This window comes from Providencia sp., from assembly GCF_003533305.1.
GTDB lineage: Bacteria > Pseudomonadota > Gammaproteobacteria > Enterobacterales > Enterobacteriaceae > Providencia.
This window is the reverse complement of the sequence record NZ_DOEH01000031.1, coordinates 57672-115342: the sequence shown is the minus strand read 5'-3', so window position 1 is coordinate 115342 and position 57671 is coordinate 57672. Positions and strand designations below refer to the sequence as shown.

The window sequence follows — 57671 nt, the reverse complement described above, 5'->3', positions numbered from 1 at the left end:
TTGTGCTTCTGGAGGTTCATCCGCTAACTTACGATTATAGTCAAGTAACTGTTCAATAAGTTGCTGAAGATGCTTACTACTGTGATCGAGTATTTCAACCACTTCTCTTTGCGAGCTAGTCAATGGCCCCGCTACTTCATCCGCAAGTAATTCAGTTCCTTCACGCATACTGGCTAATGGTGTTTTTAACTCATGAGAAATATGACGCAAAAATTCGTGGCGTTGGGATTCGAGCCATTCCAGACGTTCACTTAACCAAATAATACGTTGAGCAATAGTGCGCAGCTCTCTAGGGCCTTTGAATCGCTCTAAATTATTAGCCAGTGACCCTCCGGTACCAAGGCGATTAATCATACGTTCAATTGCTTTAACTGGCCCAATAATCATTCGCGTAAATAACGTCACTAATAAAGCACTTAAAAGGAATAAAATGAGACTTTGCCAGCCAAACAATTGACCTTTATTAGCAATCGCTTTTTGAAGTTGCTCGCCGCGGCTAAAAATTACTTCACGAGTTTCTTGAACAAGATATGCGTTTGCAGTTGAAAATTGTTCGAGCGCCACCGTCACTTGTTTTGTCGGTTCATTATTTTCACAATTCACCTGCGCAAGTAATTCAAGATTTTTTGTAAGTGTCGAAGTATCAGAGGTTCGAGGTAGGATTGTTTTTTGCCGCTCAAACATTTGCGTGTAGTCAGCAAACTGTTTTTGATATTGATTTTTCAGTGCTGCATCTTGTAGAACACAGTATTGTCGATAGCTACGCTCCATTTCCAGCGCAAGACTACTCATCACCTCACTGCGCCTTGCATCAAGAAGTGTAGTTTTATTAATGTTCGCCGCTTGGTTACTTAGTTGTTCTAAGCTTTGATATGCCTGATAAGCTAATACCAACAGGGGTAACAAAACCAACCAAAATGCCATCATAACTAATTGGCGCAAGGATCGCGGGAAAAGCCGCCATTTACTCAATACATTCATCTCATACCTATTAAACGTATTTCAATGGTAGCAGAACTCAGCCCTTCGCGGAAAGTTGATTCATCGTTCTGTTATCCAAAGTATTTGAATAATCATATCTACAGCAATGAACGTGCCAATATTCAAACCAAAAGTACAATAATTTCAGTAGAATAGATAACTATAATAGAAACAAATACATTTAATATGGGACATGAATGATTTTGAATGATTTTGAATAATATAGTTGTCCTAAATAATTCAAGTTATAGCAAGGCGGCAAATGATGATAGCCGAGGAGCATACACAAGTATGTGACTCGGATAGCTGAATGAAGCCAACACAGCTATAGCCTTAAGTATGACGGACAACAAAATAGGAAGGCGGAATAGAGCATTACCCCTATTCCGCCAGCGACGTCTTATCTAACTTGCTATCTACCTATTTAGATATAATTATCTATAGTTAGATAGGTGGCGCCTCACTCAACGTGTCGTCCTGTGTTTGATAAAGCCCGAAGACAAATATCTGTAGTGTTGGACGGTAGGCACCTTACTTCGGCATCATTCTTGCTTTATGTGGTATGTACCCAACTAATCTTGGACCTACATAATAAATTGAATGAGCAACTGAATATTATTATGCACAACCCGTGCCAACTTTTCAATATAAATTTTACTTTGCTGATAAATAACGATTTTTAATTTAATCCTAATTTAAACCTATATCTCTTTTGATAAAGGCCCCCTCAAATCCTGATTAACTGTCTCTTATTAAAGACACTCATATTACTCATTTTTAAAACTCTTACTTATCAATAAGATAAATGTCGCCTTTTAGAGACAAGGAATATCGTGTTTGTCGCTAATTTTATACAGCTATCAAAATAATCCCCCCAACATACAGATTACTAATGCTACCCCAAGCATAAAGTGTAAATAAAATTAATTAATTTCAATAGTTATCATTTAAAGTGAAATAAAAATAAATTGAAATTTTAATTAAAAATCAATGTATTGAGTATATTGTTTAATATTTAACAGTAATAAATATTAATTTGAAAATTAAAAATAGATACAGATACTTAAATATAACACCTCACTAAAACCCACCAATAGGTAAAACGATGAATAATTCATTAGCGATAGAGGCTAATCCTGGCAATATTGATGCAGGGCTACATGTTATAGAACAAGCGACGGGGTATACATATCAGGCAGCTTTACGTGCCGCCGTGATTTTAAATCTTGCCGATATCTTAAAGACAGGTCCCAAAACGGCTCAGCAGATAGCTTTAGAAACAAATACTCAAGCTCCTATCATTAAACAAATATTACGTTTATTAGCCACACGAAACATATTTAAAACGATAAAAGGTGAAGGTTTTGCATTAACCCCTTCCGCTGAATTTTTACTCAGCGACCACCCTTACTCTGTTCGCCAAGCTATTTTAATGATGACTGATAAAACATTTTGGATGACATTGTATGAATTAAGCGACATGGCAGCCGGCAAACCCGTTTTTACAAATCGATTTAAAGAATCTTTCTACGATTATTGGGAAAAAAATGATGATAACCCCAACGGATTTCATGAAGGTATGTCCTCGCTTTCAAAGATTGAAAATAATTACATCGTAAAAAGCTATAATTTCCCAGAAAACATAACCATTGCTGATATTGCTGGTGGATTTGGAGGGCTATTACTTGAAGTGTTAAAAACAAATCCAACAACTAACGGTATTTTATTTGATAGAGAGCACGTACTCGCTAAAAATATACTTCATTTACTTGGTGATAATACTCGCTGGCGCGTTCAACCCGGCTCATTTTTTGAAGAATGTCCTGAAGCCGATATTTACTTGTTAAAGTACATTAGTCATAACTGGTCAGATGAACAAACAGTACAAATTTTTAAAACAATTCGCCAAGCCATGTCCCCCTCTTCCAAACTGTTATTGATTGAAAATATTATCACTGAAGATGACCAACCTTATTTTGGCCATGAACTGGGGTTAATTTGTACAAATCTATCTGCAGATGCAGGGGAACGTACTGCGATAGAATTTAGCCAATTACTTACCTTAGCCAGTCTTAAAATCAATCGTATTATCAATACAAATGCACACCATTATATTATTGAAGTATTACCACTTTAATTAAATAGCCCCTCACCCTCATCATCATGAGGGTGTCATGTCTAACTCTATTGTTAGCATCAACCCAATACATACCCCATTCCCCTAGCCGATTGAAAGCAAAATATATTTAGCAGATACAGGTCAGAATTCTAAACTATCTCTCTAGCTTATCTCTTCTTATATTGATATAAGATTTAATAAATACCTTATTCATCAGACAATAATAAATGATAAAAATAGCACTTATTGATGACCATGTTGTTGTACGTTCCGGTTTCGCACAGTTATTAACCTTAGAATCTGATATCGCCATTGTTGGACAATATGCCAATGCGCAAGAAGCTTGGCCTAACTTGATTAGTCTTGATATTGATGTCGCGATTATGGATATTTCAATGCCTGATGAAAACGGATTACAACTGCTAACACGCCTACGTCAAAAAAAAACTGATTTTCGAACCATCATACTCAGTATCTATGACACTCCAGCCTTTGTGCAAAGCGCATTAGATGCCGGCGCAAGCGCATATTTAACCAAACGCTGTGGCCCAGAAGAATTAGTTCAAGCCGTTCGCTCAGTTCATCAAGGGGGGTGCTACCTGTGCTCCGATGCAATGAAAGCCCTGCGACATTCACCACAACAAAAGCAAGGAATGCAAGAACTCACGCCAAGGGAAAAAGAAGTTTTTAATTTATTAATTGCAGGGTTGAGCGTCAAAGCAATTGCGGAACAGTTAAATCTCAGCCATAAAACAATACATGTGCACCGTGCCAATGTGCTAGGAAAATTACAATGTGAAAATACGATTGATCTTGTTCACTATGCCTTAGAACATAATCTCATTTCACGGTAAATCACCCCTGAAGGTCGCTATTGATGACTAAAAGCACTCGTTTGCTATTACAGTCGATTTTTCTACTTTTCACCTACTCATTAATTTGGATTGGGTTGTGGATTATTGGCTTTTACCTGAGTCAAAATAGCTTTCAAGCAACCTTATTTTTACCTCAAGGCCTTAGACTGGCTCTGATGATTATCCTATGGCGCCGCTATTGGCCAACATTACTGCTTTGTGAGGGTTTGCTAAATTATTGGCTAGCAGAAGAACAATTGTTAACGCAACCTATACTCTTGCTATCCCCTTTACTGAGCTTATGTGTTGCATTCATCATTCAGCATATTTGGTGGCGTTACACACTATATTGGCAACGTCTGCTGCTACTATTAGCGGGAGTTGCTGCAAATAGCGTACTCCACGCCCTTTTATTCAGTTGGCTCTCTCAATTTTCTATCAGCCAGTTATTCTTAACGACATTTACGGGTGGAATACTTTTATCACCATTTGTTTATCTCATTTATGAATATCTCCATGAACAGCATTATCAAATGTTACTTGATTACGGGACATCAGATAAACAACTACGCACCTCTTTGATTGTTTGGTGCTTTCTCTTTTTTGTTGTTGGCCTCAGCGCCCAAGTTTTTTTTGCACCCGAAATTGAACGGCTCATTATTTTACTTGTTTTCATTCCCAATGTTTTTATGGCTTATCGCTATGGTTGGCAAGGTGGCGTACTGTCTGCCTTACTTGGTAGCTTAATTATTACTTTTGCACGTCAATTTCATGGTGCCTTTGCCGATTTGCAAGAGCTTGAAATGTTTTTAAGTACTCAAGCACTCATTGGTATTGGCCTTGGAATAGCGATTAGTCGTCAAAAACAGCTAGCGGGTAACTTACAACAATACAGACAACGTTTAGAGCAAGAATTAAAAGCTCGCCGTGACCTAATGCGCCAGCTAGTACATACCGAAGAAGATATTAAAAAAGCCATTGCCCGTGAGTTACACGATGAAATTGGACAAAATATTACTGCGATCCAGATTCAGTCAATGCTTGTCAAAAAAACAGCAACAGACACTCTCAGTAACCAAGCTGCAAGCCAAATTAATGAACTCGCTCAACAAATTCATCAATCTACTCGTCAACTTTTACGTCAACTCCGCCCTCCCGTACTCAATGAGATGTCACTTGAAAAAGCGCTAACACACCTTATTGCTGAATTTTCATTTGAGGAAAATAATATTCAATGTGATTTTCATTATGGTTTACAAGAAACCCCTGCAAATGAAACCATTTTGTTTACCCTTTATCGTTTAGTCCAAGAGTTATTAAATAATATTAGTAAGCATGCCAAAGCGACACAAATCCAAATCTCACTAGAACAGTATGGTGACTCGATACAGCTAATTGTTAATGATAATGGAGTTGGCATCCCATTTAGCAAGCGAACCAGCGGGTTTGGTTTACGTGGAATAGAAGAACGCATTCGAGCGCTAGGCGGCGACTGGACACTGACAACTCAAGGCGGTACAAAAATAATTGTTAACTTGCCCACACTTTGAAACTAAAAAGCTAAAAACTAAGAATAATTCCTAGTCTCCTAATACCTTATCTCATCCATTTTGTTAAAAATTTGATTACATTTTGCCAAACGGGAGAAATGCCACCATGACAGGCAAAAATACCACCGATATCGATAATTCATACCATTTTTGGCGTCGTAAATTGATGCTATCGATGATTATTGGTTATGCCACTTTTTATTTGACACGAAAAAGTTTTAATTTCGTCATGCCCGTCATGCAGGCCGAGTTATTTTTAGACAAAAGTGATATTGGTTGGATAGCAACTGCCTTTTATTTAACTTATGGGTTCTCGAAATTCTTATCGGGGATTTTTCATGATATCACAGGCTATCGCTGGTTTATGGGTGTTGGTCTTGTCATGACAGGAGTTCTCAATATCGCATTTGCTTATTGCCTTTCTTTTCCTGCATTACTGATTGTTTGGACATTGAATGGTTTTTTTCAAGGTTGGGGATGGCCACCTTGCGCTCGAATTTTGACACATTGGTACTCTCGTAATGAACGCGGATTTTGGTGGGGATTGTGGAATATATCTATCAACCTCGGTGGCATGTTACTTCCACTATTAACCGCATTGCTCGCTACTCACTATAGTTGGCAAATGGCATTAATCGTCCCCGGAATTATTGGTGTTGTCATTGGACTCTGGTTATGTCGCCAGCTAAAAGGAACACCTCAAGAAGAGCAATTACCGACCGTTGGGCAGTGGCGTCACGATGTTTTAGAACTACGACAAGAACGTTTATCGCCGCCCTTACCAATGTTGTCCATCTTGAAAGAAACGATTTTATTTAACCGTATGATTTGGTTATTAGGTTTTTCTTACATTTTAGTTTACCTGATCCGCATGGCGATAAACGATTGGGGAAATCTATGGTTAACCGAAACCCACGGTACAAACTTACTGAGTGCGAATGCCACTTTATCTTTATTTGAACTAGGCGGGCTACTCGGCGCGGTTTGTTCAGGTTGGGGTTCTGATATTTTATTTAAAGGACAACGCGCCCCGATGATTTTGCTTTTCTCCTTAGGCCTCGTTGTTTCGGTGAGTGCCTTATGGTTAACGCCAATTCATCACTACGCATTATTAGCTGTATGTTTTTTCGCTATTGGCTTTTTTGTTTTTGGACCACAAATGTTGATCGGTCTGGCTGCTACAGAATACTGTCACAAACAAGCAGCCGGAACGGTAACTGGCTATCTTGGGTTGTATGCCTATTTAGGCGCTGCAATCGCAGGGTGGCCGCTCTCTCAAGTCATCGCAAATTACGGTTGGTCGGGAATGTTTGCCCTACTTGCCAGTGCGGCGGCGTTGATGGGGCTACTGCTAATGCCTCTTTTGATTGCAAATGTTAGCAAGCGGGAGCATTTAGCAGGCACTGTTTCACTCTCTAACAATAAGACCTAAATTGTTTTTTATATTTATTCTGATCCGATACTAGAACCTAAATAAAGGACTGACAATGAAACTGAAAACTCTCTCTACACTTATCGCTGCGGGCTTATCACTGGCAGCAATTTCTACCACGGCAAATGCAGCAGGACGACTGGTTGTTTACTGTAGTGCGACCAATGCAATGTGTGAAACTGAAACTCAAGCTTTCGCAAAAAAATATGATGTTAAAACAACGTTTATACGTAATGGTTCAGGCAGCACACTGGCTAAAATTGAAGCAGAAAAACGTAATCCACAAGCAGACGTTTGGTATGGCGGTACGTTAGACCCACATTCGCAAGCGGGCGAAATGGATCTTTTAGCAGCCTATAAATCACCAAATCTTAGCCAAATCATGCCACAATTCCAAGATCCGGCTAAACGTAAAGGAAACTACTCCTCTGCGGTTTACATTGGAATCTTAGGTTTTGGCGTTAATAAAGATCGTTTAAAAGAAAAAGGTTTACCAATCCCAACGTGCTGGAAAGATTTAATTAAACCTGAATATAAAGGTGAAATTCAAATTGCAGATCCACAAAGTTCAGGTACAGCTTATACCGCTCTTGCCACTTTCGACCAACTTTGGGGAAATGAGCAAGCGTTTGATTACCTTAAAAAATTGAATAGCAATATTTCACAATACACCAAATCAGGTATTGCCCCTGCACGTAACGCCGCCCGTGGCGAATCTGCAATTGGCATCGGCTTCTTACATGATTACTCATTAGAAGTTGAAAATGGCGCACCGTTGGAACTTATCGCCCCATGTGAAGGTACTGGCTATGAAATTGGTGGCATTAGTATTTTGAAAAATGCACGTAATATGGATAACGCCAAATTGTTCGTTGATTTTGTTTTATCTAAAGAAGCACAAGAGTTGAGCTGGAAAGAAGGTAAATCCTACCAAATCTTAACCAATACAACCGCAGAATCTTCACCTATTTCATTAAAACTCAATGACCTGAATTTAATCAATTATGATATGGATAAATACGGCGATGCTGAAATCCGTAAAAATCTTATCAACAAATGGGTTACTGAAGTCAAAATGAGTAAATAACGACCAAAGTGCGGTGTTGATACACCGCACTGAGCACTTACTAAATAATAAATACAATAATTACATCTAAATTAATTTTAGGTGCGGGTAGCTTATTATCTTTAATCACTACCTAAGTAGTTAATTGATAAATATATTTAAATAATAATTTAATTACGTCCTAAATAGTTTGAGTGGCAATAAAACGGTAAGGGAAGCGATCGATTAGGTCGCGGAAGCAGCCAATACCATTGCAACATGAAATATGACGGACAGAGGGAAAAACAATGCCTCAAACCCTAACTTTATCAGCCTCAAATAAAAAGGATACGACATTCCTTTGGCTGCTAATCGCCTGGCTTGGCTTCGCTTTATTGCCATCTTGGAGCCTCGACTATGGCTTACTTGATTCGACACAAGATGAAATATTGTCCGCTTACGGCTGGAGTAATGTGAATATTAGTTGGCTTTGGTTCTTATTGCCTTCTATTTTATTTATTCGCCCATTAACACCGGCGGATCGCCATCATAAAAAACGCCATTATTTTGATATTGCCGTTGCCGTTATCACCGCTGCGGTGGTTATTTTAACCTCTTATTTTGAAGGTAAAGGACTCGGGTATTCCACTATTATTCTGTTCATTGCCCTTGGTATGGTGATGACGCTTGCGCTGACTCGATTAGAGTGGCTTGGTGGTGACCAATTTGTCATTGGCTCTTTGATAACCGTTGTTGTGTTAATCGCACTCTTTATCGTGTTCCCAAGCATTGCGATTTTCGTTCCGATGTTTACCGATGGTAATGGAAATTTTGCTCCATTTGCTTTTGTCGCTATTCTCACACAGTCACACATTATTCAAGTTATTATTAATTCAGTATTTTTATCACTGGCAGTAGGTGCAGGCTGTACCTTCTTCGGTTTAATATTAGCTATTTATACTTCAAGAATTGCGAAACGATCAGCCATTATTGGTCGTGTTTTCTCAATTTTACCCATTGTAACGCCACCTTTTGTTGTTGGCTTAGGCGTTACCTTAATGATGGGACGTTCAGGTTACATTACTGAATTTATGGCCGCTTATATGGGGTTAGAAAACACTAACTGGCTATATGGTTTTACCGGTATTTGGTTAGCGCAAGTATTAGCGTTTACCCCGATGTCGTTTATGATTTTAGATGGGGCGATTAAAACTATTCACCCATCATTGGAAGAAGCGTCTTATACATTACGTGCAAATCGCTATCAGACTTTCTTCAACGTCTTTATGCCGTTATTAAAACCCGCACTGGCAAATGCCTTTTTGATTGTTATCGTTCAATCATTAGCTGACTTTAGTAACCCACTAGTTTTAGGCGGTAACTTTGACGTTTTAGCGACGCAAATTTACTTCTACATCACGGGTTCCCAACTTGACTATCAAGCCGCAAGTACCTTAGGCGCCTCATTATTAGTATTCTCATTACTGGTATTTTGCGTACAGTATATGTGGATTGGCAAACGCTCTTATGTCACGGTGTCAGGCAAATCTTACCGTGGTGATGTGCAACCATTACCAAACTCATTAGTTACCATTGTCACAACTTTCTTAGCTATCTGGGTCGCATTCAATGTGTTGCTGTATGGCAGCATTTTCTACGGAAGCTTCACAGTTAACTGGGGTGTGGATTACACCTTAACCTTAGATAACTTCATTAAATTGTTTGGTCAAGGTATGAGTGATGGTGCATGGCCTTCATTACTAGATACGTTACTTTATGCCGCTATCGCAGCGCCAATAACCGCCATACTCGGCCTATTGATCGCATATATTGTCGTACGCCAAGAGTTCCGCGGTAAAAAAACAATTGAATTCACCACCATGCTTTGCTTTGCTGTACCTGGCACAGTTGCTGGGGTGTCTTATATCTTAGCCTTTAATGACTCACCGTTTTATCTCACGGGTACTGCTGCCATTATCATTATTTCAATGACGATGCGTAATGTGCCTGTTGGTATTCGAGCCGGTATTGCAGGACTTGGACAAATCGATAAATCACTTGATGAAGCCTCACTCAGCTTACGAGCAGGTTCAATGCGCACTATTTTCCACATTCTGTTGCCATTATTGCGCCCTGCTATCTTATCCGCGCTGATTTACAGTTTCGTTCGAGCTATTACAACTGTCAGCGCCATTGTTTTCTTAGTCACACCAGACACCCGTGTCGCTACGGCTTATATTCTTAATCGAGTAGAAGATGGCGAATATGGTGTTGCAATAGCTTACGGTTCTATTTTGATAGTGGTCATGCTAGCCATTATTTTCTTGTTTGACTATTTGATTGGCGAAGCCCGTGTTTCACGTTCCAAAGCCAAAAATGCACAGTAATCACGGAGTAATTAACATGACGCAATCAAGTTCTGTAAAAACAACCAGTTTTGTTGAATTAAAAAATATCACTAAGCGTTTTGGCGACAACACGGTCATCGATGATTTAAGCCTTTCCATTCCGCAAGGCAGTATGGTGACGCTATTAGGACCATCGGGTTGTGGTAAAACAACCGTATTGCGCCTCGTGGCAGGTCTTGAAAAGCCCACAGAAGGACGTATGTTTATCGATGGAGAAGATGTTACCGACAGATCAATCCAGCAGCGTGATATCTGTATGGTATTCCAATCTTATGCACTGTTCCCACATATGTCTTTAGGGGAAAACGTTGGATATGGTCTTAAAATGCTTGGTCTACCAAAAGCAGAAATTAAGAAACGTGTCGATGAAGCATTAGAGATCGTTGATTTAGCTGGTTTTGCCGAGCGATTTGTTGATCAAATTTCAGGGGGGCAACAACAGCGTGTTGCCTTAGCTCGCGCCCTTATTCTAAAACCTAAGGTACTGTTATTTGATGAGCCGTTAAGTAACTTGGACGCCAATTTGCGCCGCAGTATGCGTGAAAAAATTCGTGAATTGCAGCAACAATTTAATATTACTTCTTTGTATGTTACTCATGACCAAAGTGAAGCTTTTGCAGTTTCTGATATGGTATTGGTAATGAATAAGGGTAAAATTATGCAACTTGGCTCACCGCAAGAACTTTACCGCCAGCCGGCATCCAAGTTCATGGCAAGTTTCATGGGAGATGCAAATATTTTCCCAGCCACATTGACCCATGATACGGTTGATATCTTTAACTATCGCCTGCCGCGTCCCGTTCAGATTGTAACAGACAAAAATCAAGTTACCTTGGGTGTTCGCCCTGAGGCTATTACCCTCAGTTTGCAAGGTGATGAGAGCCAGCGCTGTACAATTACCTATGTTGCTTATATGGGACCTCAATATGAGGTAACTGTAGATTGGCATGGTCAATCAATGTTATTACAAATTAATGCCACACAATTACAGCCGTCTGTCGGGGAAAATCTGTACTTACAAATTCACCCTTACGGTATGTTTGTCCTTGAATAATTAATAATAAGTATTGTGAATACCAACAGCCGTCTAATGAAAATTAGGCGGTTTTTTTTAGGTAAAGGATAGTGTGACTTTGTGTAACTTAGTGCTATAGTATTACAGAGTCACAATTAGATTTTGAAGGAGAAAACATGTCAACTACAAGATTAAGGCAACAAGGTGGAGCAGTTGTATTAACAATCCCAAGTGATGTCGCAAATATGGCGGGTTGGGTTGTCGGAATGAAGTTAGATATAGATGCATTTGGTGAATCCGTTTGTATCAAACCAACTAAACGGGTTGCAAGAGGACGTAAATCATTATCAGAGCTACTTTCTGGTATTGATGAAAATGAAATTAAAGCCTTAAATAGCCAGTTAGATAATTCAGATCCTATTGGCCATGAGATTATCTAATGGCTAAAACTAAAAAACCACATAAAGGCCAAATCTGGCATATCAATGGCGATCCTGTTAATGGTAAAGAATTTAAAGGTCCACACTATTATTTAGTTATAACTGACTCGCAACTCAACAATGCACTTGGCACAACACTATGCGCTCCTATTACGAGTGGAGGCAGGACATCACGAACTCAAAGCGTTACAGTCTATTTAGATGGCTCAAGTACAGATACCGGAAAAATTACAGGCTGTGTTCTATGCTACCAATTACGTTCATTAGATTTATTAGCGCGAAAAGCTAACTACTCAGCCACACTTGAAGAAAGTGTATTTGAGGAAGTTTTAGGCAAAATCATCGACATAATCGACCCTCAATAAAAAAAGCACCCATAATGAGTGCTTTTTATTTCTTATTAATTTTTCAATATCAACCTAATTGCTTACGCGCATTACGGAAAATACGCATCCATGGGCTATCTTCACCCCAATTATCTGGATGCCATGAGTTACTCACTGTACGGAATACTCGCTCAGGATGTGGCATCATAATTGTTGCGCGGCCATCAATCGAGGTCACTGATGTAATACCGTTGACAGAGCCATTTGGATTCGCTGGATATTGCTCTGTAACTTGTCCATGATTGTTCACAAAACGCATCGCCACCAACTGGTTATTTTCTAGCTGCTGTAAATGGTTTTGGGCACGAGTTTCAATTTGCCCTTCCCCATGAGAGACAGCGATTGCCATACGAGAGCCTGCCATATCTTGTAATAACAAAGATGGGCTTTTTGTAATCTCAACAAGGCTAAAACGCGCTTCAAAACGTTCTGACCGGTTACGAACAAAGCGAGGCCAATATTCAGCACCGGGGATCAAACTATGCAAGTTAGACATCATCTGGCAACCATTACAAACGCCTAATGACAACGTGTCTGGCCGATTAAAGAAAGTGGCAAATTCATCACGTACTTTAGTATTAAATAAGATAGATTTAGCCCAACCTTCCCCTGCACCGAGTACATCCCCATAAGAGAAACCACCACAAGCCACTAACGTTTGGAATTGCTCGAGAGATAAATTACCAGCCAGTAAATCACTCATGTGCACGTCAACCGCATCAAAACCAGCACGATCAAATGCAGCAGCCATTTCTACGTGGGAGTTAACCCCTTGTTCGCGTAATACGGCAACTTTTGGACGAACACCCGATAAAATATACGGAGCTGCAATATCATCAGCAATATCAAATGTGAGATGAGCATTCAACCCAGGATCTTTAGTTTCCAGTTTCGCGGCATGCTCTTCGTTAGCACAAACTTCGTTATCGCGCAAACGCTGCATCTGCCATGTAGTTTCAGCCCACCATTGACGCAATAAACTACGAGACTCATTATAAACAACAGTATCGCGACTATTAATAATTATCGCATCATCATTAATTGCAGTGCCCAAGTAATGAATACAATCTACAAGTCCTGCCTGTGTAAAACAGTCCTCTACATACTGACGATCTTTACCTTCAATTTGAATAACAGCGCCCAGCTCTTCATTAAACAACGCTGCGAGCGTATCCTCATCAAATGAGCTGATATCAACATTAATACCACAATGCCCAGCAAAGGCCATTTCAGCTAATGTCACAAATAATCCACCATCAGAACGATCGTGATAGGCTAATAATTTCTGCTCTGATAGTAGCTGTTGAATCGTATTAAAGAAGCCCGCGAGTAGCTCAGGATGACGAACGTCAGGGGCTTTGTTACCTAACTGACGATAAACCTGTGCTAAAGCTGAGCCGCCTAATGCGTTATGACCTTGACCAAGATCTATCAATAATAATGCATTGTCAGCCGTAGTTTTTAACTCTGGCGTTGCGGTTAAACGCACATCTTCAACGCGACCAAATGCCGTTATCACTAATGATAGTGGCGATGTCATCTCACGCTCTTCACCATTTTGTTTCCAACGGGTCTTCATCGACATCGAGTCTTTACCTACAGGAATGGCAATACCGAGTGCAGGGCAAAGTTCTTCGCCAATCGCTTTAACTGCTGCGTATAAACCGGCGTCTTCACCGGGATGGCCCGCTGCAGACATCCAGTTAGCTGATAGCTTAACGCGTTTTAGATTTTGAACATATGAACAAGCAAGATTCGTTAATGCTTCACCAACCGCCATTCGAGCAGAAGCAGCAAAATCAATCAACGCAACTGGGGTTCTTTCGCCAATTGACATCGACTCGCCATAATAACTATCAAGACTCGCAGCCGTTACCGCACAATCTGATACTGGAATCTGCCAAGGCCCTACCATCTGATCACGTGCAACCATGCCGGTTACAGTACGGTCACCAATAGTGATTAAAAAAGTTTTTTCAGCAACAGCAGGAAGATGCAAAACGCGTTTTATTGCTTCATTTAAGCTTATCGCAGTTCTATCTAAGGGCTGTGGCTCCGCTTTTAATGTAGTGACATCCCTTAACATTTTAGGCGCTTTACCTAATAAAACATCCAATGGCATATCAATTGGTTGATTATCAAAATGTTCATCATTTAATATTAAATGGCGTTCTTCTGTCGCTTCACCAATAACGGCAAAAGGCGCACGTTCGCGTTCACAAATCGCCGTAAATACAGGTAATTGTTCAGGTGAGACGGCCATTACATAGCGTTCTTGAGATTCATTACACCAAACTTCTAACGGGCTCATACCCGGTTCATCGTTAAGAATTTTACGCAATTCAAAACGGCCACCGCGACCACCGTCACTAACCAGTTCAGGCATGGCATTTGATAAGCCACCAGCCCCTACGTCATGAATAAATAAAATTGGATTGTCGTCACCTAGCTGCCAACATCTGTCTATGACTTCCTGACAACGGCGTTCCATTTCAGCATTATCACGTTGAACAGAGGCAAAATCTAAATCAGCATCCGATTGCCCTGATGCCATTGATGATGCAGCGCCGCCGCCAAGGCCAATATTCATTGAGGGGCCACCAAGTACAATTAATTTCGCACCAACGGTGATTTCACCTTTTTGCACATGATCAGCACGAATATTACCAATACCACCTGCTAACATAATCGGTTTATGGTAACCCCGTAACTCCTCGCCATTATGACTATTAACTTTCTCTTCATAGGTACGGAAATAACCCAAAAGGGCTGGACGACCAAACTCATTATTAAATGCAGCGCCGCCCAAAGGGCCATCTAGCATAATATCAAGTGCAGTGACGATACGTTCTGGTTTACCAAAATCCTCTTCCCATGGTTGTTCAAAACCTGGAATCCGTAGATTAGAGACTGAAAAACCAACTAAGCCTGCTTTTGGTTTAGCACCACGCCCTGTTGCGCCTTCATCACGAATTTCACCACCAGAGCCCGTTGCGGCGCCCGGCCAAGGTGAAATAGCCGTTGGGTGGTTGTGAGTTTCAACTTTCATCAAGATATGCGCATCTTCTTGATGATAACGATATGTACGACCATTCGGTTCAGGGAAGAAACGCCCTACTGAAGAGCCTTCCATAACAGCAGCATTGTCTTTATATGCAGACAAGACGTAATCAGGTGTTTTTTCGAAGGTATTTTTAATCATTTTAAACAGCGATTTCGGCTGTTCTTCACCATCAATCACCCAATCTGCATTGAAGATTTTATGGCGGCAATGTTCTGAGTTTGCCTGCGCAAACATATAAAGCTCAATATCGGTTGGATTACGTTTTAAGCCCGTAAATGCATTGAGTAAATAATCAATTTCATCATCAGCAAGTGCCAAGCCCATTTCTTTATTTGCAGTATCTAAGGCTAAACGCCCACCTTTAATGATATCAATCACTTTCAATGGTGCTGGCTGATGCTGTACAAATAGTGCAGAAGCTTGATCAAAAGAGGTAAACACCCTTTCCATCATACGATCATGCAATATTGCGGTGACTTCTTGCCATTGCTTTTCAGTTAACGTATTAGCTTGAACATAGTAAGCAATACCTCGCTCAATTCGTTTGACCTGCGCTAAGCCACAGTTATGTGCAATATCCGTCGCTTTTGAAGACCAAGGAGAGATAGTTCCCGGACGCGGGGTTACTAAAATAAGTTTACCGAATGGTTCATGCTCTGCAAGAGAGGGGCCATAATTTAATAGGCTGCTCAGTTTTCCTTGCTCACTATCACTCAACGGCGCTGATAATTCAGCAAAGTGCATATATTCAGCATAGATATCCGTTACAGGGAGCTGTTTTTCAGTAAACAGTGCCAAAAGGCGGGTAATACGAAATGCTGATAGAGCAGGTGAACCACGCAAAATTTCCATCGTCTTTATTTCTCTCTTTTAAACGCCAGCCCTGATCATGAAAGCAGGGAAACCGACACTATTATAAAGCAATGTTCATCAATACGAAACCGTTTGCGTGATTAAAAAAAAAGCGATTAGTGAAATATTATTATGTGCTAAATAGCATAATATAGGTTGCACCGATCATAATAGTTGAGCAAAATACCTAACCACTGGAATTATAACCATTACTTAATTATTTTTTCTTTTTTAAATTTTTTTTGAATCACTACACCAGCAACTACACCAGTTAATGCACGAGAAATAACTATTTGAATAACTTAAAAGTTAACTATTTAATTATCGTGGTCATTGCTTTACTGGCTACTATGATCATCGGCTTCAACATTCGATGGTCAAATACGCAAGATTCTCAAATCAATAAAATTCTATCTCAAGGGGAATTGCGTATTAGTGCCGTTAGCTCGCCACTTATCTATATCGATGAGCAAAAACAGCTCCGTGGTTTTGACTATGAGCTTGCTCAAGGCTTTGCTGCGTACTTAGGGGTGAAGTTAAAAATCACCATCAGACCCACTTTCGAACAAATTTTTGATGATTTAGACAATGGCACCGCAGATATTGCAGTGGCTGGCTTGTTATATAACAAAGATAGACTACAGAAAATGAAAACGGGGCCGAGCTATTTGAATGTAACTCAGCAACTGGTTTACCGCAAAGGTTCAACTCGTCCTAGATCTTTTAATGATATCAACGGCAAACTGATGGTTATGTCAGGTACCGCTCACGCAAGTACTTTAAAAAGGCTCGCTAAAGAATACCCAAACCTAAAATGGGAAGAAAGCTCAAAGTACACTACAAATCAATTACTTGAAATGGTAGCAGAGGGTGAGATTGATTATGTATTGGAAGATTCAATTGCCATTGCACTGCAACAACGCATTCATCCGCAAATCGCTGTCGCTTTTGATTTACTCGACGATCATGCCATCACTTGGTATATGAGCCGTAATCAGGATGATAGTCTAGATGCGGCATTACTCGATTTTTTCAATTCAAGCCACGAAACTGACTTACTTGCTCGTCTAAATGAAAAATATTTTAGTCATGTCAAAACATTCGATTATTTTGATACCCTAACATTTATCAGTGCAATCAATAATAAATTACCTGAATATCAGCCTCTATTCGAACGATACGCAACATCACTAGATTGGAAGCTACTTGCCGCCATTGCATGGCAAGAATCTCATTGGGATCCGCTAGCCACCTCTCCCACAGGTGTTAGAGGGTTAATGATGCTAACTAAGCCCACCGCAGCGACAATGGGGATCGCCGATAGATTAGATCCAGAAGAAAGTATCAAAGGGGGGGCTGCCTATCTTGAATATATTATGGAGCGTCTGCCTGAGTCCATTGAGGAAGACGACCGTATTTGGTTTGCTTTATCGGCTTATAATATGGGATATGGCCATATGCAGGATGTAAGAAAGCTCACTGAAATGTTAGGCGGAGACCCTAACCGCTGGCTGGACGTCAAAGCAAGGCTGCCACTACTCACACAGAAAAAATATTATTCTCAACTCCCTTACGGTTATGCACGAGGCCATGAAGCATACCGATACGTGGAAAATATCAGGCGTTATCATCAAAGCTTAGTGGGATACTTGGAAAATAAAGATAAAAAACAGCGTACATTAGATATCGCACAAAAATCATTAACCTATATTATTTCACCTGAGTTATCTGAAAACAACAAAACAGGGGAAACTGAATCAGTTCAACATGAAAAACAGATACCTACGGAAGAAAAAGTCAGTCTTCATTACGTTGAGTCAGTTAACTCAACACAAAAGACACCTCTTTTTACTCCTGAGATTAAACTACCTTTAAAACCGCAATTTGCATCAACTATCCCTTATCAGCCCACTGATACCAACCATAGCTCAACCGCCCCATCAACTGAGGCAATTTCTAATTGAAAATGAGTAAACAAAACAAACCTAGAAATAGATAAGAAAAATGCAAAAAGGAACTAAATTGATTGATTCTTTTGCAGCTTTTTCTGCGCCCTGCGCATTTTAAAAAAAGCACTTAGCATAGATGAGCATCTTTCTGCCAAAATCCCCCCAGTGACTTCCACATAATGGTTTAAACCTACCTGCCCCATAATATCGATGTAAGAGCCACAAGCTCCTGTTTTAAAATCTTTAGCACCATAAACGACACGCCCGATACGGCTATGGATCATCGCCCCTGCACACATAATACAAGGTTCCAAAGTAACATAGAGCGTGGTATCAAGCAGACGATAATTACTAAGAACTTGTCCTGCTTGCTGTAATGCTATCATTTCTGCATGAGCGGTAGCATCATGATTGCGGATAGAGCAATTCCATCCTGAAGCTATAAGTTGGTTATCCTTAACGAGCAATGCGCCAACAGGGATTTCTCCAGCTTGTTGTGCATTTTGAGCTAACTCAAGCGCTTGCTCCATCCAATATTCATCTATTTGTGTTTGTGTCACTCTGACCTCAATGCTCTACTTATTTAGCCTTAGATTATCACGAAATGTCAGAGTGCCCACAACTTGAAATATTATAGCTCTTCATGACTTATTTAAATAAATTATGCTAATAAATTAATCGGTTATAATATCAATTACTAAAAATAGCCAATTTAGCGGCAAAACCCATAAAAAAAGCGCCAACAGTACAATTACCTAACTTAGCTAAAACTTTCTTTTCACGTAAGAAGCGGGCAATTAAGTAACCACTAAAAATAAGAAGGCTTAAATATAAAAAACTGACAATTTCTAAAATGGTCGCTAAAACGAGATAGGGAACCCAAGCGTGAGAATAATTAAAATCAATAAATTGAATAAAAAATGAAATATAAAATAAAATTGCTTTTGGGTTGGTCAAACTTAGCACCAATGCCCGAGTAAAAACTTTCTCAGTTTTGACCGCAACCATACCCACGTCGGCTGTAAGTGCCTTTTTTTGGAAAAACGTGGCATATAAAATTTTGCCGCCTAAGTATAAAAGGTAGGCAGCCCCAAGATAACGCACAATGGTAAATAGTGTCGGAGACGCTTTAATCAATGATGCTACTCCAATAAAGGAGAGAAAAATCAACATAGCATCCCCTGTAAATACACCTAGCGCTGCGCGATAACCCACTTTAGTACCATGTGAAGTACTTGTTTTTAATACATATAGAGAATTTGGACCTGGTACAATAATGATAAGAACTAACCCTGCTAAGTAAGTCCAAAAATTTAACACCCCTAGATTCTCAAACATAGAACACCCTTATGATTTTTTCGTTATTATTACCACAACTACTATTATTTGTGAATATTTATAATATTAATTATTTTTATATTATTAATGTTCATATTAGAGGCTAATAATAAAGATTATTTTTAAAATATAATTATTTAAATATGATAAACGTGATTTTAAAATCATGTTAATTCATTTTAAATATAAGGAAAATAAAATGGTAGTTTATAAATCAACAGTCCAAAAATCAGGCTTTGAAGATTTTTACCCAACAACACTCGCATTCTCGGCAGCTAAAAAAAACTTCTTCTTAGGTCATTCAAAAGATAAATCATATACTGTTTATTCCCTAGCAGATAATGGAAAAATTGATGATAAAGCACCGATTCAAAAAGGAAAGTTACTTTCTTATTTGAGTAATCTGCAAGCTTTTTATGACACGACTCAAAATAAACAGTTTTTATACGGTTACAACTTAGAAACTAAAGTTTTTCAATTTTATCAAATAGCTGATAATGCAAGCATTACTTTATTATTAAGTGATGAGTTCGCCGTTGAAAACACTATAAAATCAACAACCATGTTCCTATCAGGTGGTATCCTTCATATCTTTATTCAAGCTGAAAATAATAAAGAATGGTATATTTATAAAGTTAATTTTGTTGAAGCATAATATTTTTTTACAATAAATTAATAGTAAAGGTTGAGAATTACCTTAACCTTTATTTTTCACATAATCATAATAATATTATTACAAATACTATTTAATATTTAGTTAAATCCAATTTAATATAATTATGAAAAATAATATTAATTACTAACCATCAATTTTTGTTTACATTCTAATAATTAAGTATTCAACTTTTCTATTTCAGTGTAGAATAGCGGCCATAAGACAATATAAAAACAGATTTTACTGATAAAAATGGCACTATTAATTACTAAAAAATGTATCAATTGCGATATGTGTGAGCCCGAATGCCCTAATGATGCAATCTATATGGGCAATGACATTTATGAGATAGATTCAGATTTATGCACTGAATGTATTGGTCACTATGACAAGCCAACTTGCCAATCCGTATGTCCTATCACTAATACTATCATTACCGATCCTGAACGTGTTGAGACACAAGAACAACTTTGGGATAAATTTGTGGCCATCCACCACGCAGACAAAATTTAACCTGAAAATTAATCTAATCCCACATTTTAATCAACATTACAGTTAAATGAATAATAACTGTAATGTTGATTTATTTCATTGATAATCAAACATCTTAATTATTGTAAGCTTTCAATAATCACTGTCGCTGATGCATAATGGCGCTCATCAGTAATGGAAACATGAAAATGTGTCGCATGTAAACTAGTCGCTAACTTTAATGCCTCGCCATTTAATGTTAACAATGGTTTACCGAGTTTATCATTAGAGACTTCAAATTGGTTGAATGCAAGACCATTACGAATACCTGTTCCCAGTGCTTTAGCGGCGGCTTCTTTGACTGCAAACCGCTTTGCCAGAAAACGTGCTGGTTTAGTCTGTTGTTGATATTGCATAAACTCATTATCAGTCAAAATTCTTTTTGCTAGGCTGTCTGCCGTACGCTCAATGACTGACTCAATGCGTGCTATTTCAACGATATCCGTACCTAGACCTACAATTGCCATTATTTACGCGCTTCTGTAAGTAAGCTCTTCATATCTGCTACTGCTTGAGCTAAACCACTAAATAGTGCACGTCCAATAATGGCATGGCCAATATTGAGTTCATAAATTTCTGGTAATTGTGCGATGCGTTGAACGTTGTGATACGTTAAGCCATGACCCGCATTAACTTTAATTCCTTTACCTGCGGCATAAGCCACACCATCACGAATACGACGAAACTCTAATTCTTGTTCCTGCTCTGTTTTAGCATCCGCATAAGCACCCGTATGTATTTCAATAAAAGGCGCCCCGCACTCTTGAGCAGCATCGATTTGCGTATGATCCGCATCAATGAATAAGGAAACCAAAATACCCGCTTCTGATAACCGCTTGATAGCATAAGCCACTTTTTGTTTTTGACCTGCAACGTCCAACCCACCTTCAGTGGTAACTTCTTCACGTTTTTCAGGCACTAAACAACAAAAAGTAGGTTTGATACGACAAGCTATATCAATCATTTCATCAGTCACGGCCATCTCAAGATTCATTCGTGTTTGAATAGTCTCATTGAGTAAAGCAACGTCTCTATCCGTAATATGACGGCGATCTTCTCGTAGATGCACAGTAATGCCATCAGCGCCTGCTTGCTCTGCGACAAATGCAGCTTGTACTGGATCTGGATATTGAGTACCTCTTGCATTTCTTACTGTTGCAATGTGGTCAATATTTACACCTAACAAAAGCTCAGCCATTCTTAACTCCCTATCATTAAATAGTAACGAACTCTTTTATGAGCCATATCCTACTGCAATTTATTCAGTTATGGGAATATATCTCTCACTCTTGCGAGCAGATTATAAATTGGCGTTAGTATTTCAGTCTAAAAATTTTTATTTTGGGAAACGGCTCGAAAAAATGATCATCGGGCACATAATTGAATTGTATAAATCTAAGATTAAATCTAGGAAGGTTTTCGATTAAGGGCAGTCGGCGAATAGGTAAACTGCCGAAATAACTCACGACTTTTTAGTGGTTTTCCACCTAAATACGGTTTCAATGCAACTCGGGTAAAACGTTTTGCAGCTTTCAGGCTATCTGCATCTGGAAACTCACGACTGGCTAATGCTTTAAGCTGCTTACCTGTAAAACTTAATTGGTCGATAACCAAACTACCAATGAAGCCTTTTTCTTCACGATAACGATAAGTCATCGTATCTGATACTGGCTCCCCACTTCCTGCACAATGAAGAAAATCAACCCCATAGCCGAGGTATGACAATAAAGCGAGTTCAAACTGACGTAAAGCCGATTCAGGGGTATTTTCACTTGCTGCCAATACTTGTAAACAAGTCAGATAATCAAAAAATAAAGCGGAGTATGGTGTCCCAAATTCGAGCACACGGGTCGTGAGTTCATTTAGATATAAACCGCTGTAGAGGACTGTACCACTAAGAGGAAGAGCAAGTGATACAGGATCAGCATTAATCAATGTTTTGATTTCACCTTTGCCTCCCCAACGGATTAACAAAGGTGTAAAAGGCTGCAAGCAGCCTCTTAATGGTGAGCGGTTACGTCTAGCGCCTTTGGCAAGTAACCGTATTTTCCCTTCTCCTTCAGTGAAAAAATCAAGCAATAAACTTGTTTCACTAAAGGGTCTAGAATGGAGCACAAATGCACGTTGCCAGCCACTCACCTTGTCACCTACTATTTTAGGTCGTCAACATAACCCAGGCTACGCAATGCTCTTTCATCATCTGCCCAACCTGATTTAACTTTAACCCAAAGCTCAAGGTGCACTTTGTTCTCAAACATTCTTTCCATATCGATACGCGCTTCAGTACCGATAGTTTTCAATTTGCTGCCCTTGTTACCTATGACCATTTTCTTTTGACCTTCACGTTCAACAAGAATTAAGCCATGGATATGGAGAAAGCCTTTTTCCGTCACTTTAAACTGTTCAATTTCGACAGTAACAGAATATGGCAGCTCATCCCCAAGGAAACGCATCAATTTTTCACGAATAATTTCTGAAGCCATAAAACGCTGAGAACGGTCAGTAATATAATCTTCAGGGAAATGATGGGTTGCTTCTGGAATATGTTTTTTAACAATCTTAGCAATTGTATCCACACCAGTGCCTTTTTCTGCACTAATTGGGACCACATCCAAGAAATTCATTTTCTGACTAATCATGCCAATATGAGGTAATAAGATGGTTTTATCTGTAACATTATCAATCTTATTAATTGCCAAAATCACTGGGCAACGTAAGCTCGATAGTTTATTGACAACCATTTCATCATCAGCAGTCCAATTCGTTCCTTCGACTACAAAAATCACCAACTCAACATCACCAATCGAGCTTGATGCTGCGCGGTTCATTAAGCGGTTAATCGCTCTTTTTTCTTCAATATGTAAACCTGGGGTATCTACATAAATAATTTGATAATTATCTTCTGTATCGATCCCCATAATACGGTGGCGAGTCGTTTGCGGCTTTCTAGAGGTGATAGAAATTTTTTGCCCTAATAGCTGATTTAACAGCGTAGACTTACCCACATTTGGTCGCCCAACTATAGCAACAAAGCCACAGTGGGATTGTAATTCACTCATTCAAGCTCCAAAATTTTCAATGCTTGTTCTGCAGCGGCTTGCTCTGCTTTACGTCGACTTGAACCGATACCATTTATCGGTTGGTCAATTCCACTCACTTCGCAGTGGATCGTAAATTCTTGGTCATGGGCCTCACCTTTTACCAGCACAACTAAATAGTTAGGTAATGGTAAATGGCGCCCTTGAAGATATTCTTGTAATCTAGTTTTCGGGTCTTTTTGTTTATCACCCGGACTGATTTCATCTAGTCTGCTTTTATACCAACTTAAAATAATTCTCTCTATTGTTTGAATATCACTATCGAGAAAAATTCCGCCTATTAACGCTTCGACTGTATCAGCAAGAATAGATTCACGACGAAAGCCGCCGCTTTTAAGTTCACCCGGGCCTAAACGTAAACATTCGCCGAGTTCAAATTCACGGGCTATTTCAGCCAATGTGTTTCCGCGTACAAGTGTCGCTCGCATACGGCTCATATCCCCTTCATCCACTTTAGGGAATCGATGATACAAATCGTTCGCGACAACAAAACTTAAAATTGAATCACCTAGAAATTCTAAGCGTTCATTATGTTTGCTACTTGCACTTCTATGTGTCAAAGCTTGGACCAATAAATCATATTGTTGAAATTGATAACCAAGCTTACGTTGCAATCTTTCTAATAAAGAGGGGTTCATGTGCGCCCAACCATTTTTCGTTTGAGAAAAAGCACACGCAACAGACCTGTAATATAAATCATTTTACAAAACTGTTGCGTTTGCACTGACTCCTATACCACTGTTTTTTTATAGACCATAAAGCTAAAACTAAAAATTTTCATTAGTTATAAGGACTTAAAAAGGAAGAGTGAACAATTGAGGAGCCAATAATATTAATTAAATTATATTGTACACTGGGTAAGATAATAATGCTTCGGATAATATGGGTTTTCAAATGAAAACCCATATTAGTATGACTTAATTAAAGTGGTCCAAGACGGCTAAAGCGAATGCCCGTTGGCCATTCATTTTCTTGTTTATCTAGGCTTAACCAAATAAACACGGCACGACCAACTAAATTCTGCTCAGGAACAAAGCCCCACATACGGCTGTCTGAACTATTGTCTCTATTATCACCCATCATGAAATACTGTTTTTCTGGCACAATCCATTCATTACGCGGCATATTTGGCTGAATATATTTAGCCTCAGTCACCGCTTGGCGAATAATTAAGATTTGATGTTCAACAGTGCCCAACGTTTCACTTCTTTGATACTGACGAAGTGCATTACGTGGTAGTTCTTGATCAACCGGAATTTCAAAATTACCTTTTTGGCTATCAACAACAGAGCTCACATCAAAGAACATTGTCCATTCACTTGGTGCTAAAGGACCATAAGTAATCGGTAATTGTTCTGTGCACTTGTTATCTGCACAATTAGGGTAAATTGTCAGTTCTTTCGCATCAGGGTTATAAACCAATTTATCGCCAGGCAGGCCAATAACACGCTTCACAAAGTCAACATTGGTATCTTTTGGGTATTTAAATACCGCAATATCACCACGTTTTGGCTTACCCGTTGCAATTAGTGTTGTTTGCGTAATTGGATCTTTTAATCCATAAGCAAATTTCTCGACCAACATGAAGTCACCAACCAATAATGTTGGCATCATCGACCCTGAAGGTATTTGAAATGGCTCATAAATAAACGAACGAACAATAAGCACAATCGCCAATACTGGAAAAATAGAAGTTCCCGTTTCAAGCCATGAAGGACGACGAACCGCTTTTTCTAATTCGTCGTTACTCATTGAGCCGCTAGTCATTTCTTGTAGTTTTTTCAGCTTTGCTTTTCGTGCTGGTGCAAACTTAAACTTATCTAAACACCAAATAATCCCAGTGATTAATGTTGCCAGTGTTAAGATCAAGGCAAAAGTGTTAGCCATTGAGACTCCTTGTTAGTGTAGCTGTCTTAGCGACATGCAATTAGTTGTCTTTACCGACGTGCAATATAGCAAGGAACGCTTCTTGTGGTAATTCAACATTACCCACTTGTTTCATGCGTTTCTTACCATCCTTTTGCTTCTGCAACAGTTTTTTCTTACGGCTAACATCACCACCATAACACTTAGCAAGGACGTTTTTACGTAGCTGTTTAACTGTAGAACGAGCAATAATATGGTTACCAATTGCCGCTTGGATCGCAATATCAAATTGCTGACGTGGAATAAGCTCTTTCATTTTTTCAACTAAATCACGACCACGATACTGCGAGTTAGCGCGGTGAGTGATTAACGCTAAGGCGTCAACACGTTCATTATTGATAAGAACATCAACCCTAACCATGTCAGATGGCTCGAAACGTTTAAAAGCGTAATCTAAAGATGCATAACCACGAGAAGTTGATTTCAAACGGTCAAAGAAATCAAGAACCACTTCCGACATCGGAATTTCATACGTCAATGATACTTGATTACCATGATAGACCATATTGGTCTGAACACCACGTTTCTCAATACACAGCGTTATAACGTTACCTAAATATTCTTTAGGCATTAGCATATGACATTCTGCAATTGGCTCACGCAATTCTTCAATATTATTCAGCGCTGGCAATTTAGATGGGCTATCAACAAGCACGATATCCCCATTAGTCAGTCGGACTTCATATACCACTGTTGGTGCGGTAGTGATCAAGTCAAGATCATATTCACGCTCTAAACGCTCTTGAATAATCTCCATGTGCAGCAAACCAAGGAAGCCGCAACGGAAACCAAAGCCAAGTGCAGTTGATGTTTCTGGTTCATAGAACAAAGAAGCATCATTTAAACTAAGTTTCCCTAACGCATCACGAAACGCTTCATAGTCATCGGAGCTGACTGGGAATAGTCCTGCATAAACCTGTGGTTTAACTTTTTTAAACCCTGGCAATGCTTTATCCGCTGGATTACGCGCACCGGTTAAGGTATCGCCAACAGGTGCACCGGTAATATCTTTAATTGCGCAGACCAACCAGCCTACTTCTCCGCTACTGAGTACTTCACGATCAATTCGTTTTGGCGTAAAAATACCCAGACGCTCGGCGTTATAGACCTGTCCAGTACTCATTACCTTGATTTTATCGCCTTTCCTCAGTGTGCCGTTTTTAACACGGATAAGTGAAACAACACCTAAGTAGTTATCAAACCAAGAGTCAATAATTAGTGCTTGTAATGGTGCATCTGCATCACCAATTGGTGGTGGGATCTCTTTAACTAGTCGTTCAATAACATCTTGAACGCCAATACCTGTTTTAGCTGAGCAACGAACAGCATCATGAGCATCTAATCCAACAATATCTTCAATTTCATCAGCAACGCGATCAGGGTCAGCGGCAGGCAAATCGATTTTATTTAAGATTGGAACAACTTCCAAATTCATTTCTATTGCAGTGTAACAGTTAGCAAGCGTTTGAGCTTCAACCCCCTGACCTGCATCAACAACCAACAAAGCGCCTTCACAGGCAGCTAATGAACGAGAAACTTCATAAGAGAAGTCTACGTGTCCTGGGGTGTCGATAAAGTTTAATAAGTATGTCTCACCATCTGCTGCTGTATAATTAAGCGTCACGCTCTGTGCTTTGATGGTGATCCCACGCTCGCGTTCTAAATCCATAGAATCTAGAACTTGCGCCGCCATTTCACGGTCAGTTAAACCGCCACAAATCTGAATAATACGATCTGATAAAGTAGACTTGCCATGGTCGATATGAGCAATGATAGAAAAGTTTCTTATGTTATTGATTTTCAAGGTAATATCTTCTTTTAAATTGCCTTACAAAATCAGTTTTGAGCAAATTTTGCCACAAAACTAAAATGCTATGATTATTACAAGATTGCTAATTAGCAGCATTTTACATAGAAGATACGTCTAACACAAAGATTCAATGTAAAACAACTGTAAACCTGCATAAGTATAATGAGTTATTCAATTAATTTAGAACCACCTAAAGCAAAATCGCCTGTTAATAACAGGCGACTCAAATCAAGTTAAATCGAGTACATTTAGCAATTAACTTGGACTGAAAGCTCAGTAGGCGGTAAACCTATTTGTAATACTACAGGTTGGAATGCTGTCTCGAAGCGTAAATAACTCGCTATTTTACGAGCAACAAAAAATCCAGAAAATCCACCAAGGACACCGAAAAGAGCAACCCAGACCTGTTCAAAATCGAAAAACTGAGCAAAAGCTGCAAAAATAAATAAACCCAAAAGAGGTGTTAAATAAACCAACATCGCTGAACGCAATAAACTGCCTTCGGGTATACCAACCTCAATTTTTTGGCCTGCAACTAAAGGCTGCTCAATTTCAATCTCTAATTCATGCTCCGTATTTGGCCCTATTTTACTTAGTGCATAAGAGCCGCAAGTCGCACGAGCACCACAGCTTCCACATCCTGATGAAGAACCATAGCGCAATAATGCTCTACCTTTCTGCCAACGGATAACTGTCGCCCATTCTTTTACCATATATTACTCCCGAAACTGAATACTGCTTGCAATTAGCTGTGCTGCTGACAAAGGTAGTTCGCCTATTATCGTTATCACATTTTGCTTCTGAGTCGTAGTGTAAATTGTACGGCGACCATTTTGTAGTGGTTGATCAAGAAGTGAACCTTGATCAGCTTTGGTCACATTGACTGAGAATGTAAATAAGCCATCACTAAACATCGCAGTTTCAACGACATCATTTTCCCCCAGCTTGCGCAAAGAACGTGATGATTCTTCAAATCCAGGTGGAAGCATACCAACCTGCCACTTAAATGATGGGCTAGTATTTTTAGGATAAATTAGTAATGGTGGAAGATTCACCTTACTCAAAGATAGTAATGAATCACTCACCGTTTTGCTATCAAGTACTGTAGATATCACTCGAAATTGTTCTAATGTCTGATTATTACTATCAAGCAAATCAACTCTCAAAGGTAGCTTAGTTTCTTCATCAACTAAAATAACATAATTAAACCGTGAATTATCTTTAGAGATAATACGGATCACTAATGCAGGTTTATCACCGATATGCGTACGCCCTGCATCAATAAAGTTATAATAAGGCTGAATTTTTTCATAGTCTGCAAACAAAACAGAAGGCAAATTATCGACAATATTTTTGCCATTTAAACTAAAAGCGTCAAAACCCGGCTCAAAATAGCTGATTTTATCGCCATTTTGCACAATTTCACGTCGAGAAGAGTCCATTTGGATCATTTGTGAAACAGATACACCGTTAATAATTCCATGGCGATAACGTACAGGTACGATAACTTGCGGACTGAAAGTCATAAAAGACATTTCATAGGATAGGTTCTGGGCAGCACTTCCCATTTCTTTAAAAAGAGTTTCGGCATCCTTTTGAGATGCCGAAGCTTGATTAGAGATAATCAGGCTGCCCGTCAGGCAGATGACGGATAACCATTTATTCATTATTGCAGCTTAGCTCCTGCGGGGGGCGTTGCTTTTTTACTGTCATTAGATTGCTGATTAAGCGTTGAGCGTCTTTCTAGTTCATATTGTTGAAGCATCGCATTAATACGCTGATTTTGCTGTTCAACCTGCTGAATTTGCTGTTCATTTCCAAACAATTGACTATCAGAAATATTTAAGCTCACTGGCGCACCACTCCCGACAGGAATAGTATTAAATACAGGCTCGTCAATCACGGAATCAACTGAGTTACTTTGGTTGTACTGCTGCACACCAACAATAACCGCTAACGATACACAAGCCGCTACGCCAATTTGGGTAATTTGGCTAGCCCAAGGGCGAATTTTATTCCAGAATGGAAAACTACCCCATGTTGCCGGTTCAGGCTGAGACTCAACAACCACCTGAGGATTAATACGCACTGCTTCACTCTCTAATGCTGCCGCAACTTTACTGGCGATATCAAGATGAATGACATCAGAAGTATCATTACGCAGAGTATCACGAATAAGATGATAGCTCTCCCAACGTTGTTTTAACGTTGAATCACATGTAATGGCATTAATAAGTTCTAAATCTAGAGCTTCGCCATCCATCATTGCGGAAAGTTTCTCTCTTTGCATGCTTAATTACCTTCAGTTAATTGCATCACAATTATAGGCCAACCTATTGAATTAATACTCTTGAATCAATGGTTGCACTTTATTATCAATAGCTTCCCTAGCTCTAAAAATTCGAGACCGCACGGTGCCAACAGGGCAATCCATAATTTCTGCGATTTCTTCATAGCTTAGGCCATCAAGCTCTCTAAGTGTAATTGCCATCCGTAAATCTTCAGGCAATGACTCTATGGTCCGGAAAACTACCTTTCTTAACTCTTCAGACAACATTAAGTTCTCTGGGTTCGATATTTCTTTTAAAGCACCTGCGCTTTCAAAGTTTTCTGCATCACTCGCCTCTAAATCTGTTGCGGGCGGTCGTCTATCTTGTGCAACTAGATAATTTTTTGCCGTATTGACAGCAATACGATAAAGCCAAGTATAAAAAGCACTGTCACCACGAAATGAACCTATGGCTCGATAAGCCTTAATAAAAGACTCTTGAGCAACATCAGGCACATCAGCCTGTGGTACATAACGAGATACTAAGCTTGCAACTTTATGCTGATATTTAATCACCAGTAAGTTGAAGGCTTGTTGATCGCCTTTTTGTACTTTTTCAACCAATATCTGGTCGGTCAGTTGCTCGCTCATTCTAGGAACAATCTCCCGAACTTAGTCTGATAATTTATTAAGTTGATCATGTTCTTCCTTTCTAAAGCAAGCGTAAACTTTGAGTAGCAGAAACAGACGAAGTTCAATTTAATACAAAAAAATCGTCAAAAATTTACAAAAGTATCCGTTTTGCCCCTTCACCGATCCTAACGATCCCAGTTAATACTTTACATAAAACAGTCATGTAGAATAAATACAGCATACGGGCTTCACCTGATGAATGCTATATCTAAACCCAACAAAATAATGGCTGATTCGTTAATGCAAAACATCCATTCGCCAATGGCATTAGGCAGCCCGATAGGCTAACATAAAAAGTTCAATAAATACTATATGCATGCAAACACAATATGAACGATTCCACACAGCATTACACTGATATATTAATCATTGGCAGTGGTGTAGCAGGACTTTCGGCAGCATTACGGCTCGCACCATTTCATCAAGTCACTATTCTCAGTAAAAGTAACCTCAGTGAAGGCGCATCTTATTATGCTCAAGGCGGTATTGCCGCTGTTTTCGATGACACTGACAGTATTGAATCTCATGTTAACGACACTCTCATTGCAGGGGCAGGAATTTGCGAAAAAGACGCAGTTGAATTTATTGCTTCGAACGCAAAAAACTGTGTGCAATGGCTAATCGATCAAGGCGTGTTGTTTGATACAGAAATCACTCAAACCGGTGAAACGCAATACCATTTAACGCGAGAAGGTGGTCATAGTCATCGACGTATTTTACATCATGCCGATGCGACAGGAAAAGAAGTCGAAACCACCTTGGTTGATTTAGCATTCGCACATCCAAATATTCATATTAAAGAACGCTATAATGCCGTAGACCTTATTCTTTCAGATGAAACCAACTCATCAGCGCCTTCTCGTATTATAGGTGCTTATGTTTGGAACCGACAAAAAGAACAAGTTGAAACTATTCAAGCAAAAACCATTGTTCTTGCAACAGGTGGAGCCGCTAAGGTTTATCAATACACCACCAACCCAGATATTTCATCAGGAGATGGTATTGCAATGGCATGGCGTGCAGGTTGTCGTGTCGCTAACCTAGAGTTTAATCAATTCCATCCAACGTGCTTATTTCACCCACAAGCACGTAATTTTTTACTAACTGAAGCACTACGCGGTGAAGGCGCTCATTTAAAACGTCCTGATGGTAGCCGCTTTATGCCTGATTATGATGAGCGAAATGAATTAGCCCCACGAGATATTGTCGCTAGAGCAATTGATCATGAAATGAAGCGCTTAGGTGCCGATTGCATGTATCTCGATATTAGTCATAAACCCGAAGATTTCATTAAACATCATTTTCCAACTATTTATGCCAAATTAATGACCCTTGGGTTAGACCTAACTAAAGAGCCAATCCCAATTGTTCCTGCGGCACACTATACCTGTGGCGGCGTTATCGTTGACCAAACTGGCATGACCGATATCCCTAACCTTTATGCTATCGGCGAAGTAAGTTACACCGGTTTACACGGCGCAAATCGTATGGCATCTAATTCATTATTAGAATGCCTCGTTTATGGTTGGTCTGCGGCAGAAAATATTATTAAAACGATCAGTCAGATCGATGAGATCCCTATCCTCCCAGAATGGGATGAAAGCCAAGTTCATAATTCAGATGAACAAGTTGTTATTCAGCATAACTGGCACGAATTAAGGCTATTTATGTGGGATTACATGGGGATTGTCAGAAGTACCAAACGACTTGAACGTGCTCTTCGCCGTATTCATCTGTTACAGCAAGAAATTCATGACTATTATGCAAACTTCCGCATTTCTAATAATTTATTAGAGCTCAGAAATCTTGTTCAAGTTGCTGAATTAATGGTGCGCTGTGCATTAGATCGTAAAGAAAGCCGAGGTCTACACTATACTTTAGATTACCCCGACTTACTTGAGCTATCAGGCCCAACCATTTTAACACCTTGATACTCAAAATTTGTCAGCCTACTCTCCGTTCCAGATGTAGGCTTCAATATTTCAAATAAAATGGTCTGATTAACTGTTGAAAATCTTCAGTATAATCATGGCCATTTTCTTCTTTTAACGTTAACGTCGATATCATTGTAACAACCTGTTCACGCTTAAACCCGAGCAATATTCGATGACACGGTGTTTTCGCTTTATCGCTAATATTTATTCGAAAAGCGGTGAACCAACCACTATTTTGCGCCATCGCCTCAACATTTTCGCCAATTTCATAAGGTAATATCAAACAAAAAAGCCCCTGCTTTGCTAAGCATTTTTTTGCACAATTTAACAAAATTTCATGCGTTAATGTGCCAGTGTAGCGAGCTTGATCACGTTTTTCATCGCGGCATAATACTGCTGGCTCAAAATAAGGCGGATTGCTGACAATTAAGTCATATTGATTTCTCGCCTGTTCACTAAATTGTATAATATTTTGATTCACTACCTGCAATCGCGCAGCCCATTTTGACTCAACAAAATTGTCTTGTGCTTGTTGTGCGGCATCAACATCTAGCTCAACCGCATCTACCGTTAAGCTCTCATTTCGTTGAGCTAACATCAGCGCTATCAAGCCACTCCCACTACCAATATCGAGTGCTTTATTTACGCCATCAATAGGTGCCCAAGCCCCTAATAACACACCATCAGTGCCCACTTTCATCGCACAACGATCATGAGCGACAAAAAAATTTTTGAAGGTAAAACCACCTTTGCGATATTTCTTTTGCTGGTTACTCATTTAAATACTCTAATTTGCGGTTATTCATCCAACTTATTTAAGTTTAATAAAGTTGAAGTGTAAATTTCACATGTTTGCTACAATATTATTCTCATATTATAAGAATAATGTTTGAGGCTGAAAATTTTTACTGCTAAGTTCGAAAAAAAGGAGATGCAATGAATAGTATTAATCGAACCTTAGATATCTTGTCTTACGTAACAAGTTGTACATCTCCGGTAACTCCACAAGTGATATCAACTGCGCTTGATATTCCTCTATCTACAGTTTATCGATTACTAACTATTCTCATAAATTGGGAATTTATTACTTATGCAAAACAGTATGGAACCTATACCATTGGTGCGCAGAGTATCAAAACTCAAGAAAAATACTATCACCATAGTTTGTTAATGAATGCATCTCGATCATCCTTACAATCTCTAGCCAAAAAAACACAAGAAACTGCCGCAATTATCACCTCAAATCTAAGCGAAACTATTTGTGTTGATATGATTGAAAGTGAACAAGCACTGCGTTGTTCTTTTATTATTGGCCGTGGTAACACTTTAATTAAAGGCGCAAGTGCAAAAACACTTCTAGCCTTTCGCGATGAACAATACCAAGAGCTTGTTTTTGAAATCTACACTAAGCAGTTGCAACAACCTAAAAATATACAGCAGCTCAAACAAAATTTAATGCAAATCCGTCAGCAAGGTTTTGGCACATCAATTAGTGAAATCGATGAAGGCGTTTTCGGTGTTGCAGCACCCATATTTAAAGGGCAAGGAGTACTAGCAGTTGTTTCTGTTATGGCACCTGAGTTTCGTGCGACCCATAGGCTAAACGAACTTATCTCTGATACATGTCAAACCGCACATGACATCACAAAACTGATTAACTTGGAGTAACTATGACACAACCTTTTCAATGGCAAGGTCGCATAGATGGCGAAGCACAAGCGCATTTACGCATCCATCAAGTAATCAATAAAGTCACGCCAGCCCAATTTGCCCTTGTGGGCTTTGCATCTGATGAAGGCGTAAGGCGTAACAAAGGCCGTCAAGGTGCTAAAGCAGGACCCGATGCTATTCGCCGTCAACTTGCAGGGCTTCCTCTGCACCAAACCTTAGCAATTAGAGATGCAGGCACCATTAGCTGTGATGACGGTGATTTGGAAAGTGCACAACGTCGTCTATCAGATGAACTCATCGCTATTTTAGCCACTAAACAAACTCCTATTGTATTAGGTGGTGGCCATGAAGTCGCATTTGCCAGTTTTCAAGGATTATTTGATTATGTAGAAAAGCATGAGTCTGATAAATCAATTGGTATCATCAATTTTGATGCCCACTTTGATCTACGTGCAGTATCTGAAGCCACTTCTGGGACACCATTTTTGCAATCAGCAAAACTTTGCGAACAGCATCAGCGCCCTTTTCATTATTTATGTTTAGGTATAGCTGACCACGGTAATACTAAAATTTTATTTGATACCGCGGATAAACTCGGTTGCCAATATATTCGTGACAAGGCATTAACCCATTCGCTATTAGCCAAGGCTATTGAACAAATTAAACAGTTTATAAGCCAAGTCGATTATCTCTATGTCACGGTTGATCTTGATGTTTTCTCCGCTGCGATTGCTCCTGGCGTCAGTGCACCAGCCGCAAGAGGCATTTCAACCGAAATTTTTGACGAGCTATTTTCGATTATTAAAGACAGTAAAAAAATTGCCCTATTAGATATCGCTGAATGTAATCCTGAATTTGATATTGATAATCACACGTCAAAACTAGCAGCTTACATTATTTACCAATTTTTATTTTAAATTCACCAAACCGACTAATAACCAATAACTTTATATTCCATATCTGTAGCGATATAACTGCGAGTGTAAAAAAAAATAATATGCACAAAGCGTTATATCAAACTGGCTAAAACTTATTTCTAAATTTCAAAGCAACACTTTAGTTGTATTAAGTACCTGAATAAATTTAGAAAAATAATAGTTAAAACTCTAAGTTACAGCTAGCTGGCAATTGAAGAGATCCCGAGAAGCAGATATCAGTATGTAACTTGCGTGACTGAATGAAGCCAACAAAGCTACAGCTTGAAAGACAAAGTTTAAAAAAGGGAAAGATATGACTTTACACCTAGACACACTAACAACACTCCTCCTAACCGTCATTTGCCTACTCATGGGCATCCATTTAAAGAAACGTATTGAATGGCTTCAACGTTTTTGCATCCCTTCACCTGTTATTGGTGGTTTTTTGATTAGTTTAATTATTTGGGGATTAAAATCGTTTAATTTGGCTGAAATCAATTTCGATACCAGTTTACAAACCTTTTTGATGGTAGCTTTCTTTACGACTATTGGCATTGATGGTAGCTTTCGAATTTTAAAAAGCGGCGGACGTTTGCTTTTTATGTACCTGATTATTTGTTGGTTCGTGGTTGTTTTTCAAGATACTTTTGGTGCGGCGCTTGCTCATCTTCTCGGTATTGAACCCGTTATTGGGATCATGGCTGGCGGTGTCTCATTAACTGGTGGTCATGGTGGTGCAGCTGCGTTCGGCGGTATGGCTGAAGGTCTTGGTGTCCAATCTGCGACTGTTGCTGCTATTGCAGCAGCGACCTTTGGCTTGATAACAGGAAGTCTACTTGGTGGTCCAGTAGCGACATTTTTAATTAAGAAATTTAAAGTTCAGATTAAAGCGGATGAAAATGTAACCAATATTAAAGTACCAGAAACCATCGCCGGTAAAATTGAATCGATTGACGCACATGCCTTTTTAAAAATGTTAGCCCTTATTTTAGGCATTATGGTGATTGGTCAGTTTGCTTCTGCGCAATTTACCAAAGCGACCGGTTTCTCACTACCAAGCTATGTAGGCGCAATGATCATTGCTATCGTCATCAGAAATATCAATGACCAAGTTGAACTATTTCGCATTAATCAAAAGTCAGTTGATTTAATTTCAGAAGTGTCCTTAGGTTTGTTTTTAACTATGGCCATGATGTCACTTAAAATATGGGAACTCAAAACCGTCGCACTACCACTATTTACCATTTTAATTGCACAAGTTATCATTTTAATTCTATTAGTTGTATTCGTTATCTTTAGATTACTCGGTAAGAATTATGATGCAGCTGTCATGTGTGCAGGCTTGATGGGCCATGGTTTAGGAGCAACACCAAATGCGATGGCAAATATGTCATCCGTATGCGAACGTTACAAACAAGTTTCTATGAAAGCCTTTATGATCGTGCCATTAAGTGGTGCGGTATTAATTGATTTAGTCGGTATCCCATATCACACATGGCTAATTAATATGCTTAGCTAATTTGAGTCGGTGCTTTACTTACTCGTAAAGCACCAATTCATCGATATATCGCTGCCAGTCCCCCTTGAAAACAGGTACACTTCACCCAAAGTTGATTTTTCTGGTGAACATTTTTGCTAACCTGTTTATAATCAGCGCCCCAAATAGAGGTATATCATGACTGCATCCACTTTTTCTGAACTTGAACTTGATGAAACCCTGATCGAAGCGCTAGCAAATAAAGGCTATGAGCGCCCAACTGCGATTCAGGCAGCGACTATCCCTCCAGCAATGGATGGACGCGATGTTTTAGGTTCAGCACCAACGGGAACAGGTAAAACAGCAGCATTCTTGCTGCCAGCAATCCAACATTTACTTGATTTCCCAAGAAAGAAATCAGGACCGCCACGCGTTCTGATTATTACACCAACTCGTGAACTTGCTATGCAGGTTGCAGATCAAGCCAAAGAATTTTGCGCACACAACAACCTAGACGTTGCAACCATCACAGGTGGTGTCGCTTATATGAATCACGCTGAAGTTTTCAGCGAAAATCAAGATATCGTTGTCGCGACAACGGGTCGCTTGCTGCAATATATTCTAGAAGAAAATTTTGACTGTAGAGCAGTTGAAATCTTAATTCTTGATGAAGCTGATCGCATGTTAGACATGGGGTTTGCTAACGATGTTGAAACCATTGCAGGTGAAACTCGCTGGCGCAAGCAAACTATGCTATTTTCTGCAACCCTTGAAGGCGAAGCCATTCGTGACTTTGCAGAACGTCTGTTAGACAATCCTTTTGAAGTTGATTCCGACCCATCTCGTCGTGAACGCAAAAAAATCCAACAATTTCATTACCGTGCTGACTCACTTGAGCATAAAACAGCACTATTATGTCACCTATTGAAGCAAGACGAAGTCACTAAATCTATCGTATTTGTTCGTAAGCGTGAGCGTGTACATGAAGTCGTTCAATGGCTACGTAGCGCAGGTATCGAGCCTTGTTATCTTGAAGGTGAAATGGTTCAAGCTAAGCGGACTGAAGCTATTCGCAGATTAGTTAGTGGACAAGTTAAAGTTTTAGTTGCCACTGATATCGCTTCTCGTGGACTTGATATTGATAACGTCAGTCATGTATTTAACTTTGATTTGCCACGCACTGCAGATGTTTATTTACACCGTATTGGCCGTACTGGTCGTGCAGGTCGTAAAGGTACTGCAATTTCGTTAATCGAAGCGCATGACTACCCATTATTTGGTAAAATCAGTCGTTATATTGATGAATCAATTAAGGTTCGCGTAATAGACTCTTTACGTCCAACAACTAAAGCACCTTCAGATGCGATGCTAAATAAGCCAAAGCCGTCAAAAAAAGTGCTAGAAAAACGTAAAGAAAAGAAAAAAGAAGAACAAGCTAAAAAGAAAGAAAAAGTACGCCAACGCGATAAGAAAAATATTGGTAAACGTCGTGCACCAGTAAATACTTTAGCGTCTACGACTAGCGATAAAACAGAGTAAACAAACGGGCTTCGGCCCGTTACTTAATTCATCATGTGAATAATTTTTTCACGCATCGCTTTCCCTTCCTGTGTCAATAAATCGATTTTCAACATATGGTTATCCAAAATATCGCGGCAATCATAACCTTGATTGTTTTTCATACGCCAATCAGCACCACTCACTAATAATAATTCAGCAACCTCTAATGCATGACTATTTAATGCATCATGTAATGGTGTATTGCCTAAATTATCCGTCGTATTAATAGCCAACCCGTTATTTAATAAAAGTTGCGATTGAATAACTCGCCCACTTCGAGCCGCTAAATGTAAGATATTTTCTTGCTCCATCAATTGTAATGTTTTAATCAAGTTGCCATGTGATGATTCTATTAAAGCTTGCATGAACTGACTATTCATTGCTAATGCTGATTGATTTGCAGCAAATATAATATCTGACTGCTTATACTCCAAGTTAAGTAATTCAGAAAATTCAGCGACATTACCGTGTTTAATCGCACTCTTACAACAAGCCTGCCAATGAGTTGCTTCATGTTCTTCCACTGACGGAAGATCTGTCAACATCGTATTTAGCTTATCTTCGAATTCACCTGTTATTGCACTCCAACTATTCCAAGGCTTATGTTTGCACATCATCCTCGCAACTTTCACCATGGAATGTGCAATAAAACTTCGGGTTAACAAGCGGTGTGGTAGCCAATCCGTCCATGAGCTGTGTTCGCTATAAGCCATTTTAATTTGATTTCCCAACGCAGAAGGGATTGGTAACGTATTTTGAAGTGTATCAAGCCAATCATATTGAACAGAATAAAAGCGTATCAACCCATCATTTGCCATTTTTTTAGCAATTTGATAATCAATTCCAATTTGTTTCACTGTATTTTGAGCTAGTCCCGCTGGACTGAAGCTGATACAAGGTGACTGGCTTGCTAAAGCAGCTATTGATGCAAGGCCACCGCCAAGGGAATGTCCCGTACAAATAACATTACCTTTAACCGCATTAAATAACATATTAGTTAAACCAACAGCCTGAAAATACTGAGGCTCATAATATCCAAGACCTTGTCTTACGTTTGCATAAAAATCGACAAAATCATTAGAGCCAGCAAAACAAATAATATACAGATCATTAAAGCGACAAATATTAGCTTGAAAGCCAGTGGAGTTATCTTTTAATAAATCAGCGTCAATACCAAGTGCCTTAATCTCTTTTCGATTAAGCCGCTTAACCCCTTTAATTGCACTCCAGTTATTAAAATACGCCCCGTGAGATAACAGCGCTAAGATATAATCTTGATGCTGCGCATCACGGCCAAAAAAATCATCTCTTAATATATTATTCGACCATGGATTATGTTCATGACCACTTTCATTACCACAAGGCTCTATAAAGCTATTTTGTAAATATAATTGTAAGCTTGCTCTGATAAGTGAAAGTTCACTTTGGCCAAAATAGCTCTGCATTTTTGTTTTTGTTGAAAGCATAGATTCTCCCTAATAAACGTTATAAGTTGGAAGAATATTGAAATACAAATAACACAGAGAGGAAATATTGGAATTTATTAGAAGGAAACAAAAAGGCCATCAGTATCAATGGCCTTTATAATTTATCACAAATTAACTATGGAACTTAATACTTAATATCCATTACATACTTTCAGTAAAAGTACGCGTAATAACATCGCGTTGTTGTTCTGGTGTTAATGAATTAAAACGAACCGCATAACCTGAAACACGAATAGTTAATTGAGGATATTTTTCTGGGTTTTTAACCGCCTCTTCTAATGTTTCACGACTTAATACGTTAACATTTAGATGCTGTCCACCTTCGACACGAACTGTTGGTTTAACTTCTAAAGGAACCTCACGATACTCGAAAGCACCTAATGCATCTTTAGCAACAATTTGGCCTTCATCATAATCCGCTTTAGCGCACACACAGCGTGCTTCATTTTTTTCGTTATCAAGTAACCAAAAAGAGTTAAGTAGCGCTGCATTATCAGTTTTAGTAATTTGAATACCAGTAATCATATCGACCTCCACGTCCGAATCAGATTGGAATTTATTTTGTCATCTAGATTAGCTATCTACATTAACTATCTATTAGATATTTAGTCTTGCTAGTGCTTATATCTATTATATAACAGCTAAAAAGCCTGCATTCTTTGATATTTATCAATCATTTCGTTTTACAAGCAATCGCATCACTTCAACTTCATGATTTAAATCAAAATTAACAAATGCTGTTTTTATAGTATTTTTGAATATTTCAAATTAATTTGAACTGCATAGCAAATAATTACCACTAACAATGCTTTATCTATCTCCCATGAACCAGTAAGCTTAACGATATAAGTAATCCTCATAAACTCAATTCGATAGGACATTTCATGTCAACAATCCCAACTTGGCACAACTTTATTAATTCTGAAAAAGAGTTAACTTACCTAAAAGATACATTGACTTATGTCGCTAACGAACGCCAAAAAGGTAAAGTTATTTACCCTCCACAAGAAGATGTATTTAATGCCTTTAACTACACTGAACTAGCTGATATTAAAGTCGTTATTCTTGGGCAAGATCCCTATCATGGTCCTGGTCAAGCTCATGGTTTATCCTTTTCAGTTCGTCCTGGAATTAAAACGCCACCATCATTAGTCAATATGTATAAAGAGTTAGAAAAAGATATTATAGGTTTTGAACGCCCTACCCATGGCTATTTATTAAGTTGGGCACAACAAGGCGTATTATTACTAAATACTGTTTTGACTGTCGAACAAGGTAAAGCGCACTCTCATGCCCATTTAGGATGGGAGACATTTACCGATAAAATTATCGCGACGATCAATGAACATACTGAAGGAGTTGTTTTTTTATTATGGGGCGCTCATGCGCAGAAAAAAGGGCAAATCATTGATACAAAACGCCATCATGTGTTAAAAGCCCCCCATCCATCCCCACTTTCTGCTCATCGTGGTTTTTTAGGTTGTGGTCATTTTTCACAAACTAACGAATTACTAAAACAACAAGGCCAAAAACCGATTGACTGGCAACCCGTCATTTCAGAATAACTTCATTTCGTGAAATGGGATGCCGAAACATCCCATTTTGCACTATTTAATTATACTGTCTAAAACGTAGCTTATTTAGACACAATAACCATTGCAGGTCTTAATAAACGACTATTTAACGTATAACCTTTTTGCATCACATTAATCACTTGTCCTGATTGATGATCAGGAGATTCAATCATCGTCATTGCTTGGTGAACTTCAGGGTTAAATGGCACATTTGTCTCACCAACCACTTCGATACCAAATTTAGCAATCGCGCTTTCAAAAGCTTTTAGCGTTAAATCTAATCCTTCAAGCATGGCTTTTGATTCTTCGCTTTCATGATCCGCAGCTTCAATTGCACGCTCTAAGTTATCAATCACTGGCAATAATTCATTTGAAAACTTCTCAAGTGCGAATTTATGTGCTTTTTCAATATCTAACTCAGTGCGGCGACGAATGTTTTCAACCTCAGCGTGAGCACGTAGCATAGCTTCACGTTCTGTTTTCTTTGAAGCCTCTAATTGTAGCTCAAGCTCAGCAATACGCGCTGCTAACGCTTGTTCATCTGCTTGTAAATCGGCTGCTTGTTGAACTTCGACTTCCTGCTCTGATTGAACTTTTTGTGATTCATTTTGCTCAGAAGCTTGCTCTTCATGCATCTTTTGTTCTTTACTACTCATGAATATCTCCGCGTATTTAGCATTAATCCCATATATGAGAGTATTATGGGGATCTAAAACAGGGATTCAAGGGAAGTCATACAATGAGAGTATTATGGGGATCTAAAACAGGGATTCAAGGGAAGTCATACAATGAGAGGCCAAAAAAGTATGCAAATGGATAAAACGAAACCACAATCACACTTTAAAACAATCGGTATTGTCGGACATCCGAGACACCCTGAAGCATTAGCAACACATGAAGTTATCTATCATTGGCTTATATCTAAAAATTATCATGCCATTATTGATAAGCAAGTTGCAAAAGACTTGAACTTAAAAAATGCAAATACTGGTAATCTGACAGAAATAGGACAACAAGCTGATTTAGTCATTGTCGTTGGTGGTGACGGTAATATGCTTGGGGCGGCTCGTATTTTATCGCGTTATAACAACAAAGTTATTGGTGTTAACCGTGGAAATTTAGGTTTTTTAACTGATCTTGATCCCGATAATGCCCTGCAACAACTTTCTCGTGTACTTGAAGGGGAATACCATGAAGAACAACGCTTTTTATTAGAGGCCCAAGTTATAAAACCAAACCAAAAAGCCCGTAAAAGCAGCGCAATAAACGAAATAGTTTTACACCCAGGCAAAGTCGCACACATGATTGAGTTTGAAGTTTACATCGATGATAAATTTGCCTTCTCTCAACGCTCTGATGGGCTCATCATTGCTACACCAACAGGTTCAACCGCATATTCTTTATCAGCTGGTGGGCCTATTTTAATGCCAAATTTAGATGCGATTGTTTTAGTCCCTATGTTTCCTCATACACTGTCATCACGACCACTCGTTATCAGTAGCGATAGTAGTATTCGCTTAAAATTCATACGAAGTAATATTGATTACGAAGTGAGTTGTGATAGCCAAATAATGTTACCTATTCAAGATGGTGAAGAAGTTATTATCAAACGTAGTAATAAAAGCCTTAATTTAGTACACCCAAAAGATTATAACTATTTCAATACATTAAGCTCAAAGTTAGGTTGGGCTAAAAAAACTTTCTAATTTTTATGCTCTGGCTCTTTACTGTATAAAAAAACAGTTTACACTGTATGAAAACACAGTTGTGAATTTTCACAGGAGAGCGCAGATGCTAACCCAATTAACTATCAATAATTTTGCTATTGTTCGTGAGTTAGAAATTGATTTTCGCAGCGGAATGACCACAATTACAGGTGAGACTGGTGCTGGTAAATCTATTGCAATTGATGCTCTTGGACTGTGTTTAGGTAATCGCGGGGAAGCCAATATGGTTCGCCCTAGCGCACAACGTGCTGACTTATGCGCCCGCTTTTCACTTACTGATGCACAAATGGCCTCCAATTGGCTCACAGAACACCAACTTGATAACTACAACGAATGCCTATTACGTCGTACTATTACCTCTGACGGTCGCTCTAGAGGCTTTATTAACGGCGTTTCAGTCCCTTTATCACAATTAAGAGAACTAGGCACCCTACTCATCCAAATTCACGGTCAACACGCTCACCAGTTATTGCTTGATAACAACCATCAAAAATTTCTACTTGATGCATATTCAAACCAGCAAGATTTATTAGCCCAAATGAAAAAAACATGGCAAAACTGGCATAATTCATGCCAACAACTTGCTGTTTTTCAAAAACAAATGCAGGAACGTGAATCACGCCAACAGTTACTTAGTTATCATTTGAAAGAGTTAAATGAATTCATGCCAATACAAGGTGAATTTGAAGAAATAGAACAAGAATACAATCAACTCGCTAACCACGGACAATTTCTTTCTATTGGTCAAAGTACAACTCAAATATTGTCTGATAATGATGACACCAATATTATTAGCTTACTCAATACCGCTAAAAATGAATTAAGTGAATTAATCTCACTTAATCCAAAATTCTCAGGGTTGCTCGATATGCTTGAAGAGGCCTCGATTCAAGTAAGTGAAGTCAGTGATGAATTAAAACATTATTGTGATCAGTTTGAACTAGACCCAAATCGTTTATTTGAACTTGAAAAACGAATATCAAAACAAATTAGTCTTGCGCGTAAACATCATGTTACCGCAGAATCATTGCCAGAGTTATTTCAACAATTTTTAGCTGAACAAGAATTAATAGCAAACCAAAATGAAGACTGCGCCGCTTTAAATGAACAAGTTGTCACAAATCATCAAATCGCTTTAGAGTACGCAAAACGTTTACATCAAATTCGTTTGCAGTATGCACAAGAATTAAGTCATCTAATCACTGATAGTATGCATCAGCTCTCGATGCCGCATGGTAAATTTACTATCGATATCAAATTTGTTCCTGAACAATTACAAGTTGATGGTGCTTGTAAAGTTGAATTTAATGTTACAACTAATCCAGGACAACCACACCAAGCTCTTGCAAAAGTCGCATCTGGCGGCGAACTATCACGAATTGCACTCGCTATCCAAGTTATCACAGCGAAAAAAATGGATACGCCGGCACTTATTTTTGACGAAGTCGATGTAGGGATCAGTGGCCCTACTGCAGCAATTGTCGGAAAATTATTACGTGAGCTCGGCGAATCGACCCAAGTTATGTGCGTTACTCATTTACCTCAAGTTGCAGGTTGCGGTCATCATCATTTTTATGTCAGTAAAGAAACCAATGGCATCGAAACTGAAACGCATATGCAACTACTAGATAAAAAATCTAGATTACAAGAGCTTGCAAGACTTTTAGCGGGTTCTTCAGTGACAAAAAACACCCTTGCGAATGCAAAAGAATTGCTTGCAGCCTAATTTTTGACAACTTTTTTGCGCTCATGTGGTCTTAGAGTCAATCAGGAAGGTTTTAAATTGTATCAATGTCGATTATCATTGATGTTCTGACTCCAAAAGGAATGAGATATCCATGCGTTATAAATTGTTAACTGCTGCTGCACTATCACTCGCATTAATGTCTACGGGCTGTTCAATGATGGAACGTCTTGTCTATCACCCTGACATTAACCAAGGTAACTACTTAACCGCGAAAGATGTTGCTAAGATCCAAAAAGGAATGACACAGCAACAGGTCGCTTATACTTTGGGCACACCAATGTTATCCGACCCGTTTGGTACTCAGACCTGGTATTATGTTTTCCGCCAAGAACTTGGTCACGATCCTGTTCAGCAAGAAACTTTAACTCTCAATTTTGATCGTAATGGTATCCTTACCGAAATCAAAAATGAAAAAAATCTTGCAGCACAAGAATCAATGGAAAATAAAGAAATTAAAGCATCAGAAACAAAAGCAGCTGAATAACACATTACATTAATGTCATCTGTCTTCTGATACTGTTCTATACCTATTTTCAGTATTCTGAACAAGTAACTACCTGTTAAAGCTTAAAATTAGCATTTTGCAGGTAGTTACAAATATCTAATGACTAAAAATTTTCGTTATCGTCCCGTTTTCCATTGTCTATTAGGCTTTTTCCGTCTATCCATCTGATTTTTAAAAAATTAAGTTTAAAAAGCACAAAAACAAAAAAACCGAGCATTAACTCGGCTTATCAATCACACATTTGAAATTGAACTATTTTTTTGTTTCTTTTGATTTTTCAGCGCGTTTACGACGTAATTCTTTCGGATCTGCAAGTAACGGTCGATAAATTTCAATTCTATCCCCATCTTGCACCAAATCACCTAATTTGGCAGGCCGACTATAAATACCCACTTTATTTTTTTTTAAATCTATATCAGCACGTAGAGATAAAATACCTGATGCAATAATTACATCTTCAATAGTTGCACCATTGGCTACCTTAACAGGCAATAAAAACTGCTTTTCAGGTAAGGCGTAAGCCACCTCAATATTAAGATCAGACACTATAAACATCCTTAGCTCTTAATGTAAAAGCCTGAACCATATTATTAGCAAGTTCCTTAAAAACTTTACCAAAAGCCAGTTCAATTAATTTATTAGTAAATTCAAAATCAAGATGAAACTCAATTTTACAGGCATCTGCACTTAGGGGGATAAAACGCCACCCTCCAGAGAGCTTACTAAAAGGCCCTTCAACCAATTGCATATGGATACATTTATTATCTTCCAATATATTTTTGGTCACAAACGTTTTACTGATCCCCGCTTTCGACACCTCGACAGCAGCAGTCATTTCATCATCATGATGGCTAATAATACGGCTACCCACGCACCCAGGTAAAAAACTAGGGTATGAAATAACATCATTAACGAGTTTATACATTTGTTCTGCACTAAAAGGGACCAATGCAGAGCGACTAATCTGTGGCATATCAATTCCTATCCCCAAAAACTGCGCATATAATACCACTATTGATTGGTTAAACAAAAAACAAAACCCATATAGGGCAATAAATGCACAATTAAAAAAATTTAAGTACAGAAAGATTTATTTCAACTCAGCTTAAAGTATAATGATTGAACTATGACAAAGAAAAAACCCTATAAACCCGGTTCAGCAACAATTGCTATGAACAAACGTGCTCGCCACGAATATTCTATCGAAGAGGAGTTCGAGGCGGGTTTGTCCCTACAAGGTTGGGAAGTTAAATCATTACGTGCGGGCAAAGCCAACATTAGTGATAGCTACGTCTTACTTCGAGATGGTGAAGCTTATTTGTTTGGTGCAAACTTTACACCACTAATGGTTGCATCATCGCACGTTGTTTGCGATCCAACTCGTAGCCGCAAATTATTATTAAACCAACGTGAATTAGACACTCTATATGGTAGAGTTAACCGCGAAGGTTATACCGTCATCGCACTTTCCTTATATTGGAAAAATGCGTGGTGCAAAGTTAAAATTGGCGTAGCCAAAGGTAAAAAAGCACATGACAAGCGTTCTGACATCAAAGATCGTGAATGGCAGTTAGATAAAGCACGTATAATGAAACATTCTAATCGCTAACCTCTAGCTTTATAGCGTAATTTTCTGTTATACTGCGTTCAACAACTTGGGGCTGATTCTGGATTCGACGGGATTTGCGAAACCCAAGGTGCATGCCGAGGGACGGTTGGCCTCGTAAAAAGCCGTAAAAAAATAGTCGCAAACGACGAAAACTACGCACTAGCAGCTTAATAACCTGCTCAGAGCCCTCTCTCCCTAGCCTCCGCTCTTAGGACGGGGATCAAGAGAGGTCAAAACCAAAAGAGATCGCGTGAATGCCTTGCCTGGGGTTGCAGCGTTAAACTTAATCAGGATAGTTTGTTAGTGGCGTGTCTGTCCGCAGCTGGCAAATGAATTTAAAGACTAGACTAAGCATGTAGTACCGAGGATGTAGAAATTTCGGACGCGGGTTCAACTCCCGCCAGCTCCACCAAATTAGTATTCGAATGCATTCGTAAATATTCGAAAACACCTTAAAAAGCCTTAATTCATAACGAGTTAAGGCTTTTTTATTATACGTTTATATTCGTTACCTATCGTTTTAACTCGAAAGCTTTGGTAGTATGTTTAGTAGTAAAGGATAGATACTACTATTTTTCTTACTACCAAAGTCCTGTCCTTATAAAATTTCTTTATATAGTTATGTTTTTCGCTGAAAAATGCGTCCCGCTGTCCCAAGGCAGCTTATCACATTGATATATAAACAAAAAACATAGGACAACACCCCGTCCTCGGCTATTGTCCCAACATTTATAAATCAGCCACAAAAATGACTTAACCACATGATTTAAAATAAAAATACATACTGGGACACTAAAATTAAAATAGGACACACTGTTAAGTAATAGAGCAAATGTCCCGTAGTAGTAAGCGATTTAACCGTTAAAAACGTTACTACCAAGATAGAGAATCGAATATGCCTAAAAAAATAAAGCCCCTATCCCCTACGGCTGTAGCCAACGCAAAAGCTAAACCTAATCAGGCAGGGGAACTTAAGGACACAATATATCGAGACGGGGACGGATTAGAACTCCTCGCTAAAGTTTCGGGTTCTCGTCGTTGGTACTTTCGTTACTACAAGCCGCTTACACAAAAACGCACAATGATAGCCATTGGTGAATACCCTGCTATTGGATTAGCTGACGCCCGTAAAATCAAAGATGAGTACAAAGCATTACTGGCACAAAATATTGATCCTCTTGATTGGGGTAAACAGCAACAAGCTATCGCACAAGAGGAAAATAGTCATATTCTTGAAAAAGTTGCTACTCGCTGGATAGCCATTAAAAGAACGACCGTCACACCCGACTACGCAAATGATGTATGGCGTTCACTTGAAAAAGATATTTTCCCCAAATTAGGTAAGATGCCAGTCTCTTTACTCAAAGCCCCTATGCTGGTGGAAATATTAAAGCCTATTCAAGCAAGAGGAAATTTAGAGACAATAAAGCGCCTTACTCAACGAACAGTTGAAATAATGGACTTTGCGATGAATGCAGGGATTATTGATGCCAATCCGTTTACTACCGTTAGTAAAGCGTTTCCTAAGCCTAAGAAAAAGCATAATCCGACCCTAAAACCCGATGAGCTTCCTCGGCTAATGCGTGCGCTATCTGTTGCACAAATTGAATTATCAACGCGCTTAGTTATTGAATGGCAATTACTAACCGTTACTCGACCAGGAGAAGCCGTACAAGCTCGTTGGTCTGAAATTGACTTTGATAACAAGTTTTGGAATGTGCCCGCTGAAACAATGAAGATGGGCCATGCACATACAATCCCATTAAACCAACCTGCTCTCGATATCTTAGAAGTCATGAAACCTATTTCAGGCCACAGAGAATTTGTCTTTCCTCATCGTTCTGAACCTTCAAAATCGATGAATAGCCAAACAGCTAACATGGCCTTAAAACGTATGGGATTTGAAGGCTTACTAACGGCTCATGGAATGCGCGCTATCGCTAGTACCGCAATGAATGAACAAGAGTTCATGCCAGATGCTATTGAAGCAGTACTAGCCCATAGAGAGAAAAATTCGGTACGTGCAGCCTATAACCGCTCAACTTATCTTGAACAACGAAAGATTATTATGGATTGGTGGGGGCAATTTGTTAAAGGTGCTGCAACTGGTGACATGACAGCCGCAGAATGTATTAAGGGCTTACGGGTTATTGGTGAATAACATGAGCAAAGATCTGTTCACTCTAGAAAATATCAACAAGGCTAAGGTGCTATTTTCGCCACATAGCGAGGATGATATTTATCTAACTCACCTCTCCTCGGCACATTGGTGCATCCACCAGCTTTCTACGTTATCAGAATATGATATTGAACAAGCTTTAGACTACCTTAACGTGTGGGATTTAATCGATGTACCCCAAGAAACAGCTAGAGAACTAACTAAAATCGATAGCTATGCTTGGCGATATTGCGTAGCTGAACCATTATCAGATGGAAATAAAACAATACCTCTTGTTGGTGCTTGTGCTGTTTTGGGTATGACCGAAAATGAAGATATTCCAAATGATAAATATCTACTTGCAGCGAGTAATTTTGCTTTCGCTATCTTAGCTAAACAAACGGACGATGCAGAAGTAGTTAATAGCTTTGATAACCTGAGCAGTCTGGATTTAATAGAGAAAAGGCAAAAAGCAGCCTACGCTAAACACGATAAATACTATGGCCCAATTAAAGCAAAAATAAATGTATGGGCAGAGCAAGTAATTAGTGAAGATAAAGGAAAAATAACTATGACAGCCTTAACTAACCAAGTTGATGCTAGATATCATGATTGGGTAACTGAACATCCTGTTGGCTCAATCGAATATATGAAGTTACATCCATTCAATAAAAATCAAGATGCAGATAAGGGGATTTCTTGGGAAACTATTTATGATTGGGTCACGCCGTTACTGAGAGATAAAAAAAATAAGCCAGCTAAATGACTGGCCTATTTAATTATAAATCTAACTTCGTTTCATCAATACGATAGTAACGCTTCCGTTTACCGTCGATAGGATTGTAAGCCCTTGGGTTATATTCAAATTTAAACTGCCCACTTGGCTCTTGAGCTTCTTTAACGCCTATTAGCGCGCCAACTTTATGCAGCTCGGCTAATGTCATTTCCATGTTACAGTTGGCTAATACCCTATCTCGCATAGCATCAGCCGTTACCCAATACACACCGCCAGCATCTATAACTTCATCAGTGTTATCCGTGGTTTCATCGACAAAATCACCAATTGAAGTATCTAGCGTTTGATTTAGAACATAATAGCCGTCAAAGGTAGATAACGACGAATTAACGCCTATCTGCTTAAAACGCGCTTCGCGGTACGTACTTAAATAAGCACAAAGTTGCTTAATACCGTTTACACTTTCTAAATCCCCTACCGTTCCTCGTTCTTCAACGTAACTATTAAAACAGGAACCTACGCCTTTAATAGCTTCACCATTACCCCAACCTGTTACGCCCAGCTCAGTCGCATACTCTCCCGCAGAAGCACATAGAGCAAAACGCTCTAATACTCGGTCAAGTTGAGAACTTGCATTATCTGGACGGTACATAGCCTTAAATTCGGCAATATATGCATCAAGCCTTGGCATTAACTCTGAGCGTTCAATATGTGTAAGCTTCTCAAGCCAGTGAATGCCGGCAGAACCATAGTATTGAGTTGATAAAGTATTGAGACTATCAGCAAATGCTTTCGCGGAGGACATATTATGGATATCATCAAACACACCCAACTCATCACTAACAATCGCAGGTATATCAACAAATCGAGCTTGCTGACCTGCAGCTATAGCTTCACCTGCTGCTTTGAGATAGTTTTCAAAAGCATCTTCACTAGAAGCTAGAACAAGAGTTCGCCATTGTAGAGTATCACGTAAAGTAACATCTTTAGTTCCTCGGACTTTACCCTGTCCGAGTGCCAACATATAAGCAATTTGCCCCACCATTTTAGGGTTAGCCGCTTTCAGCTCATCCAGTATTAATGGAAGATCATTATGAGCGGTGGCCAGAACTTCAATTCCAACTAGTGAAGTATTACAGCTATGTGCATAGCCACCTGTTGTAGCACCACTCCCCCAAACAGAAGCCGCTGTATGTTGAGCCGTGCTCTTACCTTTAGAAGATGGGCCTTTTAAGCTAAAGACTCCACCATCGACACCGAGGACGTCTAACAATGGTGCAGATAGTGCCACACAGACCGCAAAAACTAATCGAGTGTTATTAACACACTTAGCCGCTATATGTTGTTGCCACTCTTCTAATGTGCCTAATTGAGATAATTGGCTGCTTTCGGTTTTCTTTCTACCAGATAAACGGTACATGATTTTATCGTCGGTAGGGCCAATCGTTCTATCGGGTAAAACAAATGCATGAGCATTAAACCAACCTGTTGTATCTGCCAATGTAATGCGCTCTTTTGCTGTTGTAATATTGAAGTAATCGAGTAACGCTCTACTTTGTGAAATGTTGATCCACAAGCCTAAGTTAGCGAGTCGCTGGAGGATATCCGTACCTTGTTTATGTAATTGCTCATCGGGAACAATAAATTGCTTCTGTATAGAATCCCTATCATTAAACGTAATTAACTTACCCCAGTTATCGCTATACGCATCACGAGTTAAGCCTCGAATTGAAAATAAAGCGGAAACTTGCTTAGTAACAATGATTTTATTCTTACCTGTCCCTTCCTCTTTATTGAGCATTAACCCTTCATCCGTCATGTATAGACCGACTTTTTTAAGCTCAAGATAAGGTCTTAACTTTTGTGGGTTTACCCAACCAAGGCGATCCGCTTTTGCAAAAACAGCTTTATAGCTGGTTAAATCTGCTCTAGATGTAGCCCAAGTCTCCTCGAATGCTTGCTGATCAAATGTAGAGCCGCCAGCGATAGACCATGATAAAGCCAATTGATAGGCTTCATCTTCATAAGGCGTATTTTTTAGACTACCGAGTGCCGCTAACACTTTTTGCCAGTCAGTGCGCCCACCTTTTGATATTTCAACCATTGGCGGAAAAAACAAAGCATCCTGTAAATCGGCTAAGGTATGTTCATCAACATCAAGCCAATTATCAAAATCGGTAAAATCATCAGTGTTCGGCTCATATCTTTTAGGTGCTTTTAGCTCTAGCGTATCCGCACACTCTAAACATCCTGCAACGTTGACTAGCTCACCATCGAATTTATAGGTAATAGCATCTGTAACTGGTACGCCTTTTCTAATTTCTTTATTCAACGGGTTCTTTATCGGTAAATAACACTGTTGTTCTGCACGATATACCGAATCATCCCATCCAATGGCTGGACTCCATGAACTATCACCTAGCTGTTCAGCCAGTGAACTCAAAGCTTGGTTAATTTCTACTTCAATAGCTTTACTGACTAGTTTCCCTTGATTGCGGTCAACCTCACTATTCAACATAAGCACAAAGCGGCAACGAGGAGCATCTACGGTGTAGTTGAACGTGGTGTATAAAAGCCCTTTATATCTTTTTTGCAAATAACTGATCAGTACTTGGTAGGTTTTAGGACTATCAAAACTGTCACAATCAAAGCTGATAAATCGACGTTTAGCGGCAAGTAAAGATAAACGCCAAGGTTTAGTACCTTGAAACTTTTCAGGATGCTTTTCTTTTGGGTCTTGCCCTCGAGGATGTTCACCTGTTGCCATTGGAGCACAAAAATATTGCTGATATTTTGCTTTAGCGGTATCGGACAGAATTTTATTGATAAAATCGTCCTCATCCTCTGCACACCGCTGTTCGGGCGTAATGTCGAACTTATCCCGACCTCGGGAATAGTAGATTTTATCTGCCATATATTAACTACCTAATTTCTTATTACGTTTTCTTTCATTAGCCTTTATACGACGACGTACAGCCCGATTAACAAAACCCGAGTCCATGACAACCATATCGCCATAACGTTTTTCTATGCCTACATCTGATGAAAATGTTTCTGCTTTAGCTGCGCTACAACGCTGTAAAACTGCAATATGTGAGTTAGAGTATTTAGACATAATGTTAGTTATCCTTGCGAGAACTAAGCTGGGCGGCTAAATAAGCATCGACTTCACTAGCCGCCCACCCTACACGCCTTAGCCCTAATTTGACGGACTTTGGAAACGTAGGCGTTCTTTTTAAAAACTCATGAAAGCCACTATCAGACTTATAATGCAGTAAAGCTTTTACTTCCTTTTTCGTTAGCATTGATTCACCCGTTGTCATTGTCTTCACCTTTATTCGGTATTATTCGGTTTACGCTGAAAAGGTACGCTGGCTAATTACCGCTTATAAGACTTGTGCATGTGCAGAGGGGAATAGACTCGAATAAGGCAAAGTTGCAAAAAATTACCCACTCCGCGAAATATTCACCCTCTAACACCAATTACTAATCAGTTGGCTTTTCGTTTTGCATCTTGATAGCCATTTGTGCAGCGGTTTCTTGCGCCCATGCGATTAGGTCATTGGAGAGGTCTTTAGCCTGTGGATCTAACGCCAAGAACTGAGCCGCTTCTAATGCCGCAGCAATTGGGCGAATTGCATCCGCAGGCGTAGCAAAAACAGGATGATTAGGCATGTCCCACCTCCTGACGAATACGCGCAGAAAATACACAAGGTGAGTCGGGAAGTAATGAACGCGCTTCTTGTTCGCTGGTGGCTTCAACAATGAAATATTTAAATTGTTGGCAGGAGAAAAAGCGCCATATAAATTTAGGGTGAGTTTGGGTAGGGGTAGCCATCATTATGATGATCTCCGTTAACTTAAGTAAGGAGTCACCACCAGAAACGCCAATTTCGGGGGGTGGTGACGACAGTAGAGTTGGCGTTACTGGAGTTAACGGATTCCAGCCAACCTTGCGGTTGCTCTGCTGCCGCCACCATAGATTCAGCGCGTTATGGTACCGCATTTAATAGGTGTGCGTAGGCATGGACACAAAAAAGACGCAAAGCGCGTCATGTGTCGCCGTTAACTCATTCAGGACGCCAATCCTGATACTAGATTTTGCTAGTACGAGATCACTATATCGAATTGATACCGGTAGAAGCAAGTTATTTTCACAATAACTTTCTTGATTTACAACCTCAATTGAGGTTTAATAAATGGAAAGTCATCTAAAGGAACTCAACATGCAGTTATTAAATACAGAAAGAATAAAAGTTATTCATCAGGAAGATGATGTAAATGCATTTTTATCATCTTTAGATGTAAGTACAGAAGAGTTTACAGAAATATTATATAGAGCATTAAGCAAACGAGAATCAGTAACCTCAAATTTCCCTGCGGCATCTAAAGGGCACTTTTTTACTGGTGAGGCTGTTAGCAGCTCTCGTGAAATCCTTAGTCTTAAAGGCTTCAAAAAATTATCTATTCGAAATGTTGAATTTGTTGCGAACGATAAAATAGCCATTCATATAACTCGAGGATGCGAACAAACAGGATTGGTTAATGGTTATCCAGAAACGTTCTATCCTAAAGGTGAATTTACATGTGACCTAATGGGGCTTTTCGAAAATGATATGCCTGGTCAAGGAACTTTACCAACAATAAATGATGAACAGCTAACTTTTGATTTTCCAACTACCAATATTGAAAATATATCTCCACTTCCTAACAAACTAAATTTAGACTTATGGTTTTTAATGTATACATTTACTGAACCTAATAGCTTTGGTCAACAAACTATACGAGCTGAATTTTCAAGGCCTTTAACGTTTAGTTATAAGAATAAAATTAATAGTTTTTCAATTCGAGTAATTCTTTCGATACCAACTGATCACCCTATAGAACCAGTGACAATTTCACCAGAATTCACTCCAGATATCGATATTGATATCCTTAACGTTGGTTAATTTATGTATTTTTCTGAACGGATTCGAATGGCTAGAGAGCGTCGAGGCTTAACACAAAAAGCTCTCGCAGACGCTACTGGATTAACAAGTAAAACAATTAATAACTATGAGAATGCAAATAATTTTGAACTAGCTATCGATGATAATATAAGCAAAATAGCTAACGCACTGAATTATCCATTAAGTTTTTTTGAAGTTGAAGATACACCTACTTTAGAAAACGATACCGTAAGTTTCCGCGCAATGACAAAACTTTCTGCGGGTCGGAGAGCATCAGCAATCAGCGCAGGAAAATTGGCTCAAGATATATCTAAATGGATTGAGTCTAGCTTTCGACTACCTGAACCTTGTTTACCTGATTGCTCCTTTGATAATTTCATGGGGCCAGATCAGGCTGCAAGGGTTACAAGAGAAGCTTGGGGATTAGGAGAATTATCTTTAAAAAATATTATTCACTTAGTTGAATCTAAAGGAGTAAGAGTTTTTTCTCTTGCTGAAAACTGTCTTGAAGTCGATGCTTTTTCTTTTTGGATGGATAACAAACCATTCATGCTGCTGAACACCATGAAAACACCAGAAAGAAGTCGATTTGATACCGCACATGAATTAGGCCATTTAATTATGCATAAGCACTCAAGTAATAGCGGTAGAGAAGCTGAAATAGAGGCAGATCGATTTGCTTCTGCATTTTTAATGCCAGAGCGCAGCGTATTAGCTAATGTGCCAAGAATGCCATCCTTAGATTTATTAATTGAATTAAAGAAATTTTGGAATGTATCTTTAGCTGCTCTTGTACGACGAACTTTTGATTTAAACCTTTCAACAGAATGGCATTATAGGCAATTATGCATAGATTTAACTCGTAGAGGATTCAAAACATCAGAGCCTGAAGGATTAGAAGTTAGAGAAAAATCGCTTATATTAGATAAAATATTCACAGCATTAAGACAGCAAGGGATAAAAAGATCTGAAGTTTTAGAACAATTAAATATACCTTTAGATGAAATGAATGCGTTAACATTCAATAACCCTTTCTTTATGGAAGCTTATAACGGAATTTCTGAAAGCAATGACTACCGTTCTGCTAAAGCAAAATTAAGTCTTGTAAAATGACTATATGTATTAAATTAGCTTCCGATCTCCGAGAAATATTGGAAAAGACCCATACTAAACTTGATAGTATGGGTTTTCCTTTCTTTTTTGATTTTCCTGTAAATTGTTGCCAAGGAAGTTCTATCCTCCTCGGGTTAGAAGCATCACAAAACTTTCCCACATCCAAAATTGAAATTGTCTTAGGAAGTACTAGAAAACGAAATATACATCACTATTGGGTTGAAATAGATAGCAAAGTATATGACCTAACAATTGACCAATTTTCATCTTGGATAGATAAAAAATATCAATGCCCCACCAGCCCTGTGTATGCAGCTGAAAAACATCCACTGAGAAATTACTTTTTCTATAAAGAACGCTATACACCTATTGAAGCATACGTAATATTTTGTAGTAAGCATGCTAACTTAAGAGATGTCATTACAGTACAAAGCTTAGTCAAAAAAGAACTCGAGCCATATGGTTGGAAATAGCTTATGTGATTTTACATAATTGAAATTTAATTTTCGCATGTTATTTTGCCTTACGACTACGCGCAATCCACTGGTCGGGGATAACATCCTCACCACCTAAATGGCGGTTTACACCCGCTCTATTTTAAGACGGGTATACATGCCAACACTTTTTATTCCAAAAAATATAGTAAGGTGTGTTAACACTATCTAAACAACAATAGGTATATGCCAATGGCTACGGGTGATATAGATAATAAATCAACTAAAAAACACATTCGCTTTCCACATGAATTACTTGAATAAATTAACTCAAGTGTAAAGTTTGAAAATCCTAATTTTTCAGCGTGGGTTATTAATGCCTGTGAGAAAAAACCAAAATCAGAAAAACATGAAGCTAAGTAGTCATGATAATAACTGATGGGTAAAAAAATCGATGAACTACCAGATAAATAATCAGTACAGTGAGTGCTACATACATGTTTTAAACCTTATAGTTTAATTTTTATATCTAAGGAAACTGAAATGACAGTCATGACAATATTTAATATTTTTACCGGATTGGTTAGTTCAACAATATTACCGTTATTCTTCTATTTTGGTAGGGATAGAGTTAATCGACAAGATAAAATCTTAGAACAACCAACATCACGCGAATTTGTTGATTTCGTTGAGAATGAGAGAGTGAGAAGGCAAATCGAAGTTATTACAGGGGTTAGTTTAAGTGTAGCACAACCGATTATTGTTAGCATTTTAGATAAATTTAAATATGAATTGGCATCAGCAAAATTTTTCAAACCAGTAAATGTTTTTTTATCTGTCGACCAATCTAATAATCAACTATCAATAAATCATCAAAAAGTGAAAAAACATCATCGAACTGTAATATGGCTAGGTGCAGCAATTATAATCCTTGCTATATTTCTATCAATCGCAGTTGTAATAAAATCATGGGTAGGGGTCTCTGTTTTTGCTTTATATATAGCAGGTCTTTTAATTGCCGCCATCGTGATAGCCCCACCTTCGGATAAAATTATTTCAGCTAAAGAGAATGTAATAAAAAGATACTATAACGAGAATAATTAATAGAAAGATCCATATATTTAACTACGCCCAATTTACAGGCAGGGGATAACATCCCCACCACCTACATATAGTTATTTACTGTTTAAGTATTTAGAATTTTAAAGACTCTTATATATAAGTGTTCAATACAGTTCACTTCTAAAAGCTGGTGGTTGTTAGATAACCCTGTCTGAAAATTACCGCTTCAATTTGTAAAATGATCCTGCTTAAAATTCAATTCTACCGACTTGGTATAATTAATATAAATCAGTATGTTATAGGCTATTCGCTTTATCTCTTTCATATTGTTAAAATGTACTAACTGGTACAAAAATCACGAATCACTTTATAACCACTACTGGTATAGAAAACTATAGGTGTAAAAATGCAAAGAGATATACAGAAGATACTTTTACATTGGGGTGGTTGGGTAGTTCGTGGGCGTACTGGCCTTGGTTACTCGTCTGTTGCCGCTGGATTTAAAGGCTTAGTGAGTCGCACGAGTATTACTAAGCTGTCATGCTGTGACGAGGACGGGCTTATTATTGATGGTTGTATTGCGAAATTGCGTAATG

General features: G+C 38.8%; 55 protein-coding genes, 1 other RNA gene and 1 pseudogene (2 of these 57 cut by a window edge). 30 read left to right on the top strand and 27 right to left on the bottom strand.

All coding sequences use genetic code 11. The features are described from left to right. Positions 1–981 carry the 5' portion of a HAMP domain-containing sensor histidine kinase gene (locus tag DD649_RS18945; protein ID WP_294110573.1) on the bottom strand. It extends 459 nt beyond the left edge of the window, so only the first 981 of its 1440 coding nucleotides appear in the window; its start codon is at positions 979–981; its stop codon lies off the left edge, out of view. Positions 982–2086: 1105 nt separating this feature from the next. Between DD649_RS18945 and DD649_RS18940 the strand changes: the two genes are divergently transcribed. From DD649_RS18940 to DD649_RS18900, 9 genes are all read left to right on the top strand, one after another. Further along, entirely contained in the window at positions 2087–3118 is a 1032-nt protein-coding gene (locus DD649_RS18940) for a methyltransferase (protein WP_294110571.1), read from the top strand. A gap of 209 nt (positions 3119–3327) precedes the next feature. Continuing rightward, positions 3328–3954, top strand: coding sequence for a response regulator transcription factor (locus DD649_RS18935; protein ID WP_294110570.1), 627 nt, complete (start codon positions 3328–3330; stop codon positions 3952–3954). A 23-nt stretch (positions 3955–3977) separates the two neighbouring features. Then, positions 3978–5504 carry an MASE1 domain-containing protein gene (locus tag DD649_RS18930; RefSeq protein ID WP_336431046.1) on the top strand — a complete coding sequence of 509 codons (1527 nt, stop codon included), beginning with the start codon at positions 3978–3980 and terminating at the stop codon, positions 5502–5504. Between the two features lie 106 nt (positions 5505–5610). Further along, a complete protein-coding gene (gene uhpC / locus DD649_RS18925) occupies positions 5611–6936 on the top strand; it encodes an MFS transporter family glucose-6-phosphate receptor UhpC (protein ID WP_294110567.1) in 1326 nt (441 codons plus the stop codon). A gap of 55 nt (positions 6937–6991) precedes the next feature. Further along, complete coding sequence (locus tag DD649_RS18920) at positions 6992–8023, top strand: ABC transporter substrate-binding protein (RefSeq protein ID WP_294110564.1); 1032 nt, start codon at positions 6992–6994, stop codon at positions 8021–8023. A gap of 266 nt (positions 8024–8289) precedes the next feature. Beyond that, positions 8290–10368: an iron ABC transporter permease gene (locus tag DD649_RS18915; protein ID WP_294110562.1), complete on the top strand. Its 2079-nt coding sequence runs from the start codon at positions 8290–8292 to the stop codon at positions 10366–10368. A gap of 16 nt (positions 10369–10384) precedes the next feature. Further along, a complete protein-coding gene (gene fbpC / locus DD649_RS18910; protein WP_294110560.1) occupies positions 10385–11443 on the top strand; it encodes a ferric ABC transporter ATP-binding protein in 1059 nt (352 codons plus the stop codon). 137 nt (positions 11444–11580) lie between these two features. Continuing rightward, on the top strand, positions 11581–11844 hold the full coding sequence (locus DD649_RS18905) for an antitoxin (protein WP_294110558.1): 264 nt from the start codon (positions 11581–11583) through the stop codon (positions 11842–11844). Beyond that, positions 11844–12209 carry a type II toxin-antitoxin system PemK/MazF family toxin gene (locus tag DD649_RS18900; RefSeq protein WP_294110556.1) on the top strand — a complete coding sequence of 122 codons (366 nt, stop codon included), beginning with the start codon at positions 11844–11846 and terminating at the stop codon, positions 12207–12209. The genes DD649_RS18905 and DD649_RS18900 overlap by 1 nt, the downstream gene beginning before the upstream one ends. Before the next feature lie 49 nt (positions 12210–12258). Here DD649_RS18900 and purL read toward each other — a convergent pair whose 3' ends face one another. Beyond that, positions 12259–16146, bottom strand: coding sequence for a phosphoribosylformylglycinamidine synthase (purL, locus tag DD649_RS18895; protein WP_336431045.1), 3888 nt, complete (start codon positions 16144–16146; stop codon positions 12259–12261). Positions 16147–16439: 293 nt separating this feature from the next. Between purL and mltF the strand changes: the two genes are divergently transcribed. Further along, on the top strand, positions 16440–18110 hold the full coding sequence (gene mltF / locus DD649_RS18890; protein WP_336431044.1) for a membrane-bound lytic murein transglycosylase MltF: 1671 nt from the start codon (positions 16440–16442) through the stop codon (positions 18108–18110). Positions 18111–18163: 53 nt separating this feature from the next. Here mltF and tadA read toward each other — a convergent pair whose 3' ends face one another. After that, complete coding sequence (tadA, locus tag DD649_RS18885; protein WP_294110552.1) at positions 18164–18655, bottom strand: tRNA adenosine(34) deaminase TadA; 492 nt, start codon at positions 18653–18655, stop codon at positions 18164–18166. 130 nt (positions 18656–18785) lie between these two features. Beyond that, the gene (gene leuE / locus DD649_RS18880) at positions 18786–19433 is read right to left on the bottom strand and encodes a leucine efflux protein LeuE (RefSeq protein ID WP_336431043.1); all 648 of its coding nucleotides are present in this window, start codon (positions 19431–19433) and stop codon (positions 18786–18788) included. 199 nt (positions 19434–19632) lie between these two features. Between leuE and DD649_RS18875 the strand changes: the two genes are divergently transcribed. Beyond that, positions 19633–20088 carry an XRE family transcriptional regulator gene (locus tag DD649_RS18875; protein WP_294110548.1) on the top strand — a complete coding sequence of 152 codons (456 nt, stop codon included), beginning with the start codon at positions 19633–19635 and terminating at the stop codon, positions 20086–20088. 252 nt (positions 20089–20340) lie between these two features. Continuing rightward, positions 20341–20601: a YfhL family 4Fe-4S dicluster ferredoxin gene (locus tag DD649_RS18870; protein ID WP_294110546.1), complete on the top strand. Its 261-nt coding sequence runs from the start codon at positions 20341–20343 to the stop codon at positions 20599–20601. A gap of 98 nt (positions 20602–20699) precedes the next feature. Here the strand turns inward: DD649_RS18870 and acpS are convergent, their stop codons facing one another. From acpS to rpoE, 11 genes are all read right to left on the bottom strand, one after another. Beyond that, entirely contained in the window at positions 20700–21086 is a 387-nt protein-coding gene (gene acpS, locus DD649_RS18865) for a holo-ACP synthase (RefSeq protein ID WP_294110544.1), read from the bottom strand. Continuing rightward, entirely contained in the window at positions 21086–21817 is a 732-nt protein-coding gene (gene pdxJ, locus DD649_RS18860) for a pyridoxine 5'-phosphate synthase (RefSeq protein ID WP_294110542.1), read from the bottom strand. The genes acpS and pdxJ overlap by 1 nt, the downstream gene beginning before the upstream one ends. A gap of 209 nt (positions 21818–22026) precedes the next feature. Then, entirely contained in the window at positions 22027–22758 is a 732-nt protein-coding gene (gene recO, locus DD649_RS18855) for a DNA repair protein RecO (RefSeq protein ID WP_294110540.1), read from the bottom strand. A gap of 11 nt (positions 22759–22769) precedes the next feature. Then, positions 22770–23678 carry a GTPase Era gene (gene era, locus DD649_RS18850; RefSeq protein ID WP_294110538.1) on the bottom strand — a complete coding sequence of 303 codons (909 nt, stop codon included), beginning with the start codon at positions 23676–23678 and terminating at the stop codon, positions 22770–22772. Beyond that, the gene (gene rnc, locus DD649_RS18845; protein WP_336431042.1) at positions 23675–24355 is read right to left on the bottom strand and encodes a ribonuclease III; all 681 of its coding nucleotides are present in this window, start codon (positions 24353–24355) and stop codon (positions 23675–23677) included. Before rnc ends, era begins: the two co-directional genes overlap by 4 nt. Positions 24356–24638: 283 nt before the next feature. Beyond that, positions 24639–25604, bottom strand: a complete 966-nt coding sequence (lepB, locus tag DD649_RS18840; protein WP_294110534.1) for a signal peptidase I — start codon at positions 25602–25604, stop codon at positions 24639–24641. 40 nt (positions 25605–25644) lie between these two features. Further along, positions 25645–27441: a translation elongation factor 4 gene (lepA, locus tag DD649_RS18835; protein WP_294110692.1), complete on the bottom strand. Its 1797-nt coding sequence runs from the start codon at positions 27439–27441 to the stop codon at positions 25645–25647. A 260-nt stretch (positions 27442–27701) separates the two neighbouring features. Further along, positions 27702–28166 carry a SoxR-reducing system protein RseC gene (rseC, locus tag DD649_RS18830; RefSeq protein WP_294110530.1) on the bottom strand — a complete coding sequence of 155 codons (465 nt, stop codon included), beginning with the start codon at positions 28164–28166 and terminating at the stop codon, positions 27702–27704. A 3-nt stretch (positions 28167–28169) separates the two neighbouring features. Beyond that, on the bottom strand, positions 28170–29120 hold the full coding sequence (gene rseB / locus DD649_RS18825) for a sigma-E factor regulatory protein RseB (RefSeq protein ID WP_294110528.1): 951 nt from the start codon (positions 29118–29120) through the stop codon (positions 28170–28172). Further along, positions 29120–29743, bottom strand: coding sequence for an anti-sigma-E factor RseA (rseA, locus tag DD649_RS18820; RefSeq protein WP_294110526.1), 624 nt, complete (start codon positions 29741–29743; stop codon positions 29120–29122). Before rseA ends, rseB begins: the two co-directional genes overlap by 1 nt. Before the next feature lie 51 nt (positions 29744–29794). Then, entirely contained in the window at positions 29795–30373 is a 579-nt protein-coding gene (rpoE, locus tag DD649_RS18815) for an RNA polymerase sigma factor RpoE (protein WP_294110524.1), read from the bottom strand. A 371-nt stretch (positions 30374–30744) separates the two neighbouring features. Between rpoE and nadB the strand changes: the two genes are divergently transcribed. After that, positions 30745–32346 (top strand): L-aspartate oxidase, encoded by a 1602-nt coding sequence (gene nadB, locus DD649_RS18810; protein WP_336431041.1) that lies wholly within the window; start codon positions 30745–30747, stop codon positions 32344–32346. 43 nt (positions 32347–32389) lie between these two features. On the opposite strand, the gene DD649_RS18805 is transcribed toward nadB, so the two are convergent. Next, entirely contained in the window at positions 32390–33127 is a 738-nt protein-coding gene (locus tag DD649_RS18805) for a methyltransferase (protein WP_336431040.1), read from the bottom strand. A gap of 158 nt (positions 33128–33285) precedes the next feature. Here DD649_RS18805 and DD649_RS18800 point away from each other — a divergent pair, with 158 nt between their 5' ends. The 4 genes from DD649_RS18800 to srmB all read left to right on the top strand — a co-directional run bounded on the left by DD649_RS18800 (position 33286) and on the right by srmB (position 37953). Then, positions 33286–34017 (top strand): IclR family transcriptional regulator, encoded by a 732-nt coding sequence (locus tag DD649_RS18800; RefSeq protein ID WP_294110522.1) that lies wholly within the window; start codon positions 33286–33288, stop codon positions 34015–34017. A gap of 2 nt (positions 34018–34019) precedes the next feature. Beyond that, the gene (hutG, locus tag DD649_RS18795) at positions 34020–34937 is read left to right on the top strand and encodes a formimidoylglutamase (protein WP_294110520.1); all 918 of its coding nucleotides are present in this window, start codon (positions 34020–34022) and stop codon (positions 34935–34937) included. Positions 34938–35250: 313 nt separating this feature from the next. After that, positions 35251–36456, top strand: a complete 1206-nt coding sequence (gene gltS / locus DD649_RS18790; RefSeq protein ID WP_294110518.1) for a sodium/glutamate symporter — start codon at positions 35251–35253, stop codon at positions 36454–36456. 156 nt (positions 36457–36612) lie between these two features. Continuing rightward, the gene (gene srmB, locus DD649_RS18785; RefSeq protein WP_294110516.1) at positions 36613–37953 is read left to right on the top strand and encodes an ATP-dependent RNA helicase SrmB; all 1341 of its coding nucleotides are present in this window, start codon (positions 36613–36615) and stop codon (positions 37951–37953) included. A gap of 23 nt (positions 37954–37976) precedes the next feature. Here the strand turns inward: srmB and DD649_RS18780 are convergent, their stop codons facing one another. Beyond that, positions 37977–39440 (bottom strand): ankyrin repeat domain-containing protein, encoded by a 1464-nt coding sequence (locus DD649_RS18780; RefSeq protein WP_294110514.1) that lies wholly within the window; start codon positions 39438–39440, stop codon positions 37977–37979. A 162-nt stretch (positions 39441–39602) separates the two neighbouring features. Continuing rightward, a complete protein-coding gene (gene grcA / locus DD649_RS18775) occupies positions 39603–39986 on the bottom strand; it encodes an autonomous glycyl radical cofactor GrcA (protein WP_294110512.1) in 384 nt (127 codons plus the stop codon). A gap of 359 nt (positions 39987–40345) precedes the next feature. Between grcA and ung the strand changes: the two genes are divergently transcribed. Continuing rightward, complete coding sequence (gene ung / locus DD649_RS18770; protein ID WP_294110509.1) at positions 40346–41026, top strand: uracil-DNA glycosylase; 681 nt, start codon at positions 40346–40348, stop codon at positions 41024–41026. A 71-nt stretch (positions 41027–41097) separates the two neighbouring features. Here ung and grpE read toward each other — a convergent pair whose 3' ends face one another. Then, positions 41098–41691 (bottom strand): nucleotide exchange factor GrpE, encoded by a 594-nt coding sequence (gene grpE / locus DD649_RS18765; RefSeq protein WP_294110505.1) that lies wholly within the window; start codon positions 41689–41691, stop codon positions 41098–41100. A gap of 156 nt (positions 41692–41847) precedes the next feature. On the opposite strand from grpE, the gene nadK reads away from it, so the two are divergent. The 3 genes from nadK (at position 41848) to bamE (ending at position 44993) form a co-directional block, all read left to right on the top strand. Beyond that, positions 41848–42741 (top strand): NAD(+) kinase, encoded by an 894-nt coding sequence (gene nadK / locus DD649_RS18760; protein WP_294110690.1) that lies wholly within the window; start codon positions 41848–41850, stop codon positions 42739–42741. 85 nt (positions 42742–42826) lie between these two features. Then, positions 42827–44488 carry a DNA repair protein RecN gene (gene recN / locus DD649_RS18755; RefSeq protein ID WP_294110503.1) on the top strand — a complete coding sequence of 554 codons (1662 nt, stop codon included), beginning with the start codon at positions 42827–42829 and terminating at the stop codon, positions 44486–44488. A gap of 112 nt (positions 44489–44600) precedes the next feature. Then, entirely contained in the window at positions 44601–44993 is a 393-nt protein-coding gene (gene bamE / locus DD649_RS18750) for an outer membrane protein assembly factor BamE (protein WP_294110501.1), read from the top strand. Positions 44994–45266: 273 nt separating this feature from the next. On the opposite strand, the gene DD649_RS18745 is transcribed toward bamE, so the two are convergent. Further along, positions 45267–45560 carry an RnfH family protein gene (locus DD649_RS18745; RefSeq protein WP_294110498.1) on the bottom strand — a complete coding sequence of 98 codons (294 nt, stop codon included), beginning with the start codon at positions 45558–45560 and terminating at the stop codon, positions 45267–45269. Then, complete coding sequence (locus tag DD649_RS18740; RefSeq protein ID WP_336431039.1) at positions 45553–45987, bottom strand: type II toxin-antitoxin system RatA family toxin; 435 nt, start codon at positions 45985–45987, stop codon at positions 45553–45555. The genes DD649_RS18745 and DD649_RS18740 overlap by 8 nt, the downstream gene beginning before the upstream one ends. Before the next feature lie 153 nt (positions 45988–46140). Here DD649_RS18740 and smpB point away from each other — a divergent pair, with 153 nt between their 5' ends. The 4 genes from smpB to DD649_RS18720 all read left to right on the top strand — a co-directional run bounded on the left by smpB (position 46141) and on the right by DD649_RS18720 (position 49547). Then, positions 46141–46623, top strand: a complete 483-nt coding sequence (gene smpB / locus DD649_RS18735) for an SsrA-binding protein SmpB (protein WP_294110494.1) — start codon at positions 46141–46143, stop codon at positions 46621–46623. A gap of 48 nt (positions 46624–46671) precedes the next feature. Then, positions 46672–47035, top strand: a transfer-messenger RNA (tmRNA) gene (gene ssrA / locus DD649_RS18730). 483 nt (positions 47036–47518) lie between these two features. Beyond that, positions 47519–48784, top strand: coding sequence for an integrase domain-containing protein (locus DD649_RS18725; protein WP_294110492.1), 1266 nt, complete (start codon positions 47519–47521; stop codon positions 48782–48784). A gap of 1 nt (position 48785) precedes the next feature. Next, positions 48786–49547: a hypothetical protein gene (locus tag DD649_RS18720; RefSeq protein WP_336431038.1), complete on the top strand. Its 762-nt coding sequence runs from the start codon at positions 48786–48788 to the stop codon at positions 49545–49547. A 13-nt stretch (positions 49548–49560) separates the two neighbouring features. Here the strand turns inward: DD649_RS18720 and DD649_RS18715 are convergent, their stop codons facing one another. The 6 genes and pseudogenes from DD649_RS18715 to DD649_RS18690 form a co-directional block, all read right to left on the bottom strand. After that, on the bottom strand, positions 49561–52431 hold the full coding sequence (locus tag DD649_RS18715; protein ID WP_294110488.1) for a DUF927 domain-containing protein: 2871 nt from the start codon (positions 52429–52431) through the stop codon (positions 49561–49563). Positions 52432–52434: 3 nt separating this feature from the next. Next, on the bottom strand, positions 52435–52632 hold the full coding sequence (locus tag DD649_RS18710) for a hypothetical protein (RefSeq protein ID WP_004250475.1): 198 nt from the start codon (positions 52630–52632) through the stop codon (positions 52435–52437). Positions 52633–52636: 4 nt separating this feature from the next. Next, a complete protein-coding gene (locus tag DD649_RS18705; protein ID WP_294110473.1) occupies positions 52637–52840 on the bottom strand; it encodes an AlpA family phage regulatory protein in 204 nt (67 codons plus the stop codon). A gap of 163 nt (positions 52841–53003) precedes the next feature. Next, a complete protein-coding gene (locus DD649_RS18700; RefSeq protein ID WP_294110472.1) occupies positions 53004–53192 on the bottom strand; it encodes a hypothetical protein in 189 nt (62 codons plus the stop codon). Further along, on the bottom strand, positions 53185–53355 hold the full coding sequence (locus DD649_RS18695) for a host cell division inhibitor Icd-like protein (RefSeq protein WP_272575033.1): 171 nt from the start codon (positions 53353–53355) through the stop codon (positions 53185–53187). The genes DD649_RS18700 and DD649_RS18695 overlap by 8 nt, the downstream gene beginning before the upstream one ends. Positions 53356–53382: 27 nt before the next feature. After that, a pseudogene (locus DD649_RS18690) lies at positions 53383–53497 on the bottom strand (ash family protein); the annotation flags it as partial. A 246-nt stretch (positions 53498–53743) separates the two neighbouring features. On the opposite strand from DD649_RS18690, the gene DD649_RS18685 reads away from it, so the two are divergent. The 5 genes from DD649_RS18685 to DD649_RS18665 all read left to right on the top strand — a co-directional run. Continuing rightward, positions 53744–54466, top strand: coding sequence for a hypothetical protein (locus DD649_RS18685; RefSeq protein ID WP_294110470.1), 723 nt, complete (start codon positions 53744–53746; stop codon positions 54464–54466). Between the two features lie 3 nt (positions 54467–54469). Then, positions 54470–55579: an XRE family transcriptional regulator gene (locus tag DD649_RS18680; protein ID WP_336431037.1), complete on the top strand. Its 1110-nt coding sequence runs from the start codon at positions 54470–54472 to the stop codon at positions 55577–55579. 38 nt (positions 55580–55617) lie between these two features. Beyond that, complete coding sequence (locus tag DD649_RS18675) at positions 55618–56052, top strand: hypothetical protein (protein ID WP_294110466.1); 435 nt, start codon at positions 55618–55620, stop codon at positions 56050–56052. Positions 56053–56556: 504 nt separating this feature from the next. Continuing rightward, complete coding sequence (locus tag DD649_RS18670; protein ID WP_294110464.1) at positions 56557–57117, top strand: hypothetical protein; 561 nt, start codon at positions 56557–56559, stop codon at positions 57115–57117. A gap of 364 nt (positions 57118–57481) precedes the next feature. After that, a protein-coding gene (locus DD649_RS18665) for an antiterminator Q family protein (protein WP_294110462.1) crosses the window boundary here: on the top strand, positions 57482–57671 show its beginning. 242 nt of this gene lie beyond the right edge of the window; only the first 190 of its 432 coding nucleotides appear in the window; the start codon lies at positions 57482–57484; its stop codon lies off the right edge, out of view.

Coding starts and splice junctions, on each gene's coding strand:
- grpE (WP_294110505.1), bottom strand. CDS start 41,691: ATGAGTAGTAAAGAACAAAAGATGCATGAAGAGCAAGCTTCTGAGCAA.
- DD649_RS18705 (WP_294110473.1), bottom strand. CDS start 52,840: ATGACAACGGGTGAATCAATGCTAACGAAAAAGGAAGTAAAAGCTTTA.
- rseA (WP_294110526.1), bottom strand. CDS start 29,743: ATGCAAAGAGAGAAACTTTCCGCAATGATGGATGGCGAAGCTCTAGAT.
- DD649_RS18725 (WP_294110492.1), top strand. CDS start 47,519: ATGCCTAAAAAAATAAAGCCCCTATCCCCTACGGCTGTAGCCAACGCA.
- DD649_RS18710 (WP_004250475.1), bottom strand. CDS start 52,632: ATGTCTAAATACTCTAACTCACATATTGCAGTTTTACAGCGTTGTAGC.
- DD649_RS18700 (WP_294110472.1), bottom strand. CDS start 53,192: ATGCCTAATCATCCTGTTTTTGCTACGCCTGCGGATGCAATTCGCCCA.
- DD649_RS18920 (WP_294110564.1), top strand. CDS start 6,992: ATGAAACTGAAAACTCTCTCTACACTTATCGCTGCGGGCTTATCACTG.
- DD649_RS18800 (WP_294110522.1), top strand. CDS start 33,286: ATGAATAGTATTAATCGAACCTTAGATATCTTGTCTTACGTAACAAGT.
- rnc (WP_336431042.1), bottom strand. CDS start 24,355: ATGAACCCCTCTTTATTAGAAAGATTGCAACGTAAGCTTGGTTATCAA.
- smpB (WP_294110494.1), top strand. CDS start 46,141: ATGACAAAGAAAAAACCCTATAAACCCGGTTCAGCAACAATTGCTATG.
- DD649_RS18915 (WP_294110562.1), top strand. CDS start 8,290: ATGCCTCAAACCCTAACTTTATCAGCCTCAAATAAAAAGGATACGACA.
- DD649_RS18935 (WP_294110570.1), top strand. CDS start 3,328: ATGATAAAAATAGCACTTATTGATGACCATGTTGTTGTACGTTCCGGT.
- grcA (WP_294110512.1), bottom strand. CDS start 39,986: ATGATTACTGGTATTCAAATTACTAAAACTGATAATGCAGCGCTACTT.
- rseB (WP_294110528.1), bottom strand. CDS start 29,120: ATGAATAAATGGTTATCCGTCATCTGCCTGACGGGCAGCCTGATTATC.
- DD649_RS18875 (WP_294110548.1), top strand. CDS start 19,633: ATGGTAGTTTATAAATCAACAGTCCAAAAATCAGGCTTTGAAGATTTT.
- DD649_RS18940 (WP_294110571.1), top strand. CDS start 2,087: ATGAATAATTCATTAGCGATAGAGGCTAATCCTGGCAATATTGATGCA.
- leuE (WP_336431043.1), bottom strand. CDS start 19,433: ATGTTTGAGAATCTAGGGGTGTTAAATTTTTGGACTTACTTAGCAGGG.
- acpS (WP_294110544.1), bottom strand. CDS start 21,086: ATGGCAATTGTAGGTCTAGGTACGGATATCGTTGAAATAGCACGCATT.
- nadB (WP_336431041.1), top strand. CDS start 30,745: ATGAACGATTCCACACAGCATTACACTGATATATTAATCATTGGCAGT.
- DD649_RS18905 (WP_294110558.1), top strand. CDS start 11,581: ATGTCAACTACAAGATTAAGGCAACAAGGTGGAGCAGTTGTATTAACA.
- recN (WP_294110503.1), top strand. CDS start 42,827: ATGCTAACCCAATTAACTATCAATAATTTTGCTATTGTTCGTGAGTTA.
- gltS (WP_294110518.1), top strand. CDS start 35,251: ATGACTTTACACCTAGACACACTAACAACACTCCTCCTAACCGTCATT.
- era (WP_294110538.1), bottom strand. CDS start 23,678: ATGAGTGAATTACAATCCCACTGTGGCTTTGTTGCTATAGTTGGGCGA.
- uhpC (WP_294110567.1), top strand. CDS start 5,611: ATGACAGGCAAAAATACCACCGATATCGATAATTCATACCATTTTTGG.
- DD649_RS18805 (WP_336431040.1), bottom strand. CDS start 33,127: ATGAGTAACCAGCAAAAGAAATATCGCAAAGGTGGTTTTACCTTCAAA.
- DD649_RS18720 (WP_336431038.1), top strand. CDS start 48,786: ATGAGCAAAGATCTGTTCACTCTAGAAAATATCAACAAGGCTAAGGTG.
- pdxJ (WP_294110542.1), bottom strand. CDS start 21,817: ATGGCTGAGCTTTTGTTAGGTGTAAATATTGACCACATTGCAACAGTA.
- DD649_RS18870 (WP_294110546.1), top strand. CDS start 20,341: ATGGCACTATTAATTACTAAAAAATGTATCAATTGCGATATGTGTGAG.
- DD649_RS18740 (WP_336431039.1), bottom strand. CDS start 45,987: ATGCCACAGATTAGTCGCTCTGCATTGGTCCCTTTTAGTGCAGAACAA.
- rseC (WP_294110530.1), bottom strand. CDS start 28,166: ATGGTAAAAGAATGGGCGACAGTTATCCGTTGGCAGAAAGGTAGAGCA.
- DD649_RS18780 (WP_294110514.1), bottom strand. CDS start 39,440: ATGCTTTCAACAAAAACAAAAATGCAGAGCTATTTTGGCCAAAGTGAA.
- DD649_RS18670 (WP_294110464.1), top strand. CDS start 56,557: ATGACAGTCATGACAATATTTAATATTTTTACCGGATTGGTTAGTTCA.
- DD649_RS18930 (WP_336431046.1), top strand. CDS start 3,978: ATGACTAAAAGCACTCGTTTGCTATTACAGTCGATTTTTCTACTTTTC.
- srmB (WP_294110516.1), top strand. CDS start 36,613: ATGACTGCATCCACTTTTTCTGAACTTGAACTTGATGAAACCCTGATC.
- fbpC (WP_294110560.1), top strand. CDS start 10,385: ATGACGCAATCAAGTTCTGTAAAAACAACCAGTTTTGTTGAATTAAAA.
- DD649_RS18680 (WP_336431037.1), top strand. CDS start 54,470: ATGTATTTTTCTGAACGGATTCGAATGGCTAGAGAGCGTCGAGGCTTA.
- DD649_RS18685 (WP_294110470.1), top strand. CDS start 53,744: ATGCAGTTATTAAATACAGAAAGAATAAAAGTTATTCATCAGGAAGAT.
- bamE (WP_294110501.1), top strand. CDS start 44,601: ATGCGTTATAAATTGTTAACTGCTGCTGCACTATCACTCGCATTAATG.
- rpoE (WP_294110524.1), bottom strand. CDS start 30,373: ATGAGCGAGCAACTGACCGACCAGATATTGGTTGAAAAAGTACAAAAA.
- DD649_RS18715 (WP_294110488.1), bottom strand. CDS start 52,431: ATGGCAGATAAAATCTACTATTCCCGAGGTCGGGATAAGTTCGACATT.
- DD649_RS18900 (WP_294110556.1), top strand. CDS start 11,844: ATGGCTAAAACTAAAAAACCACATAAAGGCCAAATCTGGCATATCAAT.
- DD649_RS18695 (WP_272575033.1), bottom strand. CDS start 53,355: ATGGCTACCCCTACCCAAACTCACCCTAAATTTATATGGCGCTTTTTC.
- ung (WP_294110509.1), top strand. CDS start 40,346: ATGTCAACAATCCCAACTTGGCACAACTTTATTAATTCTGAAAAAGAG.
- lepB (WP_294110534.1), bottom strand. CDS start 25,604: ATGGCTAACACTTTTGCCTTGATCTTAACACTGGCAACATTAATCACT.
- purL (WP_336431045.1), bottom strand. CDS start 16,146: ATGGAAATTTTGCGTGGTTCACCTGCTCTATCAGCATTTCGTATTACC.
- nadK (WP_294110690.1), top strand. CDS start 41,848: ATGGATAAAACGAAACCACAATCACACTTTAAAACAATCGGTATTGTC.
- hutG (WP_294110520.1), top strand. CDS start 34,020: ATGACACAACCTTTTCAATGGCAAGGTCGCATAGATGGCGAAGCACAA.